Source organism: Chloroflexota bacterium (assembly GCA_026710945.1).
Classification (GTDB): domain Bacteria; phylum Chloroflexota; class UBA11872; order VXOZ01; family VXOZ01; genus VXOZ01.
Genome location: JAPOQA010000046.1, coordinates 57,672 through 115,342, shown reverse-complemented (window position 1 = coordinate 115,342; position 57,671 = coordinate 57,672). Strand labels below are relative to the sequence as shown.

50 protein-coding genes (1 of these 50 only partly in view) are annotated in these 57,671 nt (G+C 59.2%); 24 read left to right on the top strand and 26 right to left on the bottom strand.

The genetic code is table 11. The annotated features are described in order from the left end of the window. On the bottom strand, positions 1–33 hold the start of the coding sequence (locus OXE05_09630; protein MCY4437577.1) for a VOC family protein. 762 nt of this gene lie to the left of the window's left edge; only the first 33 of its 795 coding nucleotides appear in the window; the start codon lies at positions 31–33; its stop codon lies off the left edge, out of view. Positions 34–145: 112 nt separating this feature from the next. Here OXE05_09630 and OXE05_09625 point away from each other — a divergent pair, with 112 nt between their 5' ends. Then, the gene (locus OXE05_09625) at positions 146–1,042 is read left to right on the top strand and encodes a phosphoribosylaminoimidazolesuccinocarboxamide synthase (GenBank protein MCY4437576.1); all 897 of its coding nucleotides are present in this window, start codon (positions 146–148) and stop codon (positions 1,040–1,042) included. Between the two features lie 621 nt (positions 1,043–1,663). Here OXE05_09625 and OXE05_09620 read toward each other — a convergent pair. The 4 genes from OXE05_09620 to OXE05_09605 all read right to left on the bottom strand — a co-directional run bounded on the left by OXE05_09620 (position 1,664) and on the right by OXE05_09605 (position 7,154). Further along, complete coding sequence (locus tag OXE05_09620; GenBank protein MCY4437575.1) at positions 1,664–2,902, bottom strand: glycosyltransferase family 4 protein; 1,239 nt, start codon at positions 2,900–2,902, stop codon at positions 1,664–1,666. Positions 2,903–2,950: 48 nt separating this feature from the next. Continuing rightward, positions 2,951–4,750: a glycosyltransferase gene (locus tag OXE05_09615; protein MCY4437574.1), complete on the bottom strand. Its 1,800-nt coding sequence runs from the start codon at positions 4,748–4,750 to the stop codon at positions 2,951–2,953. 33 nt (positions 4,751–4,783) lie between these two features. Next, positions 4,784–5,719: a glycosyltransferase family 2 protein gene (locus OXE05_09610; protein MCY4437573.1), complete on the bottom strand. Its 936-nt coding sequence runs from the start codon at positions 5,717–5,719 to the stop codon at positions 4,784–4,786. A 103-nt stretch (positions 5,720–5,822) separates the two neighbouring features. Beyond that, positions 5,823–7,154 carry an aminotransferase class III-fold pyridoxal phosphate-dependent enzyme gene (locus tag OXE05_09605; protein ID MCY4437572.1) on the bottom strand — a complete coding sequence of 444 codons (1,332 nt, stop codon included), beginning with the start codon at positions 7,152–7,154 and terminating at the stop codon, positions 5,823–5,825. A 225-nt stretch (positions 7,155–7,379) separates the two neighbouring features. On the opposite strand from OXE05_09605, the gene OXE05_09600 reads away from it, so the two are divergent. Further along, positions 7,380–7,937: a superoxide dismutase family protein gene (locus OXE05_09600; protein ID MCY4437571.1), complete on the top strand. Its 558-nt coding sequence runs from the start codon at positions 7,380–7,382 to the stop codon at positions 7,935–7,937. A 205-nt stretch (positions 7,938–8,142) separates the two neighbouring features. Here the strand turns inward: OXE05_09600 and OXE05_09595 are convergent, their stop codons facing one another. Further along, entirely contained in the window at positions 8,143–8,859 is a 717-nt protein-coding gene (locus OXE05_09595) for a hypothetical protein (GenBank protein MCY4437570.1), read from the bottom strand. A gap of 670 nt (positions 8,860–9,529) precedes the next feature. On the opposite strand from OXE05_09595, the gene OXE05_09590 reads away from it, so the two are divergent. Next, positions 9,530–10,630, top strand: coding sequence for an ABC transporter ATP-binding protein (locus OXE05_09590; protein ID MCY4437569.1), 1,101 nt, complete (start codon positions 9,530–9,532; stop codon positions 10,628–10,630). Positions 10,631–11,358: 728 nt separating this feature from the next. On the opposite strand, the gene OXE05_09585 is transcribed toward OXE05_09590, so the two are convergent. The 9 genes from OXE05_09585 to fusA form a co-directional block, all read right to left on the bottom strand. Beyond that, positions 11,359–11,769: a DnaJ domain-containing protein gene (locus tag OXE05_09585; protein ID MCY4437568.1), complete on the bottom strand. Its 411-nt coding sequence runs from the start codon at positions 11,767–11,769 to the stop codon at positions 11,359–11,361. Between the two features lie 417 nt (positions 11,770–12,186). Further along, a complete protein-coding gene (locus tag OXE05_09580; protein ID MCY4437567.1) occupies positions 12,187–12,744 on the bottom strand; it encodes a VTT domain-containing protein in 558 nt (185 codons plus the stop codon). A gap of 95 nt (positions 12,745–12,839) precedes the next feature. Beyond that, the gene (locus tag OXE05_09575; protein MCY4437566.1) at positions 12,840–13,319 is read right to left on the bottom strand and encodes a DUF488 domain-containing protein; all 480 of its coding nucleotides are present in this window, start codon (positions 13,317–13,319) and stop codon (positions 12,840–12,842) included. Then, positions 13,316–13,993 carry a DUF488 domain-containing protein gene (locus tag OXE05_09570; GenBank protein MCY4437565.1) on the bottom strand — a complete coding sequence of 226 codons (678 nt, stop codon included), beginning with the start codon at positions 13,991–13,993 and terminating at the stop codon, positions 13,316–13,318. Before OXE05_09570 ends, OXE05_09575 begins: the two co-directional genes overlap by 4 nt. 14 nt (positions 13,994–14,007) lie before the next feature. After that, positions 14,008–14,697, bottom strand: coding sequence for a hypothetical protein (locus OXE05_09565; protein ID MCY4437564.1), 690 nt, complete (start codon positions 14,695–14,697; stop codon positions 14,008–14,010). A gap of 121 nt (positions 14,698–14,818) precedes the next feature. After that, positions 14,819–15,001 (bottom strand): hypothetical protein, encoded by a 183-nt coding sequence (locus OXE05_09560; GenBank protein MCY4437563.1) that lies wholly within the window; start codon positions 14,999–15,001, stop codon positions 14,819–14,821. Positions 15,002–15,014: 13 nt separating this feature from the next. Continuing rightward, entirely contained in the window at positions 15,015–15,605 is a 591-nt protein-coding gene (locus OXE05_09555; protein ID MCY4437562.1) for a DUF6338 family protein, read from the bottom strand. A 126-nt stretch (positions 15,606–15,731) separates the two neighbouring features. Beyond that, complete coding sequence (locus OXE05_09550; GenBank protein MCY4437561.1) at positions 15,732–16,052, bottom strand: cupin domain-containing protein; 321 nt, start codon at positions 16,050–16,052, stop codon at positions 15,732–15,734. A gap of 532 nt (positions 16,053–16,584) precedes the next feature. Continuing rightward, on the bottom strand, positions 16,585–18,666 hold the full coding sequence (gene fusA, locus OXE05_09545) for an elongation factor G (GenBank protein MCY4437560.1): 2,082 nt from the start codon (positions 18,664–18,666) through the stop codon (positions 16,585–16,587). Between the two features lie 341 nt (positions 18,667–19,007). Between fusA and OXE05_09540 the strand changes: the two genes are divergently transcribed. The 3 genes from OXE05_09540 to OXE05_09530 all read left to right on the top strand — a co-directional run bounded on the left by OXE05_09540 (position 19,008) and on the right by OXE05_09530 (position 21,346). Next, the gene (locus OXE05_09540; protein MCY4437559.1) at positions 19,008–19,373 is read left to right on the top strand and encodes a hypothetical protein; all 366 of its coding nucleotides are present in this window, start codon (positions 19,008–19,010) and stop codon (positions 19,371–19,373) included. Positions 19,374–19,496: 123 nt separating this feature from the next. Further along, a complete protein-coding gene (locus tag OXE05_09535) occupies positions 19,497–20,234 on the top strand; it encodes a DUF433 domain-containing protein (protein MCY4437558.1) in 738 nt (245 codons plus the stop codon). Positions 20,235–20,890: 656 nt separating this feature from the next. After that, on the top strand, positions 20,891–21,346 hold the full coding sequence (locus OXE05_09530; GenBank protein MCY4437557.1) for a hypothetical protein: 456 nt from the start codon (positions 20,891–20,893) through the stop codon (positions 21,344–21,346). Positions 21,347–21,397: 51 nt separating this feature from the next. On the opposite strand, the gene OXE05_09525 is transcribed toward OXE05_09530, so the two are convergent. Both OXE05_09525 and OXE05_09520 read right to left on the bottom strand, forming a co-directional pair. After that, positions 21,398–23,395, bottom strand: coding sequence for a DUF255 domain-containing protein (locus tag OXE05_09525; protein ID MCY4437556.1), 1,998 nt, complete (start codon positions 23,393–23,395; stop codon positions 21,398–21,400). Next, positions 23,392–23,562 carry a hypothetical protein gene (locus OXE05_09520; protein MCY4437555.1) on the bottom strand — a complete coding sequence of 57 codons (171 nt, stop codon included), beginning with the start codon at positions 23,560–23,562 and terminating at the stop codon, positions 23,392–23,394. The genes OXE05_09525 and OXE05_09520 overlap by 4 nt, the downstream gene beginning before the upstream one ends. A 105-nt stretch (positions 23,563–23,667) precedes the next feature. Here OXE05_09520 and OXE05_09515 point away from each other — a divergent pair, with 105 nt between their 5' ends. The 3 genes from OXE05_09515 (at position 23,668) to OXE05_09505 (ending at position 26,909) form a co-directional block, all read left to right on the top strand. Further along, positions 23,668–24,498 (top strand): Nif3-like dinuclear metal center hexameric protein, encoded by an 831-nt coding sequence (locus OXE05_09515; GenBank protein MCY4437554.1) that lies wholly within the window; start codon positions 23,668–23,670, stop codon positions 24,496–24,498. Between the two features lie 853 nt (positions 24,499–25,351). Continuing rightward, positions 25,352–26,485, top strand: coding sequence for a PLP-dependent transferase (locus OXE05_09510; GenBank protein MCY4437553.1), 1,134 nt, complete (start codon positions 25,352–25,354; stop codon positions 26,483–26,485). Between the two features lie 79 nt (positions 26,486–26,564). After that, entirely contained in the window at positions 26,565–26,909 is a 345-nt protein-coding gene (locus OXE05_09505) for a nucleotidyltransferase domain-containing protein (protein MCY4437552.1), read from the top strand. A gap of 36 nt (positions 26,910–26,945) precedes the next feature. Here the strand turns inward: OXE05_09505 and OXE05_09500 are convergent, their stop codons facing one another. Next, on the bottom strand, positions 26,946–28,298 hold the full coding sequence (locus OXE05_09500; protein ID MCY4437551.1) for an extracellular solute-binding protein: 1,353 nt from the start codon (positions 28,296–28,298) through the stop codon (positions 26,946–26,948). A 228-nt stretch (positions 28,299–28,526) separates the two neighbouring features. On the opposite strand from OXE05_09500, the gene OXE05_09495 reads away from it, so the two are divergent. From OXE05_09495 to OXE05_09475, 5 genes are all read left to right on the top strand, one after another. Beyond that, positions 28,527–30,029 carry a DUF3604 domain-containing protein gene (locus OXE05_09495; GenBank protein ID MCY4437550.1) on the top strand — a complete coding sequence of 501 codons (1,503 nt, stop codon included), beginning with the start codon at positions 28,527–28,529 and terminating at the stop codon, positions 30,027–30,029. A gap of 329 nt (positions 30,030–30,358) precedes the next feature. After that, entirely contained in the window at positions 30,359–31,744 is a 1,386-nt protein-coding gene (locus OXE05_09490) for an extracellular solute-binding protein (GenBank protein MCY4437549.1), read from the top strand. A 178-nt stretch (positions 31,745–31,922) separates the two neighbouring features. Continuing rightward, positions 31,923–32,222, top strand: a complete 300-nt coding sequence (locus tag OXE05_09485; GenBank protein ID MCY4437548.1) for a type II toxin-antitoxin system RelE/ParE family toxin — start codon at positions 31,923–31,925, stop codon at positions 32,220–32,222. Then, positions 32,212–33,315, top strand: coding sequence for a HigA family addiction module antitoxin (locus OXE05_09480; protein MCY4437547.1), 1,104 nt, complete (start codon positions 32,212–32,214; stop codon positions 33,313–33,315). Before OXE05_09485 ends, OXE05_09480 begins: the two co-directional genes overlap by 11 nt. Before the next feature lie 101 nt (positions 33,316–33,416). Then, positions 33,417–34,190, top strand: coding sequence for a DUF1883 domain-containing protein (locus OXE05_09475; protein ID MCY4437546.1), 774 nt, complete (start codon positions 33,417–33,419; stop codon positions 34,188–34,190). 30 nt (positions 34,191–34,220) lie between these two features. Here OXE05_09475 and OXE05_09470 read toward each other — a convergent pair whose 3' ends face one another. Both OXE05_09470 and OXE05_09465 read right to left on the bottom strand, forming a co-directional pair. Then, positions 34,221–37,202 (bottom strand): N-6 DNA methylase, encoded by a 2,982-nt coding sequence (locus OXE05_09470; GenBank protein ID MCY4437545.1) that lies wholly within the window; start codon positions 37,200–37,202, stop codon positions 34,221–34,223. Between the two features lie 6 nt (positions 37,203–37,208). Then, positions 37,209–38,192: a phosphoglycerate dehydrogenase gene (locus OXE05_09465; GenBank protein MCY4437544.1), complete on the bottom strand. Its 984-nt coding sequence runs from the start codon at positions 38,190–38,192 to the stop codon at positions 37,209–37,211. 668 nt (positions 38,193–38,860) lie between these two features. Between OXE05_09465 and queF the strand changes: the two genes are divergently transcribed. The 5 genes from queF (at position 38,861) to rplL (ending at position 44,176) form a co-directional block, all read left to right on the top strand. Further along, the gene (gene queF, locus OXE05_09460; protein MCY4437543.1) at positions 38,861–39,337 is read left to right on the top strand and encodes a preQ(1) synthase; all 477 of its coding nucleotides are present in this window, start codon (positions 38,861–38,863) and stop codon (positions 39,335–39,337) included. 749 nt (positions 39,338–40,086) lie between these two features. Next, entirely contained in the window at positions 40,087–41,079 is a 993-nt protein-coding gene (locus OXE05_09455) for a hypothetical protein (protein MCY4437542.1), read from the top strand. Positions 41,080–41,259: 180 nt separating this feature from the next. Next, the gene (locus OXE05_09450) at positions 41,260–42,534 is read left to right on the top strand and encodes a hypothetical protein (protein MCY4437541.1); all 1,275 of its coding nucleotides are present in this window, start codon (positions 41,260–41,262) and stop codon (positions 42,532–42,534) included. Positions 42,535–43,153: 619 nt separating this feature from the next. Beyond that, complete coding sequence (gene rplJ / locus OXE05_09445) at positions 43,154–43,687, top strand: 50S ribosomal protein L10 (protein MCY4437540.1); 534 nt, start codon at positions 43,154–43,156, stop codon at positions 43,685–43,687. A gap of 102 nt (positions 43,688–43,789) precedes the next feature. After that, positions 43,790–44,176, top strand: coding sequence for a 50S ribosomal protein L7/L12 (rplL, locus tag OXE05_09440; GenBank protein ID MCY4437539.1), 387 nt, complete (start codon positions 43,790–43,792; stop codon positions 44,174–44,176). A 283-nt stretch (positions 44,177–44,459) separates the two neighbouring features. Here rplL and OXE05_09435 read toward each other — a convergent pair whose 3' ends face one another. From OXE05_09435 to OXE05_09425, 3 genes are all read right to left on the bottom strand, one after another. Further along, a complete protein-coding gene (locus OXE05_09435) occupies positions 44,460–45,524 on the bottom strand; it encodes a hypothetical protein (protein MCY4437538.1) in 1,065 nt (354 codons plus the stop codon). Between the two features lie 127 nt (positions 45,525–45,651). Beyond that, positions 45,652–46,500, bottom strand: a complete 849-nt coding sequence (locus tag OXE05_09430; GenBank protein MCY4437537.1) for a hypothetical protein — start codon at positions 46,498–46,500, stop codon at positions 45,652–45,654. Positions 46,501–46,816: 316 nt separating this feature from the next. Then, positions 46,817–47,605, bottom strand: a complete 789-nt coding sequence (locus OXE05_09425; GenBank protein MCY4437536.1) for an energy-coupling factor ABC transporter permease — start codon at positions 47,603–47,605, stop codon at positions 46,817–46,819. A gap of 283 nt (positions 47,606–47,888) precedes the next feature. Here OXE05_09425 and gndA point away from each other — a divergent pair, with 283 nt between their 5' ends. Continuing rightward, positions 47,889–49,328, top strand: coding sequence for an NADP-dependent phosphogluconate dehydrogenase (gene gndA, locus OXE05_09420; protein MCY4437535.1), 1,440 nt, complete (start codon positions 47,889–47,891; stop codon positions 49,326–49,328). A gap of 399 nt (positions 49,329–49,727) precedes the next feature. After that, positions 49,728–50,231: an NUDIX domain-containing protein gene (locus OXE05_09415; protein MCY4437534.1), complete on the top strand. Its 504-nt coding sequence runs from the start codon at positions 49,728–49,730 to the stop codon at positions 50,229–50,231. A 16-nt stretch (positions 50,232–50,247) separates the two neighbouring features. On the opposite strand, the gene OXE05_09410 is transcribed toward OXE05_09415, so the two are convergent. The 3 genes from OXE05_09410 to OXE05_09400 form a co-directional block, all read right to left on the bottom strand. Next, positions 50,248–50,715 (bottom strand): SRPBCC family protein, encoded by a 468-nt coding sequence (locus OXE05_09410; GenBank protein ID MCY4437533.1) that lies wholly within the window; start codon positions 50,713–50,715, stop codon positions 50,248–50,250. 578 nt (positions 50,716–51,293) lie between these two features. Then, positions 51,294–52,466, bottom strand: a complete 1,173-nt coding sequence (locus tag OXE05_09405) for a hypothetical protein (protein ID MCY4437532.1) — start codon at positions 52,464–52,466, stop codon at positions 51,294–51,296. Between the two features lie 18 nt (positions 52,467–52,484). Beyond that, entirely contained in the window at positions 52,485–53,186 is a 702-nt protein-coding gene (locus OXE05_09400) for a M23 family metallopeptidase (GenBank protein MCY4437531.1), read from the bottom strand. A gap of 317 nt (positions 53,187–53,503) precedes the next feature. Between OXE05_09400 and OXE05_09395 the strand changes: the two genes are divergently transcribed. From OXE05_09395 to OXE05_09385, 3 genes are all read left to right on the top strand, one after another. Beyond that, positions 53,504–54,187 carry a hypothetical protein gene (locus OXE05_09395; GenBank protein ID MCY4437530.1) on the top strand — a complete coding sequence of 228 codons (684 nt, stop codon included), beginning with the start codon at positions 53,504–53,506 and terminating at the stop codon, positions 54,185–54,187. Between the two features lie 611 nt (positions 54,188–54,798). Further along, positions 54,799–56,088, top strand: a complete 1,290-nt coding sequence (hflX, locus tag OXE05_09390) for a GTPase HflX (protein ID MCY4437529.1) — start codon at positions 54,799–54,801, stop codon at positions 56,086–56,088. A gap of 26 nt (positions 56,089–56,114) precedes the next feature. Then, positions 56,115–57,101: a histone deacetylase family protein gene (locus tag OXE05_09385; protein MCY4437528.1), complete on the top strand. Its 987-nt coding sequence runs from the start codon at positions 56,115–56,117 to the stop codon at positions 57,099–57,101. Positions 57,102–57,671 lie beyond the last annotated feature (570 nt).

The window sequence follows — 57,671 nt, the reverse complement described above, 5'->3', positions numbered from 1 at the left end:
GAACATGCCGGGTTGGTGTTTCGTTATTTCCATTGTCACCTCTGTGTGGTTGCTTGAGTCGCCCTGGAAGCCCGTTTGGCCTCCACAGTATATGATAGAGGGTGAGGATCAGGACGGGCAATGAGGCCGGAGAAGATAGCTGACGATGGCTGACGTGATTCTGGAAACGGCGCTTCCCGTACCCCGTTTCGCGCGCGGCAAAGTGCGCGACATCTACGATCTGGTCGAGCACTTGCTCATCGTCACCACCGACCGCATTTCAGCGTTCGACGTCGTCTTGCCCATGGGCGTCCCGGAAAAAGGGCGGGTGCTCAATCAACTTTCCGCCTTCTGGTTTCGGCGCATGGGGCACCTGGTTCCCAACCACCTCATCACCACCGACGTGACGGCGTATCCCGCGGAACTGCAGGCCGACAGCGAGATGCTCGCTGGGCGCAGCATGCTGGTGCACAAGGCGGAACGCATCGAGGCCGAGTGCGTCGTGCGCGGGTATCTGGCCGGTTCCGGTTGGCGCGACTATGTGCGCACCGGCGAGGTCTGTGGTCACAAACTGCCGCCGGGAATGGTGGAGAGCCAGGAATTCCCTGAGCCCATCTTTACGCCTGCGACCAAGGCTGAATCCGGTCACGATGAGAACATCTCCCGGGCGGAATTGGCCTCGCGTATCGGCACGGAACTCGCGGCGCAACTCGAATCCACTTCGATCGAAATCTATAACTTCGGGCGCGCCGAGGCCCAAAAGGCCGGCCTGATCGTGGCCGATACGAAGTTCGAGTTCGGTCTGTACGAGGGCGCACTCATGCTGATCGACGAGGCGTTTACGCCGGATTCGTCACGCTACTGGGATACCGACATCTATGAACCCGGCCATCCCCAGCCCAGCTACGATAAGGAATTCGTCCGCGAGTGGCTGCGCCAAAGCGGCTGGGACATGGAACCCCCCGCCCCCACGCTCCCCGACGACATCATCCAGAGAACCAGCGCCAAGTACCAGGAAGCCCTGCGGCGCATCACGGCCATACCGCCGGAAACCCATTCATAGGCTTTGGGCAGTCTGCGCTGGGGATGCGGCGTTTTTCCATATAACCGACCCTCCTGCTGCACTCGCACTCAGAGTAGTCGCTGCGAATCCGCTATCCAAATTGAGTCCTATTGTCTGTAGCTCCTCTTATCACATTAGAACGAGGATTAGCAGTAGCGCGGGGGCTTGTCCCCCGCCTGAGTGGGAGCACAGAGCGCACTCTCCGGCAGCAATCTCGCATGAGGGAGCCACTGCAGATAGAGTGACCCTACCGCGGCGCAGAGCCTGCCCCGTACTCGATACGGGGTTGTAAACCGGTCCTGAGCACTGCGGCAGGCTCAGCACAGGCTCTGTCGAAGGGCGTGCGCTACCGGGGATATGAGGCGCGGTGCTCAGCGCCATTATGTTTAATGCGACAACATTGGGGCTTGCCCCCCGCCTCTTGCCCCTACGGAGACCTTTGCGCAACTCAAGCGGTAGCGAAATAGTTCCCTCTCCCCCAGGAAAGGGAGGTTTTCTCGCCTGAAGATGAGAGTCGCAAAGGTCTCCAAGGAGAAAGGTATTCTCAAGCCTATTGGCCAATGTCATGCCAAGGATTCCTGAAAAGCATAGCAACACTTCTAGGCTCGAATTTTGCGGCGACTACCTAAGTCGGCAGGCTTCTGTGTACACAGCCAGGTTGTGTTCGGCGATGCGGTGCCATGAGAAGCGTTGGGCAAACTGCCGGGCGGCGGCGCCGAGGGTCTCGCCCAGCGCTGGGTTTTCGTAGAGGCGGTAGAGCGCGTCGCTGAGGGCCGGTGGGTCGTCGGCAGGCACGAGCAACATAGCGCCGCTCTCTTGAATCTCCGGCGACGGTGGTTTGGGATTGGTGCTCACCACCGGCAGGCCATGGTCAAGCGCCGCCAGCAGGCTTCCGCGGCGCAAGGATACTCCGTCCGTGAAGGGCAGGGCCAACGCGTCGCAGGTGGCCAGCGCACGCGACGCATCCGCCGCCTCCAGGTAGCCTGTGCTGAGCAGAATATCTCCCATGTCCAAGTCCAGCCTGCGAATTATGCGTTCCAGGTGCTCCTTGTAAACGGCATTGGTCGGATCGCTGTCGCCCAGGCTGCCGCCAACGATGAGCACTTGTACGGGAATCTGCCGGTCGCGCAGCAGGCGCACCGCCTTAAAGAGCGTATCGAGCCCTTTGGTGTGGTTAACGAAGCCGAAGAATCCCACCAGGAAAGCTTCGGGCGCGACACCACACTCGGCACGGAGCGCTTGCCGCCGCTCCGCGGTGATGGGGACTTCGGCAATGTTCGCCCCGATGTCGATCTGGTGGGTTGGAGTCTTCTCCGCAAGACGCTTGCCCGCACCCCCCGCTGCGCCCCACGCTTCACGGTCAGCTTGCGTTGTGAAAACGAGTGAGTCGCTGTGACGACCGAGCATGCGGGTCACCCAACGGCGGGCGGGACCCGCTTTTGGAAAGAGATAGGGCTCATGAAGATCGTGGAACGTGGTGACGATGGCCGGGCGCAGCGTGCGCCGCCGCAGATACCACGGCAGCAGGTTGATGGCAGGGTTTAGGTCGAAAGCCGCGGTCTGGTACTGAATGTGCACCACGTCAATCTGGCGTTCGCTGATGATCTGTTGGGCGATACTCCAGAAAGGAAAGCTCCATGTGCTCACTACGGGATGCACGGTAGGCTCCGTACTGGCGCAGGCGGAGTCGGTCAGCACCTCGCTGGTGACGTCCAGCGCGCGGAGTTCCGCCCGCAGCGCCGCCGTGTAGTCGGCAATGCCGCCCTGTAGGGGAGGATATTCGCCTGTGATGAAGAGTACACGCATGGGATCAGTGAGCGAGCCAATCAAGCAGGCGGCCAGTAGGACTTGGAGCCGCAAGACGCAAACCGTCGCGGCGATGCTTCGTGGACAGCACTTTCGCGTGTATTATACGTGATGCCGTCTCCGGCCCGGGAAGCCGGTAAGGTACCACAGTGTCACGTGTGCGAGCACGGCGACGTTCTTGCGTAGTTCTCGGTTGTGTCGCTTTATTGGCACCTTCGCGGCCTGCTGGACGGTGTAGACGGCAAACAAGATACCGATCACGGCCCGCAATAGCAATGCAACCAAGCGGCCGCGCTCCTTGGCCATGAACATATGACGACTGCGGTGGAAGTTCAGGGCGCGGGCGATGAGGTCCTGGTCGGCGCTCTGGCTCTCGTGGTGCAGCGCGTGCGCTCCGGGAAAATAGCCCACGTCCCAACCCGCTTCTCTCACCCGGCGGCACCAATCGGTCTCTTCGAAGTACATGAAGAAGCGCGGATCGAAGCCGCCCACTGCTTTCAGCACCTCCCGCCGCACGACGAGGCAAGCGCCTACCACCCAAGCAACCTTGGCTGCTTGGGTTTCATCGAGGTTGCGGCAGTAAAAGCGTTGCAGAGCGGGCATCTCGCCAAACCACCACTGGAGCGGCGTGCTTTCCAAGAGTGCGGTGACAAGCGAATAAGATCGGCGGCAGGTCGACTGGGTGGTACCATCTGCTTGGACAATATGTGGGCCCAACAGCCCGACATGCTGCTCCTGTACCAGATAGTCTCGGACTGCGGCGAAGAAACCGGGCTGAACGCTCGCATCGGGATTCAAAACGACCACCAATTCACCACTGGCGGCGAGCATCCCCTGGTTTGCCGCGCACCCGAAACCCACATTCGTGGAGTTTTCGATCAGGCGCACGTTGGGGAATCTCGCGCTTACCGTTGCCACACTATCATCCTGTGAGGCATTGTCCACGACGATTACTTCGCCAGCGATGCCGGCGCGCTCCATGTCGGCCAAAACCGATTCGATGGCACTTGCGAGCAAGTCGGCCACGTTATACGAGACGATCACTACGGATACATCGCACGTTGCCGCCGGTAGGGCGCGAAACTCCTGCCACACCCGCGTCGTGGGGTCCCGTTCCAAAGCGGCGAGGTTACGATACGTGCGCCATTCAAAATAGACCATCGCCGCGCTCAGCGCGAACCCCAGCCAACCATCTGCATAGCCTCGCCACGTAAAGTAACGACGATTAAACGCGCGCAAGGGTTGCAGAATATAGTTGCGCCAGCGCACCCGTTGCCCATCGAGCCAGAACCGACGCGCCTCAAGTCTGGCGTGGAAATGCTGCTTGGCAACGAAGTGCCGCACCGATCGGAAATTAAAGTGGATGAGCTGCTCATTGAGTCGTTCATCGGGTCCGGTGAGTAGGGCAACTTCGTGCGTATAGTGCGTGGGATTGTAGCGACCCTTGTCTACGCGAAAGAGCCTAAGTTGATGATCGGGCCCCCAACCAGCGTAACGCATCCAGCGATTCCCAAAGAGATTCTTGCGTGGAATCCAATACCCGACAATGGCCTCATCGGACACCGCCATACGGATTTCTTCCGCCAGGGCTGGCGGCACACGCTCGTCTGAATCCACGAAGAGCACCCACGGGGACTGCACGTGCTTCAGGGCGAAGTTGCGCTGTATTGCCAGGCTATCTAGTTTGCGCTCGAATACACGGGCGCCGAAGCGTTCGCAGATGGCGGGCGTATCGTCTGTGCTGAAATCGTCCACGACGACAATGCTATCGGCCCAGGTAAGGGTAGCAAGGCACGCGTCTATTTCTGCCTCCACGTTGCGCGTTAGCACCGCCGCCGTAATGCCGGTTCGAGGTTTCGCCGAAGAGGGAACCTCACTTGCGCAAGAGCGAGAGGATTGCATGCTAAGGGCCGACTTTAGAATTGGTGGCATCGGCTAGTTTTCGCCCTTGAGCGCAAGCGCCAGCACCTGCAGACGGCTTCGCCAGCGGTCTTGGAGGATTTGGTCGCGGAAGTGACGCACCCTTTGCGGCAGCAGGCCGATGAGTTGCCATAGCATGCCGACCGTCACGATTGCTCGGGCTGCACATTGATAGCCCCTCCCATGGTGCTTGGCGAAGAGACGGAAGCGGCTGCGATGCAACTCCACGAACATGCGTCCGGCGGTCTGCTTGGTGCTCTGACCGCCGTGGTGCACTACGCGCGCGCCGGGTACGTGCATGATTTCCCAATCCGCCTGCTTGATGCGGCGGCACCAGTCGATCTCCTCGCAGTACATGAAGAACCGTTCATCCAGCAGGCCCACGTCGGCGCACGCCTCGCGCCGCACCATCATGCATGCCCCGAGTGGATGGTCCATGGCGAAAGGGTGCTCGTAGAGCCTGAACGGGTACCGCCCGTTCAAACGCGAGTTCAGCAGGCGATGGTTGAGGGGAAAGAAGTCAATTAACGCCATAGGCAGTGTGGGAAAGCGGAAGGCTGCGTGTTGATACGTGCCGTCGGTGTGGAGTAATGTCGGCCCCGCCACGCCAACCTCCGCGTGCGCTGCAAGGAAGGCAGCGAGCGCAGCCAAAGCGCCGGGGAAGAGCTCAGTGTCCGGGTTGAGCAGGCAGAGAAAGTCGCCGGTCGCGGACTGCAAGCCTTGATTGGTCGCTGCAGCAAAGCCCCGGTTCTCCGCATTGGCAATCACCTGGACGTGGGGAAATTGCTCGCGCACCATGACCACGCTGTCGTCGGCGGACGCATTGTCCACCACAATAACCTCATCAGGTGGTTGTGGCTCCGCGGCAATAGACGCGAGGCAACGCGCTAAGAGTTCCCGCGTGTTGTACGAGACGATGATTACCGAAAGCCTAATCCGGCCCGCTTCCATGCCGCCGCGTGACTCCTCTTTCTAGTTTTAAGGGCGAACTTGCACTCCTGCGCACGAGGAGCCGCGCCGCATGCCCGTCCGCTCAGAACCTTAGCTCTGGGCTTTACCGCACGAGACGGCGAAACGGCTCGCGCTTCGTCTCGGCTTCCAGCAGCGTGTCTAGCTCCCCGGCGAGAGCGCGTTTCACGATCTCCAAAGACTCCGCCGCAGCCGCGGCAGTCCGTGCAATGTCCGTATCGGTGTGCGCCAGCGTGGCCGTGAACGTCATCGGACAGAAGATGCCGCGCTTCACCATTTCCTGGATGAAGAGCGTCTCAATCGGCTTCTTCAAGTCGGTTTCCGGCAGGTCGAATACCAGCGTCGGCAGGGTGTGGACGCCGGTGACAGAAGCCGCAATGCCGACCGATGCTATGGCGTCCTGCAGCGCCGCCCGCACCTTCTCGCCGATTTCCTTGAAGCGCGCGGGCCCGTCGCGCCGCTTGAGCTCGCCGATGGTCGCGATCGACGCCGCGAGACCCACGGTCTCGCTCCAGTACGAACTTGAAACGAACATGCGACCGGCGGGTTCCATCGCCGCGCGGGTACCCACTACGCAGCCCATGGCGTAGCCGTTCGACATGGACTTGGCAAAGGTGGCCATATCGGGCGTGACACCGAGCCACTCCTGCGCGCCGCCAAGGGACAAGCGCCAGCCTGATGACACTTCGTCGAGAATGAAGAGCGCGTCGTTGGCGTGACACATGGACTTGACCGCTTCCAGATAGCCCGGGTCCGGCGGCTCGGAGCGCATTGCTTCCATCATTACCGCCGCAACCTCGCCTGTGTGTTCCGCAAAGGCACTTTCCAGGCTAGCAAGATCGCCATAGGTGAAGGGGACCGCGGTGCCTGCCAGCGCCCGGGGCACGCCGATGGGTTCGATGCCCGCGAAGGGAAATTCATCGGTTTCCGGGTCGGCGAGGTAGTTGGCCGATTGGTACCAGTCGTGCCAGCCGTGATAACCGGAGAAGAGAATCTTATCTTTGCCGGTAGTGCCGCGGGCAATGCGGACGGCTACGGCGCACGCCTCGCCGCCGCCCTTGGTGTAGCGCACCATCTCCGCGCTGGGGATGGTGTCCACTAGGATCTCCGCAAGCTCCACTTCCAGGGGGCTGTTCAGGCTATAGAGGCTGCCTTTGTCGATCTGCGCCTTCACGGCGGCGTCCACCACGTCTTCGGCGTGACCGAGGATGATGGCCGTCACGGCGTTCATCCAGTCGATGTACTCGTTGCCGTCAACGTCCGTGAAGCGCGAGCCCTTGGCATGCGCGGCATAGATCGGGCTGATGGGGTGGGCAAAACTACTCGACCGGCGGCTGATGAGTTGCGTCCTGCCGGGGATAAGCTGCTCCGCCTTTTGGTAGAGATCGAGGGATCGCTGGACTCTGCTCTGTGTCATGTATTGTGGCGTCCCTCTTTGTCAACGGTGGCCCGACGAGCCGGTAATGAGGGGTAGACGTACCGGTAGCGCAGGTTTGCAACCTGCGCCCTCTGGTGTGCCGCGGCAGCGAGTTCGGGAAAAGCGCCCACCACGCTCGGACATGCGCGTTGTTGGCAGAAGCGCGCTCACACTCTATCTTGTATCATGTGCGTAGTTGTTTGCAATACGCGAAAGGAGAACACGGTGCGTCTATTCGATAGAGTTGCTTTTCCACTACTCGCTGCCGCGGCGCTGCTCCTCACGACAGGTTGTGCGGTGCAAGTGCGGGAAGTACCGGCCGCACCGCTGGCGGTGGGCGCGACGGCCACGGCACAGATGGCCGCGCCGGACGGCGCCGCCATGGGCACGGTAACCCTGACCCAAGGGCCGCATGGCGTAATCATCGCGGCAGACGTAAGCGGTTTGACGCCGGGCGGCCACGGCTTCCACATCCATGAGACGGGTAGCTGCACGCCCGATTTCGCGGCGGCCGGAGATCACTTCACGCCCAAAGGACGTGGCCACGGCTACGCGCATGAAGGCGGTTTCCACGCCGGTGACTTGCCAAACATCTACGCGGCAGCCGACGGTACGGTGCGCGTTGATGTCTTCACGAGCGACGTGACCCTGACGGCGGACCTCGCCCACTCGCTCTTCGACGAGGACGGTTCCGCGATCATCATCCATGAGAAACCCGACACGTATGGCGAGGATGCCGGGGCCGGCGGTCGTGTAGCGTGCGGCGTAATTGTGCGCAATTGAACGCGCGCTGCCACAGCAACAACCCTCTCGCCCCGGAGATCTCCGCACAACCCGGGCCGCCAGACGAATAGACTCCCTCTCCTCGGGGAGAGGGCCGGGGTGAGGGGAAGTCTGCGCCTTCTCCTGTTAGCGAGACCGCTGACTAGGGGGCATTCATGGTGTTGCCCATGCCTGGGTCGCCGGTTTGAAGGCTATGGTTTGAAGGCTATTCACGTGACGCAAGAACGGCGCGGACGGTTTTGAGTTGCTCGGCATAGAATTGAGCATCTTCGCTGTCGCGCACCTGTAGAGCGGTAATTGCGGCGCAATATTCGGTGTCGCCACACTGCTCTTGACCGGCAAGCAGCTTTGTCAGTCCGATGTAACCTTCCAGCATCAGTCGGCCTTCAGGGTCGCTGCCGTGCTCTTGATTGTACGCATGGGCTGCTTCAAACACAGTCAGGGCCTCCGCATACTGCCTGCCAGCCATGAGATGAGCGCCCAGAAACCAGTAGGTGAATGCTAGTTGTTCTGCGGTCGGGTCGAGTTCATGGAGTTGGCGCACGCTGTAGCGGGCAAACATCATCCCTTGTTGCATTAGCTCAGGTGAGATCGTCACGCCCGGTTCATCCCAGCCGGGCCACGTGAAAGATGCCACGTTCGTCGCCATGCGCTTGGCCGCGTACCGGAGTTCTCTGGCGGCGGCATCGTCATGGCTGTCTAGTTCTTGCGCGCTTGCCAGGCAATAGTGAATACCGGCACTGCCAAAGTGGAGCACTTGTTCAACTGACTTGGCCCTGTGATAGCAATCGAGGATGAGATTCTCGAAAGCCGCGACGACTGCCTGCGTGGCGCCGACGCCTAGCACGTATGCGCTGGCCGCAAATAGGTCTTCCTCTGCGACGCGGCATTGGACCGCAGCGAAGATGTCTTCTCGTGTCATAGTGTCGTACACCGGTGGCTCTTGGCTTGGCAAGTGCGGAAGAATGTCAGTCTACAACCGTTTCGAAGTTGCGTTTCGCACGCAATTGCGCCTAGGAGAGAGTACCAAGCCTCTAAATCCTTGATAAGAGGTAACAGTCACGCAGATCGGCTAAGATCTCGCAAGAAGATATCTTTGTTGTGAGTGTTGAATAATTCGTTGACAGAATCCACTTTCCATTCTGAGGAGTTGACGGTGCATGTCATTCCGAGCGGAGCGAGGAATCTAGGGTCCCTGCTCAACGCACTTTAGCGGCTTCAGCACACTAGATTCCTCTCTTCGCTGCGCTTCGTTCGGAATGACATGTGTACTAGTCATGTCTAGCACTGCGGAAGGATGCTTTCGTACTTGAATCTGTCAACGAATTACCTGACATTTACAATTCCGAGCCAAGCGCCGAACGATGTTCGCGGAATCTAATGCCATGCTGTACGCAGTTTAGTGGACTCACACACGAGATTCCTCACTCCGCTGCGCTCCGTTCGGAATGACATGTACGCAGGCAAGCACAGAGTCTACTCCCATAATTCTTCTATCAGATCTGTCAACGAATTTACTGACACTTTCAGGTATGACATGTGCAGTGGTATGTACGACGCTAGACCCACAACACTTTCCACCAAATCCGTCAATGAACTACCTGACATTTACGCTGTTTTGCGATACGTACTTTATACACTCTCGCATTCAGAATAAACCGTTGAGCGGGCAGCCGTGCGGTCTGGAGGCGCGTTCTCGCGCAGATGGCACACAGGAATGCAGTGACAGGCAAAGGACTCGTTGCCAAGCCACGTTTCCAATCACGTTTTCCACGTACTATAATGACAGGAAAGATGACAATTGTATTGAGGTAGAACACACTGTGCAGCCGCTCGTCAAGACGCACAATCTTCGCCACTCCTATGCCGACGGCACGGAAGTGGATCTGGCCGGATGCGATCTTGCCATCTGGCCGGGCGACCGCGTGGCGGTAGTGGGCGCGAACGGCGCGGGCAAGAGCACCCTCTTCCTCTTGCTGCTCGGCATGCTGCGGCCCAGCGAGGGCGTGGTGCAGGTTTTGGGACACGATCCCGGCAGGGATTTCATCAAAATCCGCCAGCGCATCGGCGTGGTGTTACAGAACGTGGAGTACCAGATTCTGGCCCCAACCGTCTGGGAAGACATTTCGTTCTCACCTCGAAACTACGGGATGCCAGCCGAGGACGTCGCGCGGCTCACGGACGCCGTCATGGAAACCCTGCGCATTGCGCACCTCAAGGACAAAGTCCCCCACTACCTCTCGGCCGGCGAAAAGCGCCGCGTGGCGCTGGCGGGCGCATTGGTGATGCAGCCGGAGTTGCTGGTGCTCGACGAGCCGTTCGAGGGGCTCGATCCCGCTTTCCCTGACGACCTCATCGCTCTTCTCAACACCCTCAACCGCGAGCGCGGCACCACGCTCATCATCTCCACCCATCACCTGGACCTGATCCCAGCGATTTCCGACGGCGTCTACGTGCTGGACGGCCAGCGCGGCATCGTGTGCCGCTACTGCGTGGAAGACCTCTTCGAGCAGGACGAGATGCTGCGGGAGGCCAATGTCTCGCCGCCGATCCTGAGCGAACTGTTTGGCGAGTTACGCCAGCGCGGCGTCGACACCAAGACGCCGGTCACGGTCTCCCAAGCCGCCGAAAACCTCATGGCGCTGATCCGCGACGGCAACGGACCGCCGGAAAACACTGACGATTCCACTTAGCCTGGCGAGCGCCAGCCTCTCTCGCTATTGTTCTGCACGGGTTGCAGGACGACCAAGCTCCTGAAAGCGACTACTGTTTCGTTGCTCGTGCATCTACGAGTCTCGTTGATCAGCAGGAGCGCGGGGGCTTGTCCCCAATGCTGTCGCATTGAGATCAAGGCAATACGCTCAATGGGCGCGCACTGCACCCACTCCCTGGGAGATCTTTGCGTTACTACGCTTACAGGCGAAGTCTATACACCCTCTCCCTGGGGAGACCTTTGCATAACCCCACTTTCAAGCAGGGGCACTCCCTCTCCCGTCGAGGGAGAGGGAACGTTCTCGTTTCCGCTTGGGTTTCGCAAAGGTCTCCTGGGGGAGTGGGCCGGGGTGAGGGGAAACTTCAGCGTTGCGGCAATTAAGAGAAACATACAATCACAGGGACAGCATGCCAACAGGCGGGCGCAGAGCCTGCCCCGTACGTGATACGGGGTCGCAAACCTGGCCTGAGCCATTCAAATGACCTGCGCTACCTTGGAACTGGGGGCGCGGTTTCTTTCCTTAGGAAGTTAATTGCAACAACCTTGGGGCTTGTCCCCCGCTCTTTGGTGCCAATGTCCTACACCGACCCGGGTCGGGCGTGTAGTATAGGTCCGATCACGGACTTAGTAGCTGAGGCGCATGCCGTGTAAGCGCAACGGCAGTTTAGGAAGATCGCGCGGCGGGAATGGGTGAGAGCCCCACTTGCCCTACCGCAAGAAACGGAGAAACCGCGCGGCGCGGGCCACTTTGCGGCCGAGCTGAATGGAACGGTCGAAGTCTTTTCTGATGGAGGGGTCGTTGTCGTACTGTTCCTTCACATCCTTGACGAGGGTGGAGCCGCTGGCTTTCAACGCGCGAAAGAGCTTGGAGCCGGCGATTGGCTTGGGTACCGGAAACGGCTCCTTCTTCGCTCGCTTGAGGTCGTAGGCAGTGCGGTACGTAGGATTAGACAGGATCTCGTAGGCTTCCGCCAACGTCCGCATGCGCGCGGCCACGTCTGCGGTAGCGTCACTCTCTGCTTCCGCCTGCGCGGACGCGAGAGCGCGCCGAAACGCCGCTTCGATCTCGTCGGCTTCGGCATCCTCAGCGACACCGAGTACGTCATAGTAACTTTGCATGGCAAGAGTGCTCGTCGCTTATCGCTCGATAGTCACGTCGCAGGTATCCAGTTCCGTCATCACCATGAAAATAGACTGCCAAACCTCCGTCATTCCGGCGAAAGCCGGAATCTAGCGTGTGCGCAGAGAAGATGGATTCCCGCGTGCGCGGGAATGACGTCAAGAAGCCGCCCTCTCATTTACATTCTGTTGTGTGCCTAGGCAAGGCCATGGCGTTTCCAGCTAATAGCCTGCCTCGTACTTGATAAGAGGCAGGGATTATTCCATCTCCCCCGCCCTGGACTCCGGCGAAAGCCGGAGTGACGGCGAGAAGCCCTGCTTCCCCTATTCACCACTCGTTCCGTATTGAGAATAAACACCGGCGCTTACCACCATCATACTCCCAACCGTAGCCGCATGACGCCTATTGTTCCTCAGCTACGGCGCGGTCTCTTCCGAAATCTTCACCTCACTGGAACCTGGAGGCTTTCCCGAGCGTGTCAGAATCCGGATGACAAAGAATCCGCCGATAAGCAATATCATAAAGACTATGAACAAGATGTCAAGATATTGGTCGATGAAGGCCGCTATCGGCTCGCCAAAGAGAGCGATTAAGAAGCCCACGGCGAAGAAGCGTGCCCCCCGTCCGACCAGTGACGCCAGCATGAAGCGGCCGAAATGCAGCCGAAACATGCCCGCCGTCACCGTGAACACCTTATAGGGAATCGGCGTGAGGGCGGCAATGAGGATCGCCCACACGTCGTAGCGCTGGTACTTCTGCTCAACGAAATCTATCTTGTCTTGCGAAAAGAGGCGGTCTACCACCGGTCGTCCGCCCCACATGCCGATCATATAGCCGATGCCCGCGCCGACGAGCGAACCGAGGAGGCAGATGGCAGCGAATGCCAGCGCGAAGCTCGGCTTGCCCACGCCCAACGCAATCAGCAAGGGGTCCGGCGGCACCGGAAAGATTATCGATTCCGCCGCCGAAAGCACAAAGAGCGCTAACCCACCATACGGCGATTCCGCCCAGGCCAGTACCCAGTCTACGAGATCGTGAAGAAGGTCGAACAGAGTCTAGACCCTTTGACTTAGATGAGATGCTCGATTTCAACGTCGCCCCAGTGCCGTTGGAAGTACTCCGCCACCAGCCGGCGGTGGCAGTGATCAGGCTCGTGCTCGCTGCACAGGAGGCAACTGTTGGCGATGGTTGCTTTCAATCGCTTAACGATGCGAATTCCCTCGGTGGGTTGCAAGCCCTCTGTAAATATGCGCCGTTCGTTCAACAGGGCAACGAATTCACGCTCGTAGGAGTCCCAGTCACACTCTCCCTTACGGTAGGAATCCAGCAGTTCCTTTGTAGGCGCGAGGTCCGGTGCGTGGACATATTCCATCCGGCAAATTTCTTGCAGCAGGTACGCGAGGTTCTCTTTGCCGCCCTTGGCGAAGCCGGCTAGTTGCGAGGCGTTATGCAACCGCACATCCACGAGGCGCTCGGCGCCAGATCCCCGCAGCAGTTCGAAGAATTTAGACGCTGATTTCTTGGTGAAGCCGATGGTGTAGAGCTTCAGGGCACACGCTCCCACTCGGCGCGGCCGGCGGCCTGATCCTGCCAGCGGGCGCCGACGCGCTGCGTCTGGCGTTCCACTGCGTCGTCAATCACCGCCTCCCGCGAGCGAAAGAGATCGCCGTTATGCGGCAATTTGAACTTATCCAGCAGACGAATCACGGCATCGGTGTGAGTTTCCAGATTGCCGTCGGCGTGAATGTGCGCCACGTCCACACCGCGCGCTGCCAACGATTGGGCGACCATCAGCGTGCGGTGACAGTCCAACGGCTCCTTCTCGCTGCACATCAGGGCCAGGCGCTGCGCTGGCGAAGCAGCCGTTCGTCCTGAGCGTGTCGAAGGATGAACGGCTGCGGTGTCCAAGATGTACTCGATACCGCCCTTGAACGCAGCGGTTGCCGCCAGCCTGTCATAGACAACCCGCCCCTCATCGTCGTAGTACGCACGATCCGCCGGTTGGCCGCCCAGTTCCTTGCCTCTAAAGGAATAGCGAATAGCGGCTTGCTTCAAGGTCACTGCCAGGTGCTCTTTATTGAAGTGCGGCAGGTAGCGGCTGTACGGCGCTGAACGCACGTCCACTACCACGTCGACGCCGTGCCTTTGCAGCAGCGTCAAGAACTCCTTTGGCTCGTGATTGGAGTGTCCGATGGTGAATACTGGATTCCGCGTTTCTGTCACGTAAGAAGTCTCCGTTAGAGTTCAATGATGGCTGCGATGAGCTTATAGGCGTATCCCTGATACGGTTCACCCAGACTAACGGTAAGGAAGCACTGACCGATTTGGTACCTGGCGTTTGGCCGGTTCAGGTATATCTGCTCATAGACGGGATCGGTAACCCAGAGACGATATTCCTCCCCGGCATAGCGGAATTGGCCTTTGATCCTCCGCTTGAAGTCGCCCTGCTCTATCCTGGGGGCGAAGACATCTAGCACTAGCTTACCAACTTTAATGAGCTGCAACGAACTTTTCACGGAAACTGCACGCTCAAGGGGCAGCCGGTCATTTCGTCCGTGATGCGTGTGGTAACCGTTTATCCAGAGTGGCCCAGCTGGCTCGGCAAGACCCTTGAGCGCGTCCGGCCCAATGCGCTCTGCTTTTCTCCAGCGACGATTCGGATCCAGCAGCCAATTCTCTTGCTGGTAGCCTTTCGGTCGCGGCTCACGTACCGGCACATCAATGACATCGAGCACACGCGGCTCGCTGCCGCCTGCGTACTGCCGTTCCCGTTCATCCACCGCCTCGTCTTCGCGGTCGCTGACGGGCCGTACCCAAGGGCCGGGACTGCCATCCGCCAAGAGTTCCTTGCCCGCGATGCACCGATCACCCTCTTTGCGCGAGTTGGCGAGACACACGATGCGCTTGACTGTGGTGGAGGTCTCCATAGCCCTGCTCCGTCAAGCGGACTTGACACCGCCAGACTACTCATGACTGTGTTGGTTCGATAATCCCAACATAGACCCTAAACCCGCAAGATCTTGACGATCGATGTGCAGGGCGGTGCGCCTAATCGTCTTTCTCAGCTTGGCCCGCGCCAGTCTGCGCCTTTGGAGGAACACCGGAGCCGCCCTGAGGAGGATTCTTGGGGTCTAAGTTGCCCCTCTCCGGCTGATAACCTTTCTCAAAAGGAATGTCGTTCCGGCCTTGAGTTGGCGCTTTCTCTGTGGTTCTTTCTTCCTTGCTTGACATCGAACGCCTCCTATTAATCAAAGAACTCTACAGCCAAGATATCATCCCTCAGTACTAGTATGCCTCGAGAGCGCTCGATTTTTCCGTCAGACTGAAACTTTCCGTCCTCATCAAGTTGCCAGACTTCTTCAATGTAGATTTGTTCGTCAGCAGGATATGAGGATGCGAAAGACTTCCGATCAAACTTGCCGCCGATTTTGCGACCGTCTCTCAGGTGGACAATGACCCAATAGACTTGCCTCTTGCTAAATACATAATCCCATGGTTTTCGCATAGGATGAATAGTAAATCTTGCGCCAAGTCGAGACGTGGATATCAGAAAGAACAAGATTGGCCATAGAATGGGAAAGATAACCATTGTGAGAACAAGCAGGATGATATCCCAAAGAATGTGCTTAATGGGAAAGTCACCAGATAGGGTTGGGACAATCAGTGGAAGAAGCACTGCGTAGTTGAGAGCACTATAGCCGACGGCTTCAAACAAGGATCGCGAGAAGTCACGGTATTCTCTTGGAACCAAAAGGTCGTAAACTTTCAGCGATATAAACCCAGGAATAAAAAAGAAGAGAAACAGGATGAGCCTATCTAGTTCCCAGATACTCACTTTAGATTCCTCCTCTTGGCATTGGCGCAAGCAGACTCAAAGTCTTCGCTAAGAGTAAGCGTATTACTATCGTGTGAGGGCAACACTCAAGGTTTAAGCGCCATAGGCGCCGATAGTGCATTAGTCCTAGTAGGTGGCCGGCGCGTAGACGTTCAGCGTACGGAGGGGTTCATCGCCGGTGCAGCGGAGTTCGTGGGGGTCGCCGGCGTCGATGATGAGCACGTCGCCGGGGGCAAGGGGGGCGGTTTCGTCACCCACGGTAGCTTCGCCCTGACCGGAGACGACGTAGACCACTTGATCGGAATCCGGGTGGTCGCTGGCGTGGAGGCCGCCGGTCTTCTCGCCGGGCCCGAGTATCAGAATACCGACTTGACTCTGTGCCGTGCCGGCAACAATGCGAAAGAGCGAGTCTTCTGCGAGAATCGGCGCGACGTTAAACGGTTTCATACCCTACCTCCGCGAGAGTGACAACGTTTAGGTAGATCTTAGCGTAAGTCGGATGAACACGTGGAGTAGAATTGTTGCGGCGAAGATCTCCCCTCTATCCAGGAACTTACCTCATAAGTCGGTCGACAAGCTGACTCGTGCTTCGACAAGCTCAGCACGAACGGCTTTTCGCTCTTTCCGTTCCCCCTGAGCCTGTCGCAGGGCAGGTTGACACAGAGCGACGCATTTATGAGAGAGTTTCCCAGGGAGAGTGAGTCTCTTGGAGGGATGCGGGGTATTGTACCTGCTGGCCCGGATAGCGCAACGTACGCCGCGTGCACGATACAGGGTAGGAATTCACACGCGTCCAGGCTACAAACCTACGCTACCGAACCGGCCTCCCCACGTAGGCAGGAATCCAGGATGTGTTCGCTGTGCCGGGCGCTGGATTCCGGCTTTCGCCGCAATGACGGATTAACTCTGGCGACGCTCTTCCCACAGGCTGCGCATGTCTTTTGCGCGTTGCAGGCAAAGTGCGTGTGAGTTGCCGGTGTTACGCCGAGGCTTCTTCCTTTTCGCGTTTGTGCGCCTCTACCACCTGTTCCTGGGTGCTGGCGGGCACTTGCTCGTATCCTATGAATTCAGAATAAAAGGTGGCGCGCCCTTGCGTGAGCGAGCGCAGGTCGGTAGCGTAGCGCAGCACTTCTGCCTGGGGCACTTCCGCTTCCACTTCCATAGTTCCGGGAGATACCATATCCATGTTGTGCACCCTGGCGCGGCGGCTTGTGAGATCGCCAATCACGTCGCCCATGCGGTCTTCCGGCACGCGCACCTTCATCTGCAAGACCGGCTCCAGGAGGACGGGTTTGGCCCTATCCATGGCTTCGCCAAGGGCCATGGACCCGGCAATTTGAAACGCCAGATCGGAAGAATCGACCGTGTGCTCTTTGCCGTCTACAAGCCTTACGCGGACGTCTACCACTTCGCCGCTGGCGAGCGTGCCCTCTTTCATGGCTTCGCGCACCCCCTTGTGCACCGCTTCGCGGAATGGGGCTGAAATTGCGCCGCCGAAGATCTTATCTACAAATTCGAAGCCCTCGCCTCTTCCCGTGGGCTCAATTTCGATATTGCAGACGGCGTATTGGCCGTGGCCGCCGGTCTGCCGTACAAAGCGTCCTTCGGCCGCGGCGGTGCCCATGATCGTCTCTTTATACGGAACTTTCACCGGTATGGTCTTCACGTCTGCGCCAAACTTGCGCTTCATGCGTTCCAGCGCGACGTTGATGTGTGTCTCCCCGATGCCGGAGAGGAGCGTCTGGCCCGTAATTGGTTGGCGTTCCACGTGCAGGCTGGGGTCTTCTTCCGTGACGCGCGCAAGCGCGCTACTCAATTTTTCCAGGTCTTCTTTCGACGTCGGCTCGATCGCGGCGGTGAAGAGCCACTGGGGGAACGTTACGGCCGGCAGCACCAGCGGTTGCTTGCGTTCGGTCAGCGTGTGGCTGGTAAGGGTCTCTGCCAGCTTGGCAACCGTGCCCAAATCACCGGCGGCAATGTGGTCTGCCGGTTCCTGCTCGCGGCCGCGCACCGTGAGCAACTGACCGATGCGTTCCTCAGATTCAGCATTTGCGTTCCAAACGCGGGAATCTGAGCTAAGCGTGCCTGAGTAGACACGGATGAAAGACAGTTTGCCGACGTAGGGATCCGCCAGGGTCTTGAAAACGAAAGCGGCAAGCGGACCATCGGAATCTGCGGCAAGCTCTTGCTCCTCGCCCTCCAGCGTCGCCTTAGCGGCAGCGGTCTCGGCAGGTGAGGGAAGATAGCGGACGATCGCGTCCATAAGGGCGTGCACGCCGACATTGCGCGTTGCGGAGCCGCACAATACCGGCGTCACTTGACCGGTCCGCACGCCTTCATGGAGCGCGGCCTGCAGCTCATCGGCAGTAATGTCCTCGCCTTCCAAGTACTTCTCCGTCAGATCGTCGTCGAGTTCCACCACGTTCTCGATGAGGGTCATACGGAACTCTTCCACCGTATCTTCAAGATCGTCGGGCACGGCGGCTTCAGTCACTGCGTTATCGGCATACAGGTAGGCTGTGTTTGACAAAATGTCCACCACGCCCTTGAAATCATCCTCGGCGCCGATGGGAACATGCAGCGGCGCGACACTGTTGCCAAAGAATTCGCGGAGGCTTTCCACAGTGCTGTCGTAGTCGGCATTCTCACGGTCCATGCGATTGACGAAGATCAAGCGCGGGAGTTCATGGGCGGTAATCCGCTCCCAGGACTCTTCAGTTCCTACCTGCACGCCGCTGGCCACGTCGACGACCAGCACCGCGCCGTCCGAAACGTGGAGAGCGCTGGCTACCTCTCCGGAAAAGTCGGCGTAACCTGGCGTGTCGAGTAGATTGATCTTGGCATCGCTCCACTCTACCGGCACAAGCGAAAGATTGAGAGAGATCTGGCGCTTGACCTCGTCCGGATCGTAGTCCGAGACCGTGCTGCCGTTGTCTACGGAGCCAAGACGATTGATCGCACCGGTCGCGAAGAGCATTGCTTCTGCGAGAGAAGTCTTGCCTGCGCCCACGTGGGAATAGAGCCCAACATTACGAATCGTGTCCGTCGCATACGCCTTCATACGGTTTGTACCCTTACTGGAGAAAGAGGTATAGTGCACTTAAGTCTGGCATTATATACTAGAGCGTAGCAACGCATCAAAGCGTCTTTGTCGCGGGTGCCAGGAGCCCTTGGTAGATTTGCCGGATTGTAGTTCCTTCTTAGGGTTGAGTGCCCTGACTCTTTGTCTATCCACAGCTCACTACGCGACTGGCGACACAATTCTTCCCAATTGATACCCGCCCCGCTGGATTACAGTTTCAGGTAGCGGCGGCCAATTCTACATGCAGCGGGCATGAAGTACACGCATGTCTTGTCCGTAGTTCGTCTCCGGGAGAGAGAAAGCGAGGTCTAGGTGCAGACATGAAGACTTTTCGGGTCGTAGTACTGGCGCTGGGAGTTATTCACGCGCTTCTCGCCGCATTGACAGCCTTAACGGGCGGCTTCGCGGACGGCGGAGACCTCTGGTCGCGCCTCACGCTCATGCTGATCCACCCCGTCACGGCCGCTGTGCTCCTGTATATGGTTATACTGCGTGAACCGTCTCGCAGGCTGCTGATGATTGGGTCGGCACTCATATTGGTAAACATGCTTGCCGATGCCTCGTTGGCGCTCTCCATCCTGTCAGGAAACATGAAAGGCGACTGGTGGCTGGCACTGGTCTTTTCGGCGGTCCCGCTCCTCGGCCTGATCTACGCGGTGACGTTGCTCACCCGCCGCGCCGAGTAGTAAATGCTGCTCAAGAGTCGTGCCAAGCTACAATCTGCGTCCGGTAAGCATGAAATCGCGCTTGCTTGGAACACCTACTACTCGAGGAAAAGGTCCTCTCGTCCAACGTAAAGGAAAGGGGCCATGGCGCAAATCACTAAGCTAGAACATTCGGAAGCTGTACTCTCTGCGGGAGCCTATACGCTGCGGGAAACTGCGGTTCTCCTTCGCGCAACCACTCCTCCTCCAGGCGTAAGCCTAAGACAGTGGAAACTGCGACACGGCGAGTTTATCGAAGCTACAACTCACCACTTGTCGCAATGGATTCGTCGTGGCATGGAGTGGGAAGACCCGCTTAGGGTGTCTAGTAGAGACCGTGTGATAACCTTCGCTGATCTCGTGCGTTTGCGCATGATTGCCTTGTTCCGTTCCCGCAACATAGCTTACAAGGCTATTCTGGCAGCCGAGGATTACATTCGCCATCTGAGAGGCATTCCACAACCCTTCATTACCGAAGAAATGTGGACTGCACGTTCAGAGGTATTTGTGCAATTCACTGGAGAGCTCATTGCGGCGTCGCAGTACGGTCAGCTTGCCTTTAGGGACTTGATGTCTGAATTTCTGGCTCCCGCGCATCACGGTCTCTTGTTTACGTCTGGAGGGAAGCCCGCCCGGTGGAACCCTTCTCCAGCAGTAGTCATTGATCCTGAAATTCAATTTGGTGCGTCTTGCATAGATGGCACGCGAGTCGAGACGCGCTCGCTGTGGTCGCTCAATCAGGCCGGTGACAGCGAAGAATGCCTCGCAGAGGCATTCAACTTGCAGAAGGCTCAAGTAGAGGACGCGATAGAGTGGGAGCGTCTTCTTTCCAATGCCGCCTAGGTCAATTCGGTTCTTTCTCGATGAAAACCTGCCGCCACAAGTCGCACGAGCCCTAGCGCTGGTTGGTTACCCGATCACGCATCCGGAGGATCACGATTAGCGCGGCGAAAAGGACCCCGACCTAATTGGGTGGCTAGGACGAAACCAGTTCGTCTGGATTACGAAAGACGATGACGCCAGAAAGAGGTACATCAATCAAATTGGGCAAGCAGGAGTTTCAGTCGTTTGGGTTCGGGGACTTGACGGAAGAAAAAACAGGGTCAACACACAGCAAGTGCACCTTATGTTGACCGTAAAGCTGCAAGATCTTGTAGAAAAACTGCAGGAGGCTACCGTCCCGCGCCACTTTATGCTTTATCTCTCGGGTAAGCGGCCGGTCCTAAAGCCGCTGCAAGCTGATACTATCCAGCCTCGTAAAGCCCTGCGTGCCCGGAAGGGACGCTGATGTTCCGAATAGAATGCTTTGCGCCCTATAGCAAGCGCGGAGCCGCAGTTATCCATCGTGTATGTCCTTAAGTGGCGGATTTATGATCTTAGAGTCTGTTTCGCATAGCGGCGATACAACACATCGTCTACAGGTAAATTCTGAATTGAAGGGCTGAGTCCAGTCTCATAATTGGGCAATTGCAGCTCTCTCTAACCGAATGGGGTGCGTGATGGCAAGCCAACTTATTGGATCGTTCCACACGCGGAGTGCGGCGCTCCTCGCGGTAGAGGAGCTGGCGGTGCTTGGCTTCGAAGTGGAGATGGTCAAAGTCGAGCACGAAGGCTCTCGGGCTGCGTTGATCCGCCTTGTCCTACGCGGCGCGCAAGGGGGCGTTATCGGCGGGGCGCTGGGTCTCGGCACGGTCTTCGTCGTGCCGAGCGAATTCTTACTGCCAGTCATGGTTTTGTGCGGCGCGGCCGGCGCGCTTCTCAACATTCGCCTGACCAGTCAAAAGGCGCTCCCGATAGAAGTGCAAGATACCAGCGTCCAAGCCCTTGTGGTCGTGCGGTGCACCGACCTTGATACCGCGACGATGATTCTCAGAAAAGAGGGGAGCACCGCAATAAAACTCACGGGAGCGCAGGCGGTTGCGGACGTTGATGCGGACGCGCCGAACCGCGCCTAAGCGTTCTAGTGAGTCCTAATGTGAATTGACGACCGGCGCGGCACGCACCACTCAATTCTCTTCCTGCTGCTCCACGTGCTCGAAGCGAGCCGCAAGCTCTGCAGCCGTCGCGGCCTGTGCCACCTCATCCGTACCACTATAGACCCGTGCCACCGGTGTACTGTCTGCTACTGCCATTCCTCGCGCAGCTAGCAGGTCCGCGTCTTGCTCCGGATCAAGCCATTGCACGATTTGACCCGGCGTATGGATGCGCAGCGCCTGTTGAAACAGGGCGTGTGCCGCTGGCGCGGCGCGCGCGCCGACCACGAGAATATGCGTCGGCTCGCGCAGCAGACGGTCTACCGCCTGTCCGTAGGGCGCGCCAAAATGCCCAAAGTACCGAAACGAATCTGCATAGTTTGCGAGTGCCGTCTGGGCGCTCGAGCGATAGTCTTCCCTGGTGGTCAGACGCCACAGGCGAATCAGGAGCTCAGCCACTGCCGCTGTATCTGCCATCACCTCCTGACGCTGGGCCAGGAGCCCCAGCGGCGCCTCCGACTCTTCGTCACCCCAAGCAGCGGCGAGTCTAGGAACGCTGTCCCAAAAGCCGCCGGTCGCAGGATCATGATGGACGCGCAGGATGTGGTTGGCTACCGCCTGCGCTCGGTCCAAATACTTTCGCTGGCCTGTGATTTCGTAAGCCTGCACCAAGGCGCGGGCGGCGGCGGCTTGGTCCGGCAGCCACCCCCAGCCGTACGCGGTTCCGATCGGGTCGCAGTCTTCGACCAGGTCGCAGGCTTCGACCAGGTCGCAGGCTTCGACAGGGTCGCAGGCTTCGACAGGGCCGCAGGCTTCGACAGGGTCGCAGGCTTCGACAGGGTCGCAGGCTTCGACAGGGTCGCGGGCTCCGCTCCAATTGCGCGCGATGCCGCGTTCCGGGTCCCACATCGCGTGCCAGAGATGCGATAGGATCGCAACCGCGTGGTCGCAGTAGGCGGAGTCTTCCGTCGTGCGGTAGGCATCCAGGAAAGCCTGCGCCGCCAGCGCATTTTCCTTGGCGTGGACTACCGGATCGATGCATGTTTCGCCGAACGCGATCCGTTGCGCCGCAGGCAGGTTGTAGTACGCGTCCGGGGCAAAGAAACCCGCGTAGAACGCTCCGGAAGCGGGATCGCGCAGCTTCGCGACCAAGAACTGCAGCACACGCGCGCCGGTCTGTGTGAAGCTTTCCTCACGAAAGACGTGTGCGGCTTCCATGTAGAGCGAGGCCAGCGCCGCATTCTCTTCCAGCGTGCATTCACGTTCCGGGTCTTCCCACAGGGCGTCGTTGGCAAAACGGAAGAATACCCCATCCTCCCGCTCGAAGAGGTTGCTCAGCGCCATGATGTCGAGGGAGTGTTTGACCAGCGCGGCCAGATCGTAGTCAAGCGCATGCTGGCACCACTCCAGCGCAAGGCCCAGCGCTTCCGTATGGGTGAATTTGGGAGCGTCGCCGAGACCGCCGTTCACGTGGTCGAACGCGGCGGTGATGTAGGCGACCGATTCGGCGGCGATTGCGGGCGTAAGCACGCCGTCCGTGGCCTTCTCAGCAGCCTCAGCCTCCCGCCGCTTTTCTTCCAACGCGCCGAGCTTCTCGCGGATGGTGTCGCGATTCTTGCGGTACTCTTCGGCGAGTTCCACCAGAAAGTCGCGCATCTCCTGCACGGGAATGTAGGTAGCCCCCGCCATGAGCTCGCCTTCCGGCGTGAGAAATGCTGTGGTGGGCCAGCCGCCGCGGTTGTAACGCCGGTCGATGTCGGGACGTTCGGCGGCATCCACCCGCACCGGCACGAACTCGGTTTTGATGAGATACTGCACCGTGTCGTCGGAATACGCCCGCTCGTCCATGAGATGCGACCACTGGCTCCACGCCGTAGTGATGCAGAGCAGGATAGGCCGGTTGCGCGCTTGCGCCTCGGCAAACGCCGCTTCCGACCACGTGCGCCAGGGGATGAGGTGCGCGCTGTGCGGGCGGGGCGAGAAACGATACTGCTGTGTGAGTGGACCGGGATGGTACATGGCGTTCTTCACGAGAGATTACTTGTGTAGGTGACTCCATTATACCGAGAGGCCGCATTGGCTACCGCGTGACTGTCCGGGTCAAGCGAACCGGGTTCCAGTGTCCTGCTGCCTACCAGTCGGGCGTCAGTTGACGATGTCTGACGCGAATCGTGTACGCGCTGCCAATCCGATTCCATGCGGTTTCCCTCCTTTGACGGACCGGCAAAATGCAGGCTAGAGTGCCTAAGTGGTCTACTGAAATCTGATAAACCGTCGCCAAGTCTAAAGGAGAGGCGGATTCAATGCGCGCGTTTGAACTCGACGTGCACATGCGGGCAGTCGGCACGTGGGTTGATTGGAGCCATACCGTGGATACGTTCAAGTCAGGCGATCCCGGCTTGAACGTGCGCGGCATTGCCGTGGCGTGGCAGAGCCAGTTTTCTACGCTCAAAGCCGCGCACGCGCAGGGATTCAACTTCTTCGTAACCCACGAACCCACCTTCTACGTGCACCGCGATGACGATCCCGGCGCATATGCCGATACCTACACAGAAGCAAAGGGCCTCTGGCTGGCGGAGACCGGCATGGTCGTCTACCGCTGCCATGACGTGTGGGACGTGATGCCGACGCACGGCATCCGCGATAGCTGGGCGCGGGGTCTCGGACTGGAGGGGCCGCCGCTGACCGAGGACGAGCGCCACTGGTATGGGCTCTATGCGGTGCCAAGCCAAACTGCCCAGGCCTTGGCGCAGAGCCTGGCCGCGCGGCTCAGCGCCATTGGACAGGACCAGGTGCAGGTGGTCGGCGACCTCACGCGCACGGTGGAGCGCTTGGCCATCGGCACGGGCGCCGCCTGCCGCGTGCCTCACATGGCGCAACTGCGCGACAAGGAGGGCAACCCGCCCGACGCACTGCTGGTGACCGATGACGGCATGAGCTTCTGGCGAGACGGGAGTTGGGCGCTGGACCGCGACCTGCCCCTGCTGGTCGTAAACCACGCCACCGCCGAGGAGTGGGGCATGCGCTCCCTGGCAGAGTACCTAAAGGCACACTTCCCCGGCGTTCGTGTGCAGCACTTTCCCCAAGGCTGCCAGTATCAAAGCATACGCGCCGAGGATAGCCAAGTGCCATAACTCTGTTGACACGCTCTTGCCATGGTCGGCTCGCTCATATGCGGCCAGCCGTTGCAGGGACTTGAATCCAGAGCAGACTCACGACCGTTCTTCGGGCCCCCTTACGCCGCAGCAGATTCTGGCATCGCCATCGCCGGAACCACTTGAGCAAACTCATCACTCTAGTACTCAAAGAGCCACTCCCTCGTGCGAGACCTCCCTCTCTTTCCTTAACATATTCCTCTGCCCTAAGCGACTCTTGTAGAACCCCTTTACCGTGATGGGGAAATCCGGGTGGTGCAGGGTGAAAGTTGGCTGCATAGCGAGTATTCTCAAGCTACCCTCAACCTTCTGGATTCCGGCTTCCGCCGGAATGACGGAGCTGTGCAAAGGTCTCCGTCAAGGGAGTGGAGACTTCCTCGCTGCGGCAAGAGTTCTGCAAAGTTTGCTCTAGCGAGACCCTTGTAAGACCCTGCCCAGAGGCCCAAGACTTACTCCCTCTCCCTGGGGAGACCTTTGCATAATCCTCGCCACAGCGCGGATGTCCCCTCTCCCTCGACGGGAGAGGGCTAGGGTGAGGGTGAATCTTTGCAAGTGCAACCTAGCCCCGCCTTCCGTCGAGAGTGAGGTAAAGTTCCTGCAGAGCCGATGGGCCAAGTGGCCTCCAGACTTGCGAACGAGTGCCCGGCGAAACTGCCGACCTCTCGTCCTAACGACAGGTAAACGTGCCTGGAAGTTAAAATACCTGCCTATGCGGCATTTCCACTGCGCATGCCTTTGAGTCGAGTGCTATTCTTTACAATAGGCGTGACGTGTGAGAATTGAAGAATTAGCTCGAACGCAATTGCGGTGAACTGACAAGAAAGAGGCAACCATGTCCCAGTTTCATGAGCGCTACGGGCTGACGCCCATTATCAATGCCTGCGGCAAGATGACGCATCTGGGCGCGGCGGCGGTGCCGCCGGAGGTCGTGAGTCGCGTCGCGGAGGCCATGTCGGAGTTCGTAGACATGCCGGAATTCCTGAAGGTGGCGGATGCGGCCATTGCCGACGCCACCGGCGCCGAGGCCGGCACGGTGACCCACTGCGCGGCGGCGGGCATCACCGTGACCTGCGCAGGGGCCATGACCGGCGACAACCTCGGCAACGTGCTCTCCCTGCCCGACACCACCGGCATGAAGAATGAGGTCATTATCCAGAAGGGCCATGCCGTCAATTTCGGCGCGCCGATTACTCAGATGATCCGCATGACCGGCGCGACCGTGGTGGAATTCGGCGAGGTCAACCGGGCCCTGCCCGAGCATATGGCCCGCGCCATTACCCTTAACACGGCGGCAGCAGTCTTTGTGCTCTCCCACCATACCGTGCAACATAACCAGCTTTCGTTCGCGGAGTTCGTGGCGATTGCGGACGCTCACGGCGTGCCCGTAATCGTGGACGGTGCGGCGGAGGCCTTTCTGGCGCGCGAGTTGTTGGAACAGGGCGCGGCTGCGGTGGTTTTCAGCGACCAGAAGCATCTCAACGGCTTTACGGCCGGTGTCGTTGCGGGCAGCCGCGAGCTCATTGACGCCACCGCCCGCCAGACCATGGGCCTGGGCCGCGCCATGAAACCGACGAAAGAAGGCATTGTGAGCGTCATCGCCACCATGGAATGGCTGCGCACGTTCGACCGCGACGCCTATTTCGCGGACATGGACGCAAAAACAGACCCCGTGGTTGCAGCCATGGCGGACATCCCCGGCATCACGGCAATATCTGAGCCGGACATCACCGGCAACCCGCAGGCGCGGGCGAAGATCATCGTCGATCCCGCCGTCACCGGCACGACGGCTGAGGCAGTCTGCGAAGCGTTGAAAGCCGGCACGCCGTCCATCCACCCCCGCGCCCACCACGTAGATGAGGGGTTCTTCTATATAGACCCCGTCGAATTGCGCCTGAGCGAGGTACCGACCGTGATAGCGCGGCTGCAGGAGATCTTTCAAAACGCCAGAGTTCCGGTCGAGGTGTGAGAAGAACAGATTACGAATAATAGGGAATGGCGGTTATCAGTACGCAAGACTGTGCATCACAGCGTCAGAACGGTCTGTCATGCCACTTACGAGAGAAGACGTAGTTCAGACTATTTTCCAACACCGCCAGGAAATTGCAGAACTCGGCGTTGCCGCCATTGGGCTGATTGGCTCAGTCGCACGCGATGAAGCCCAAGATTGCAGCGACCTGGACGTCGTTATTGACTTGCCCCCAGAACATCAAACTCTGCGGGAATACTTCGCCATTATCGATTACCTGGAGGCACAGTTCGGCAGCCACGTAGACGTGCTCATGCTCGACACACTGCGGCCAAGGTTTCGCCAAGCCATCGAGAGGGACATAATTTGGGTAGACCTGGGTAGAGCAGGTACCCAGCATGAAGACGCCAAGCCTCTTACATAACCGGTACTCGTTCCGCATGCGCCGCAACCGCTTTCGTCAAGGACTCGGTTGCCTCTCCCGATACTTGTGAACGAGATCGCACGCGCCGATAACCGCTGCCGCTACGTCCTCGCCGCGGCCAAGGTGCTGCATGGCTTCGTACATGGCAATGTATTCCCAGCCGGGCTCTGGCTCCGGAATCGCCCGTCCATGTGCCAGCGCGTGCTGTATCGCGGCCACTTCTGACTGACGGAGGTCAGTGCGAAATTCTGACAGCCGCGCGACCGCCGCCCTACCGGCGGGTATCGAGGCCTGCTGCTGCATGGCGCGGTTGAAGCCCAGCAGCGCCGTGTACGCCTCCTCGGGGCGCTTTGTCCGCGCGGCAATCGCGAGACCAAGGCCGGCTCTCATGGGCACGGCATGCACTCTTCCCCGAGGCAGCGGAGCCATGCGAAACCCTCTCAGGTCGAATCGCGAAAGGGGATGATCATAGAGCATTGCCGGCAGCGAGCTTCGATTGAAGAGTAACTCCTGCAAGTCGACGCCGGTAAGCGGTGGCGAGACGCGCTGCTTGTGCATCAGGTCCTGCACGAATTGCAGGGCCGCCCTCGCCGCCGGTTCCCGCAACCGGCATTGTGAGCTCTCCGGATCAAGTACCATCGCTTCGTTCTGCCACAGCGCCCACCAGACCTCCTCCAAATGGGCGACCAGCCCCCAGCGGGCCACCGTGCCGTCTTCCGAATACGTGGTGAGCCTCGCGGCGTTCTCCGCCAAGTCGTGCCAGTTCCAGCTTGCGTCCGGTGGCGGCACGTCGTGTTCCTTGAGGAACGCTTCATCGTAGTAGAGCATGAGCGGACGCGCGGCGATGGGCAGTCCGTAGAGAACGCCGCTGCTGCGGAATTCGCTGACTACACTTGGGAAGAACTCCCGCTCCAGAGCTGCATCCGCGGAGTCGCTGAAGGGGTCCAACGGCAGCAAGAGTCCCTCCCGTCCCAGCCAGTGCGCCTGGTGCGGCTGCACGGTCACGAGGTCTGCCTCGAAATCCTCCAGCATTGCCTCCGCCGCCTTCAGGGCCTGCGCCTTCACCTCCTCGAACTCTTTAGCGGATATCTGCGTTTGATAGAATACCGGGTCCAACTCGTAAAAGAAGCGCAGCGCAACACGGTATCCGACCCGCGTGGGCCCTAGCTTATTCTCTTTATCCGCCTCCAGCGTACTTACCGTCCGGATGTACTTTTCCTCCGGCCACCCAGTGAACGGAAAGCCAAACGCAAACTGCTCTTGACCAACGGCCGCCACTCTTATCTCAACTCCCGGCGGAGGGCTCGGCGAGGATGGCGGAGAATCTAGGGTGCTACAGCCGGCAGCAAGCGCCGCTGTGCCTGCGAGTAACGACCGCCGTGAAAGCATCGCCCGGCTCCTTTCGGTACCACTGGCCAAGCGCCCTTTCTTGCAGTCTACGCCAAAGAATGGCAAGTTCAACCAACTTACCGGTTTCTCTTTCCGCCTTTCCTGTGGTTACATACTAGGCAACGGTTATCTACACTACGATTCGGTCGCCAGACGGCTGGAAGCGCCAAGGCCACAACCGCCTGCTGGCATGGGGCAAGAAACCAAAGCACGAACGAGGAGTCCTGTATGCCATACCAACTCTTCTGGGGCGACATCCACAACCACTGCGGCATCAGCTACGGGCACGGCAGCCTGGAGCGGGCGCTGACATTGGCGCGGCAGCAGCTTGATTTTGCCTCCGTTACCGGCCATGCCTTCTGGCCGGACATCCCCACCGACCGCGAGACGTTTGGCGCCATCATCGATTACCACCAGGAAGGTTTCGCCAAGCTGCACAGGAACTGGGACACGGTGCAGGATACGTTCGCGTCGTTCGACGATGGGCAGGGCTTCGTTCCGTTTCTCAGCTACGAGTGGCACTCGCGGGGCTACGGCGACCATCATGTGCTTTACAAGGGTACGCATGGGCCGCTGCTGGGCGGCGATACGGTGACAGACCTGCGCGAGAGCCTAATCCAATCTGGACAGCCGTTCATCCTCGAACCCCACCACATCGGCTATCCGCTGGGTGGACGCGGCATCAACTGGGACGCCTACGACCCCACCTATTCGCCCATCGTCGAGACTTACTCCATGCACGGCTGCTCCGAGAGTGACGAAGCGCCGTACCCCATGCTCAACACCATGGGGCCGCGCGACCACAACAGCACCATTCAGGCCGGGCTGGAGCGTGGACATCGCTTCGGCATTGTGGCTTCCACCGACCAGCATTCCGGCTATCCGGGTTCCTATGGCGACGGCCGGCTGGCGGTCTACGCCACGGAGCTATCCCGCGATGCCATCTGGGACGCGCTCTGGCAGCGCCGCACGTATGCCGTCACTGGCGACAAGATGGCGGTTGGTTTCCATATTAATGAAGCCATGCTCGGCGGTGAGACCCACGGCAGCAAGCGGCAACTCAGTATCAGCGCGGAGGGGTCCGACTTCTGGGACACAATCGAGGTAATTAAGAATAGTAGGGTCTGGCGGCGGTGGGCGCCCCTGCCGAGCTATCTGGTACCGGAGGAGAGCCGCCGCTTCCGCGCCAAAGTGCACATCGAGTGGGGGTGGTCTGCGGTTGACCAAGATGCTGATTGGGAGATGGCGGTGCGCTTGAACGACGGCGTTATTCTGGATTGCGAGACCTGCTTCCGCGGCGATCCGGTGCTGCGCCACGAGCAAGTGGAGGGCGTCGCCGAGACGATACCCCACGCCGTGGAGGAACAGTCCGCGCAATACATAGCCTGGCGCTCGGTGACGCGCGGCAACGTGACCACCCGTCACCCCACCACCCAGGGGCTTATTCTCCACCTGGAGATGCCGGTCGGCGCGACCCTTTCCCTCACGGCCAACGGCTACACGGCGGAACATACGCTGGCAGACTTGCTCAGTGCCACACGCGCCCACCACACGGACGGCTTTCGCAGTCCCGCTGTGCGCATTCACCGCGCCGTGCCCGCACAGGACTACACCTTTGCCGCCACCGTCGTGGATAACGAGCCGGAGCGGCCCACGGACTACTATTACGCACGCCTCGCCGCGCGCAACGGCCAGCTCGCCTGGACGACGCCGGTATGGGTGACGAGCTAGAACAACAACGCTAGTGCGTGCTTGCCGCGCAGCGAAAAGACTCCCGGCCCACGGTTCGTCGGGCAAGAGCCGGAGTGGGGAATACGCTGGGCAGTCTTGCGGAATGAGGCCGTAGCTGTTGACAAAGCCAGCACACTAGCCTAATTTTATTGGTAGCATGGAAGCCTGACCGTGTTGCGGCGACTGCATTTCAAAGAGTGTTGTACACTTGCCGCATGTAGAGGAGGTGCGAAACACGGGGATTCGGGCCTACCCAAGCCACACCGCGCACAATGCGCACTTGAGTACGTTGCACGAAGTGTATAGGTATTGGCAAGGAGACAGCAAGAATGAAATCTCGTTTTTCGAGACGAACCATCCTCGGCGGCATGGGCGTCGGCATCGCTGCCACGTTCGCGGCGGCCTGCGGCGCGGCTGCCGGCACGGCTCCGGCCGGCGACACGCCGGCAGAGTCCGAGGAGATGGAAGCCAAAGACACCATGATGGAGAAGCAGAAGGTGCTCTATTGGTCCCACACGACGCAGCCTTTCCATGAGGACATTGGCGCCGAGATGGTCGCTGAGTTCAACGCGTCACAGGATGAGGTCGAGGTATTTGCCGTCGGTACCGCGTACGGCGATACCAAGAGCAAGCTTCCCACCGTGGTTGCGGCGGGCAGCGCCCCTGATATCTCGTTCCTGGACCGCTACATCACGAAGTCGCATGCCGCAGTAGGCGCGACTATGGACATCACGCCGTTCGTGAAGGCTTCCGCCGTGATGCAGCCGGACGACATTTGGGAGCGCATTCTCAATGACGTGACGTATAAAGGCCGCCACTTTGGCTGGCCGTGGGGCCCGGACACCCGCACGCTCTTCCTGAACCACGACATCCTGATCGAGGTCGGCCTCGATCCGGAAGAACCGATCGGGAACTGGGAAGACTTTCACAACGCGTCGAGCAGGATCCACACGTTGGAAGGCGAGAACATTACCCGCCTGGGCTTTGTGCCAAACTGGGGCAGCGCCGGTATCATTGCCGGTTGGATGATTCCTTATTGGCAGCAAGGCATGGATCTCACCAGCGCTGACGAGTCCAAGGCCACCATGGACAATGCGGAGATGGTTGCGGCGCTGGAGCACAGCACCCGCTTCTACGACGCGCAGGGCGGCTGGGACGCCGTGCAGGCCTTCCGCGGCGATATCTCGCCAGCACTCGTGTTTACCGGCGGTGGCGTCGGCATGTTCTTTGATACCTACAGCACGCCCAAGAATACGGCGTTCGCTGAGGAATACGCCAAGATTAACTACAGCGTAGTATTTGAGCCGTATCCGGACGACGGCGAGCCCGCGACCTACGGCGGTGGCTGGTCCAACGTCATTCCTACCGGCGCGAAGTCCGCTGAGGGCGCATTCAAGTTCCTCGAGTTCCTCTTCATGGAGCCGCAGGACCGCCGCTGGGCCGATCGCTGGGACCGCATTCCGGTGCGCAAGTCCGTTGGCCGGAGCGAAGAGTTCATCCAGGGTGACCCCGACCGCGCACACGCCATCGACGAGATGCCGGGCGCGCACTGGGTGGTCACCGCAGCCGGCGGCCCGGACATTCTCGGCGCGCACATCCAGCTCAGCCGGGATGCCTGGCAGCACCTGAAGACCATTCCCGAGGCCATCAAAGAGGCCGAGCAAAAGACCCAGCAACTGATGGACGAGTGGGAAGCCAACTCCGTCGTACAGTAAGACTGGATCGCTCGCAGACTATCATAGGTCTGAGAAACAACAGGTCTGGGACGTTTTCGTCCCAGACCTGTTGGATTCTGTGGGAAGTCTTGAGTGCCTGTGTTTCTTTACGCCTGTAATCTAAAGCAACGTTGACCAAATTGACTTTGTAGTATATAATTCACCCATAGGGTGAATCATGGAAGTCACTTTCAGATCAAAACAGTTGAAATTGTGTTACGAAGAGTCAGCCAAGGCCGTCCAAAAGTGGGGACAGGCCGTTGGGCGTAAGTACATCACCCGAATCAACGAACTCTACGCGGTCAAAGACTTCCAAGACGCCTACAACATTCGTTCGATGCGCCTTCACGCCTTGAAAGGAGGAAGGAAAGGAGAGCTGTCCATCAATCTTACAGGACAGTGGCGCCTCATCGTAACCAAGGGAGAAACCGAGGAACACGTAATCGTACAGAACGTGAGTAACCACTATGAAGACTGAAACTTCGCGTGTGTACTCCGACATGCCAATTCCTCCGGGCGAAGTGCTTGAGGAGGAAATCGAGGCTCGCGGCATGACCCAGAAGGAGCTTGCGGCGAGGCTTGGCAAACCTGCACAGGCAGTAAACGAGATTATCAAGGGGAAGAAGGCCATTACCCCAGACACTGCGATAGGTCTCGGGAAAGTGCTAGGTATTAGCCCGCATTTCTGGAGCACTCTCGAAGCCGACTATCGCATGACTCTGGCTCGGAACCGAGAGCGGGAAGCAATTGCGGCTAACGTGCAATGGCTGGATGAATATCCAATCAGGGAGATGATCAGGCGCGGTTGGATACAGGCCGGGCGGGACAAAGAGAGCAAACTAGAGGCTTTGCTGAGCTTTCTTGGAGTAGCCGACGCCAAGCCGCAGGTGTACCAGGAAGCGGTCGGCTTTCGCATTACTGAGGCTGGGCAGCAGAATATCTCTATGGGTGCTCTTGCGGCCTGGCTCCGCAAGGGGGAGCTTGAAGCGGAGGAAGTGCAGACGGCTGCGTACGACGAGGACGCTTTCCGTCAGGCTCTCGTCGCCATCAGAAGTATGACCGAAGACCCACCGGAGGAATTCGATCCAGCCATGAGAGCGCTTTGCGCGGGAGCAGGGGTAGCGTTCTGCGTGGTTCAAGAATTGCCCAAGAGCGGTGCAAATGGCGCCACACGGTGGCTGTCCCAGCAAAAGGCTCTGATTCAGATGAGCCTCCGCAACAAATGGGCCGACATCTTTTGGTTCAGCTTTTTCCACGAAGCCTGCCACTTGCTGAATCACCGCAGTCTAAGACGCGTGGTGATTGACGGTCTAAACTCCGACCCAGACATGGCAGAGATTGAGTCAGAAGCAGACCGGTTCGCCAGAGATTTCATCATCCCGCCAAGGCAATGGAGCGAATTCTGCAACGCGGGCCTCTTCACGCCAAACCCCGTTAGGGAATTCGCGCAATCGGTTGGGGTAGCCCCGTTTATAGTCGTGGGAAGACTACAGAAGGAAGATTTGATTGGCTATAGCCAACTTACGTCACTGAAACGACGGTACGAATGGGTGGCCGACTCAAACAGCTAGTGTAGACTTGCAGCCCAATTGCTAGGGAGGCTACAGACGTGGGTCCTGAAGAACCCTAATCCAGCCAACCGAATCAAGAATATGGATAGACAGGAGATGCTATGAATTTCACTCACTATGATCTTGGTCAACTCAAAGGCGGTGAGATTGTCGAGGTCACCCTCTCTGGAAACGCAGCCAATGTCAGGTTACTCGACAACTCAAACCTGAGTAGCTATCGCAATGGCCGGCAACACAGATACCATGGCGGATTAGCGAGGAAGTCTCCTATTCGGTTGTCGATCCCACGTTCAGGTCACTGGCATGTGACAGTTGACATGCAGGGCTTACGAGGTAATGTTCGTTCTTCCGCGCGAGTACTTCCAAGTGCTCTGCCTCCGCTCCGAGAGGCTCCCCTATCTCAAGTACCCAGTTTGGTCCAGAATCCTATGTCTGATGATTCACCAGATACTGCCAGGGAATACGACGTGTTCATCTCACATGCATCCGAGGACAAGGACGAGATTGTACGCCCTATGGCTAATGCACTCGTAGCGGAGGGGTTAGTTGTTTGGTATGACGAATTTGAACTGCGGATAGGGGACAGTCTGCGTCGCAAGATAGACCATGGACTCGCCAAATCTCGGGTTGGGCTCGTAGTGGTATCTGAGGCATTCATCGCAAAGGGATGGACCAACTACGAGCTTGATGGAATCATCACAAGAGTCGCAGATGGAAACCAAGTTCTACTTCCCATCTGGCATAACATCTCCAAGGATGCCGTAGTCGAATATAGTCCGTCTTTAGCAGATAAAATTGCCCGCAGTACTGCGACACATACCATTGAGGAAATAGCCACGGAGATTGCGGATCTGATTCAATCTCGTTCTACGTAATCGCCGGTGTCAATTAGCTAGTAGCAAGGTCTAAGCTTCAGGGACAGCGAGCAACCTTGTCACCAACTCCTCGATTTCCTGCGCGATGCCGTCGTTCTTGAGAGCGGAGCGGATGTGCTTGCGGGCGGTGACGAAGTACATTCCTTCTTTGAGGGGGACGTTGGCGGCGACCTTGGCGGCGCGGGCGGCGGCCGCGGCGAGTTTACGGTGTAGGGGATCTTTGACATTGAAGAGGGGAATGGGCAACTCGAACATGAGCTTATCGAAGTCTCGCGTGCCCCATTGGCCGCGGCTTTGCATGTGGGCCACACGGCTGCGCGCGGCCTCACTATTGATGATAGCAATCAGGTACTGCGCCTCGCGTTTGCCGGTGGCGGCCCAATATAACTTATGCTCCAGAACCCCTTCTCTATCCGTGAGAATGGTGGCCGCAGATAGCTTGCCGGAAGCGGCATAGACCACTCGCACTGACGGCGTCGGGAACTGTGCCCTGAGTTTGCCAAAGTAGTCCAGTTGCTCGCTGAACGACATACGTCCCGCGCCGTGGGTGTCCCACAGACGTTCCGCCTCTGTCAGCCACGCGCCGAGGTGGGGATAGCCGGCCTGTTGCGCGGCCTGGGCATCGAGCAGACGCTTACCGTCAGGATCCCAGGGAATGATGCCGTCTACGGGCCGAAGTAGGCGATACGGCGCAACGGATTCACCGAGGTAGACCGGCTGCACGAATTGCTTCTCCATTTGTTGTTGAAGGGACGGTAGGCCTTTCCATGGTTCTTTCTCTTGGCGTGTACGACGGCTCCGCAGGATGGGCGCGTCCGCCGCACTCCCTAAGACACCCACCGAGGAGACTTCTTCTACAATGCACAGCATGCGGGGGAAAAGCGTAGCGCCGTTGCGGAACTTCGCCCGATAGGCCGATCCGCCGGTACGTTTCCCGCCGGTAGGCCACGGTACTGGGGCGTGCGAAAGGTACTGCGCCGCCTGTTCAGGTGTGGCGTCGCGCCGGGGAAGCGTGCCCGTGTACGCTGCGACTTGCTTTGGCAGCGCGCTAGTATCGCCTACGCGCCCGATGAGCACGCACGACGGCACGGGAAAGAGCGGCTGCACAGACTCGTCAAACGTCCAGGCTTGCCGAATTGCGGCCTGAGCAAACACCACGTCCCCTACTCCAAAAACTCCGCTGCGGAAACCCTCGTATTGTTTGCGGTGCAACGTCGCATACGGCAGGACAAAGGCCAGCGTACCGCCCGGTTTGGCATAGAGTTCCGCGCAGCAAGCGTAGAAATACGCGGAGAGGTCTTGGTGCGTGGCCACGTTGCCGCCCGACCAGAGATTGCGGCGCTGGCTCTCCTCGCGAAAACGGCGTTGCATGGCGCGTGACATGTAGCGATAGGCCAGCCAGGGAGGGTTGCCAATGATGACATCGGCCCGTTGGTCGTTTGTAGAGAGCCACACCGGACGCGCCTGATTCCGCACCACATAGCCCCAGATGTGATCGCGACCCGCGGCCCGCAAGTCACAAAGGTGCTGATACGTTTCTGCAAGTCTGCCCCGTCCCCATTCGTCACCAATATCCTCGCGCTGCAACCAAGACTGGAGGTCTGTTGCCGGAGCGCCGCGCTCGCTATAGTCAAGCATCCTCTGGACGATCTCATCGAAATGGGCAACGTCTGCCACAATTGCGGCAGGAAAGTGCAAGCGCGGTCCGTCTGGCACTCGGACCACAACGTCGCGTCCGGTGATGAAGCCTTCAGTATTCCACTGCAAGGAATCTCCCAAGTAAACCGGGATTGCTAGACTGCCTCGGTTGCCGATCAGGCGTTCCGGACCCAACGCCAGCAGATAGGTCACGCGGGCGATGAGCGCCGCCACCGGGTGGATATCCACGCCCAATACCTTGCGCGTACACTCCGCCAGCGCGGAGGCGTTGTCACACCCGTTCATGTCCGCCGCCTCTAGGAAGTGGCGCACGGAGTGGAAGAGAAACGTGCCGGAGCCGCAGGATGGATCGAGCACGCGCTGCTCAAGGGGGTTGGTTACCACCTCTCGCACCATGAGGTCCGCCAGCCAGTCAGGCGTGTAGTACTCGCCGAGTTGGTGGCGTTGAGCCGGATCGATCAGCGATTCATAGAGTTCCTTTAAGACGTCTTGCTGCACGTCCTGCAGGCGAAAGCGTCCGGCTTGGGCGGCGATGCGGCTTACGAGGGCGTCTCCTTCCGGCGCATCCAGAATCCAATCGAAGAAGTCCGATTCTACCGCGCCGGTGATACTCGCGTCGCGAAAGGCCTTGCCGGAAAGCAGGTCGGCGGGCGGAGGCAGGGGAATGCCGAGCGCCCGCGTGGCCATCGTCTTGGCAACTACGGTGAGATAAGTGTGCTGGAAGAACAGGTCGTCAGCATCCACCGATTCGCCGTAGACCATCTGGAGTAAGTCCGCCCACAGCGTGCGCTTTAGTTCCACGTCCGGCGTCGTCTTCACTTCCTGCCATAGCCGCCCTAGGTTTGTGCGGGCAACGTGATAGGCTAAGCTCTGGCGCCCCAGTTCCTTGCGTACGGCCTCTGGTTCGGGCGGGATCTCCGGCTGGATTGCGACGGCGGTATCCAGCCAGGCAAGACAGGCGCCGGGATCGTCTAACGTAGGTGTGAACTTTGCCAGCTCAGCAAGCGTTTCATCGCGCAATTCGTAGGCAATGAATTCCGCTCCATCGGTTGTGATGCCGATGTAGTGTTCGCCGGTATCCCGTTGACGTTGACCGATATAGCGCGCTAATTGCTCCTCTGCATCCCCTAGCTCAACCCGCAGATTTCGCTTAAATTCCAGAATGGTGCGGCCAAGCAAGGCATCGGCCCGACCGCGCACCTCACGGATGTGCTCCTCGAAACGAACCTGCTCGCTGGTCGCCCCAAGCCCCTGCACCAGCAAGTCATAGACAAGCGACCGCACCTTCTCATGTCCTGGGCGGCTGAGAAGCTCGGCGACGACTTCTTGCAGTCGGTCTTCATTCAGCGACATGGCACTTTACGGCAACGTCTCGTACCCAGCCTGTTCGTCTACCGGATACGGCGGGCGTCTGCCTTGGATGACGTCAATGAGGCATTCGAAGGCCATGACCACCATGGCGTGGACGGATTCTTGGGTGACGCCGGCCACGTGGGGGAAGGGCAGGATTTTGGGGTGGGTCAAGAAGGGGTGGTCTGCGGGTGGAGGTTCCACGGAAAAGACGTCGGAGGCGGCGCCGGCCAGTTGACCCGCGTCGATGGCGGCCACCAGCGCCTCCTCGTCCACCAGGCTGCCGCGGGCGGTATTCACAATGTAGGCACTGGGCTTCATGCGCGCCAGCCGGTCGGCGTTGACGAATTTGACGGTCTCCGGCGTGCTCGGCAGGTGGACCGAGATGAAGTCCGCTTCCGCGAAGAGCGCTTCCGGTTCCGCGAACTCCACGCCGAGTTCTTTCGCCGCCGCGTCATCCCACATTACGTCGTAGGCGAGAACGCGCATATTGAAGCCGCTCGCACGGCGCGCCACCGACTTGCCGATGCGGCCGAGACCCAGGATGCCCAGGGTCTTATTGCACACGTCCACGCCTTGAATGCGGTGAAACCCGCCGTCACGGGAGATAGCCGCATGCTCCACAAGCTGCCGCGCCACCGCCAGGATCATAGCAAAGGCATAGTCGGCAACCGTATCGTTGTTGGCTCCGGGGGTGATGGTGATCCAGACACCATGTCTGGTGGCGGCGTCCACGTCGATCTGGTCGTAGCCCACGCCGACGCGGGCCACGATCTTGAGCTGCGGATGGGCGGCGAAGACGCGCTCGGTGAAGTGGTCCGAGCCGGCAACGAAAGCCACGACGCCGTCAAGGTTGTCGATGAGCTCCTGTTCGGTAAGTGGGCGAAACACGTCGAGCGGTGGAGCCAACTCCACGCCGGCATTGCGCAGCGTGTCCCAGTGCGGCCCGGGAAGATCAAGGATAGAACGTGCGCCGATGAATACCTTTGCCACCAGTCTCTCACCTTTCTCGTTAGCAGTATCTGAATGCAGAGCTTCTCTATTATCGTCTAACGCGCCGTCCCATGCCTACCTACGTGGAGAATCGCCTTGGCAGCGCAAGCGCTTGCATGCATGCTTGGCTCCTGCGTCGATGTAGCGCCTGCAACCGGCCGCACGCAGATGCCGGGAGCACGTCTCGCGCTACTAAAATAAACGAAAACACCCCTTTAATTGGTCTTGTGAAACTGTGCGAGACAACTGATGTTGAACTTGGCCGGCACCGCTTCCCCCTCACCCCGACCCTCTCCCCCGGGGAGAGGGAGTAATCCCGCTTGCCGGCGGGTAATACGTTGGTCTTCCCAGGGAGAGGTGGAATTGCCGCCTGCTCACGCGGGCATCATGTTGGTCTTCCCCCGGGGGAGTGGAAGAATTGCCGCTCGCTCACGTGGGTTTCAATTTTGTTTTGTGGGGAGAGGGAAATCTTCTCCCCTGTCGGTGCGTGTTGTGCAGGTTGTCCCTCGGCGCTGGCGGAGGATCACCGGCCTAGTGCCTGCGCGCCGGTAGTGAGTTGACGTTTCGCAAAGCAACATAGTACGGTCATATTCATAGGTTTTGCAGCATGTGCACGCATGCTTTTTTCATCGTACACGCCCTCATTTACAGCATTTAGGACCCACAGGATGAGCAATCCGGAATCAGACAAGAGGCCGAGCGGGAAGCGGAGAAGACGCCAGACGCGCTATGGCGAAGAAGAGATTGAATCCGTAGAGATTCGCTACTTCCCAAATCCTGGACCCAAGCGTGACTACTACGTGCAGATTCGCCTGCCGGAGTTGACGTTCAAAGACCCCGTTTCCGGGTACCCGGACTTCGCCGTCGCCACCATGGTGTACGTGCCCGACGCGCGCATTGTGGACCTAAAGACGTTGAAGCTTTACTTTAATAGCTTCCGCGACAAGTACTTCTCCCACGAGCGCATCACCAACGAACTGTTCGACGAATTGCTGGCAGGGCTGAAGCCGCGGGGCGCGCTGCTCATGATGGAGTTCAACCCGCGCGGCAACGTCTCTACGCGGGTTATTACCACCACGGACGATGACTTTCTCGAACGCGCGCAGAACGTCCTCGAAATGCCGGCGACCCGCCCCGCCTTTTAGGCTGCTGCGCCCGCACACGGCTGTAGCCGGCTGCTTGCTTGTGGAGGAGTCTTCCAAACTGAAGCCTTGAGACTCTGTGCCGCAGTTACGTCACTGTCATGAATATGGACGCCGCGCGCCTCCGAGCAAGTGTCTTTGAGGAGCTGCCGCGTCAGTTACCTCGCTGAATTGGTCCCTAGCCCTCGTCAACTTCACCTCCAACCGGCGTGCAATTTCACTAACGCGGTTTCCCATTGGTTCCAGCGCGTGCCAGGGCACCGCAGCGCCGGGAGCCGATTGCTTGGGGCGCAAGCGCCTAGACCCCTCCAGACTGGGAGCGGCCCAGGGCAGGAGGAAGTATCCCCAAAGCCTGAGGATTCGCCGCCGGAACCCCATGCTGTGTCGCAGGAATCCGAAGAATCGGAGGAATGCTCTCTTTCTTGCTAATCCCACATCAAAAGGGCTGTCAAGCTTTTTCACCCGATAATTCTATGCAAAATGGTCTTGTCAATGGAACAAGGAGCGTCATTAGCAGCCATTTATAGCATTGACCCATCGTTTTTTAGGTCATATGCAGGTTTTTCCCTGAATCTTGCCAATTTTTGGGCTGAATTTGGGCTTTGTCCTTGACAGGTATTTGTGCGTTCCCCATAATGTCAGCAGCACCACACCGTGGGTATCAAAATCGTGGTGAGCAGTAAGTATCTTTATAGGTAGCGTTCGGTGAAGGGGCGTACCGAACCCGAACGGATCTTCAGGAGGAGGGATCAATGCGTATTACCAGATACCCTACCCAATCACTCGATAGGACGTTCCTGTACAGTTCCCTTGTCCAGGTCGCTCTCGTGATTGCGGTAATAGTTGCGCTGCTGGCAGTATCGCTGCCCGCGCGCATCGCTTCAGCGGCTCAATCCAGCGCATCTGCGGGGCAGATGGAAGTTGTGATCGTGCCGCCTCGTATTACCATCGCCCTTGGTGACGATGGTTCGCTGCAGTCGGTAACGACTAGCGTATTTATTGGCGGCACGGCTACGCCGGTGAGTATCTCAGCGAAAGACCTAGCCGCGCTGGGCGCGTTCGGTATTCCTGTACCGGCGCTGGGTCTCGATGCCATGACCTTAGGCTTGCTTACGGCCGCTGGTGTTGAGCACCTACAGATTGTTAAAGGCGTGGACGGCTTGATTGACATCTACGTCAACGGCGCCTACACCATCGGTGTAAACTTGGGTGAGGATGCGGCGAACTACGAGCGGGTATTGGCTCTGGTGGAAGGTTTCACCGGATTCGGTATCCCCTTGAAGGACGTCGTGGTTCCCGTGGTGATCGCTTCTGGCGGTGACGTGGTCATCACCATTGGTGAGTCGGACATCCCGGTCCGTGAAGAAGGCGCACCTTCCGGCTACGTGGGTACCGAGCAACAAGAGATTGAGTTGATGGCGAAAGCCAACGTTAGTTACGATGCTGATGGCAATCTCTCGGTGTTGGGTATGTCCGCAGCAGAGCTTGGCCTCGGTACAGTTGCTAATCTTACAGCTGATATCGTTGCCCTCATGGCGGCCAATGGCATCAGCGAGTTGAACGTCAAGATCAACAATGACGGGCTCTCCCTGGGCAGTAATGGTGAGATGCTGGCTGACGTTCGCCTTGGCGACGCCGACGCACTGGGCATTCTCACTGCGTTCGCACCGCAGGCCGGCTTGGCGCTGGATTACCTGCACTTGCGTGACCGCATTGACGTTGACCTGACGGTGAGCCTGCCGTAAGAAGGGGTTGTAGTAGTGTAAATCAGGAAAAGCACTACGCTCCTCGTCATACGCAGGTGATGTGAGGGATACCCTACGCGCCCCAAGGGTATCCCTCATTGCTTAGAAAGACAGACAGTATCTTTGCATGAGTGTTAGACACGAAACCATGAATGCATGCAAGCACAGAGAGGGAAGGCTATGACCACCTGGAGACACTGGTGGGTGCCCGTACCAATTCTGTGGTTGGTCCTTGTCATCATCGCTCTAATTGTGCTGGTAGCAGTCGGTGGGGGACTCACTAAGTTCGCAGCTATTCTGTTCTTGGTGAGTTTTGGTTTGCTCTTCTCACTGCTCTACTTAGGCGCGGGGCTTGGCTACAAGGCAGGGCACCAACTAGGTGGTGGTACTGGTACAGGTCAGGCCGTGGGCATTGTCGGCTTGATCATCGGCGGAATAGTAGGCCTGCTGGCTTCGCTCTTGATCGTTTCTACCGGCTTTGTCAGCCACGGGCTTTCTACACCGTTTGCGCCAGCGCGTCTCTCAGAGGTAGCCCCGGTTTCCGGTCCAGGCGCACCTCCGGAGCGCGCTGAAGAATCAATCGAAGTGTATGGCTTGCCCCAGGCAGCCGTTCAGTTCGGTGAAGACGGCAGTGTCAGTGGCATAGAGGTCGGGATGCATCTTGCCGGGCAACAGTTCAACCTTAGTCTTTCTGAAGGCGAACTGAGCCAGATCGGTATTGGTGAAGTCCTGTCGGCCTCAGCCATCGAATCGCTAAAGACGGCCAATCTTCAACACATCCAACTCATTAAAGGGCCGGGCGGCGATATTGACGTCTACGTCAATGGCGGCTTTGCTGTACGCGTTTCCGTAAATTATGATGCAGCCGCATTGGATAAAGTAATTTCGCTTGTCAAAGGACTTGGCTATGACGTGGTCCTGCCTGATCTCGCGGTGCCCCTGGCGCTGGCGATGATTGGCACCGTTGCTGTGGATTTCCCCACGGCGGACGGCGCGGCAGCGGTAGACAAGTTCACCGGCGAAACATCGCAGCCTCCCGATGTTCCCGGCGCTGCGGAAAACCAATACCCGCTGTTGGTCGGCACGGTCCTGAACGCCAACGGAGACCTGCTGGTGCCTGAGGTTGTCATACTGGAAAATGCCGCGCCGCTGCTCGAAGCCATTGGCTTGAACCTGAGCATGCCCGGTATGCTTCCGGCTGACACTGTGGCAGGCTTGAAGGAAGGCGGCTTGAGCACGATTACTGTCAAGCTGGTCCCGCAAGGCCTTGATATCTACCTGGATGACGTGTATGCTATGACCGTTTTCTTGGGAGACGACGAGGCCCTGCAAAACTTGGCTACGGTTGCAGCAGCTTTTGCCGGTGACGAGGCAGGAGACATGCTGGATTCGGTGGCGCCCTTCCTCTCACGGCGTGACGAGGTGGCGGTTGACATCGTTGTGAATATAGAATAGCGCTTGCTCTCGATCTTGCGTCGCAAGCCCTGCTTCCTTGCAGGGATATGAGATAAGAGCGTGAAGATGGCTGCGGGCATATTGCCCGCAGCCATCATTCAATTAAGCTGAATGCTTTCAGTTGGGACGAGCTGGGGGGCGCGTCCCACTTGTAGCGAAGGCTGCTTGCCAGAGTCCTCGTCGCCACGTTTACGAGGCGCAGGCCGCTGCGAGGGTCTCTGTTTTGTCGACACAGCTTTCCGCTTGCCCCCGGTTGCTACGTTGCCACTTCTGCCATTGCCCTATCTTCATCCCGATGGGGGAGCACTTTACCGGGGAGTCCAGGAGAAGTCTGGAGCTTCGCCGCGACTGGAGATTGCAGGGGCGGCACGGCACCTGCTATGCTGGAATAAGCGTGCGCGGGCACGAAGAAAATACCCAAATATGCCGTTGACCACAGGCACTCCCGGTGGGGGAGTATAATCCTCAAAGTGCGAGGCAAGCCTGTATAGGTAACACCGCAGCACACCGACGACTGTCGCGCTTCACCGCATTGCGGAGCGTGGCGGGCGTAAGAAGGCTGCGCAGGACCTTGGTCGACGCCAAGGTTCTTTTATTTTCAGAAAGGAGGTGATGCGCTTTGGGAACTCGTGAGGAAAAGGCCGCAATCATCGAAGACTTGCGCGAGCGGCTGCGCGGCACAGATCTTGCCATCGTTGCCGACTACCGGGGTCTCACCGTAGGACAGATGCAAACGCTTCGCCGCGAACTCAGGGCTGCCGGCGGCCAGTTCAAGGTGGCGAAGAACACGTTGCTGCGCTTGGCTGCGGAGCGGGAAGACCAGGCTGGCCTCACCCAACTGCTGGATGGCCCAAGCGGCATCGCATTTGCCGACGGCGACATGGTGACGGTAGCGAAAGCCCTAACAACTTTCGCCAAAAGCGTGGATGCCCTCGAAGTACGCGGTGCCCTAATGAACGGACAGGCCATTAGCGCCGATGAGGTCCGCGCGCTGGCGTCGCTGCCGTCACGCGAGGAGCTGCTGGCCAAGATGCTGGGCAGCATGCAGTCCCCCGCGACGAACTTGGTGGGCGTGCTCAGCGCCGTGGCAAGAAGTCTGGCGCTCGTGCTGCAAGCACGGGCGGATCAGTTGCAGCAATCGGAAGGCGCCTAGCTGCCGCTGCATTTCTCGCCTACTATTCACCAGGCGAAGCCGATTTGCACACAATATCGAATCTATTGATCGAACGCGATTCTACCGGAAGGAAAGAAAAACATGGCACAGACGATTTCGACTGAGGACATTATTGGCGCTATCGAGAACATGACGTTGCTCGAAGTCTCAGAGCTTGTAAAGGCTTTGGAAGAGAAGTTCGGCGTTTCGGCTGCCGCACCGGTCGCGGTGGCAGCGTCATCGGGCGATGGCGACGGCGCCGCGGCTGAAGAGGAGAAGGATTCCTTCGACGTCGTGCTCACGGACATTGGCGACAAGAAAATCCAGGTCATCAAGGCCGTGCGCGAGATCACCGGCCTGGGTCTGCGTGAAGCCAAGGCGGCCGTGGAAGCGGCGCCGAATCCGATCAAGGAAGGCGTGAGCAAGGAAGAGGGCGAAGAGGTCAAGGGCAAGCTGGAAGAGGTGGGGGCCACCGTCGAGCTCAAGTAGCGCTCGCAGTCGTCGAACTCACGTAGCGCTCGCAGTCGTCGAGCTCAAGTAGCGTTGGCAATTCGTCGAATGCAAGGAGCGCTTGCGGGCTACAACAGTCCTTGGCTGCACGTAAATTCATCGCACGCAAAGAGCAATCGGGGCCTGCCAACTTGGGCAGGGGCTCTATGCCTCAATATGCCAGCTCGGTCTGCGCCGGTCTGACAGCCCCTCGTCGTAAAAAGAAAGCAGCGCAGTCCAGTATTTACTGGGCTGCGCTGTCGGGATTTACGCCTGTGGCCGGCTATTCAGAATCGCCGACTCGCCCTTTCTCTTCCTGGTGGCGCAATGCCAAACCGTCCTCGCTCAACTGATACAGGTGCACCACACGCAGCGTGGGACAGCACATCCCGTCGCCTTCGCCGTGGGTCACCATTTGCACCCTGATGTATTGATCCGCGACCATGATCTCCTCGATTTTCACCCGGTCGCCCAGCAAAGCGGAAGCCACGTGCACCGGTGCGCCCTCGTCGTTGATGACGGCTTCCAGCGAACGGAACGTGCCGCTGCCGCCGCCGCTTGCTTCCAGCACAACCGCGGCATCCCATATGCCGTCGCCATTAATGTCGCCAAAGGCTACCGCGTCCGTCAGTGCGATGTGAATTTTGCTCGCTGAACCCTCGATTGCCTCTTCGTACGTGCCGTCCTGCAACTGCGCCTGGCCGTCCTTGGCAAACTCATGCTGATAGGTGGCGTTGCGCAGCGCTTCCTCCGTTAGTTTGCCGGCCGGCGTAATGCGTTCAAGCAACCTGAGCACGCCAAAGCCCAAGTTGTAGCGGCGCATTTCCGCCTGCGTGGGACAACACATGGCATCTCCCTCACCATGTGTCATCATCCGCACCGTGATGACGAAATCCTCGATCTCGACTGAGTCGACTTGAATGCGGTCCCCGAGCGCGGCGGAGTGAAAGTGAAACGGATTGCCCATTCTGTTAATGACGATTGCCAGCGTGTGGAACGAGCCACTGCCGCCTCCACTAGCCACCAGCACGACCGCGGCATCGTCGAGTCTGTCACCATTTACATCGCCGAATGCGATGTGTTCGGTCAACGCCAGGGTGTTCTTACTGGCGGAGTCCGGCGCAACCTGCTCCTCGTACACGCCGTCCTGCAACTGCGCCTTTCCCGCCTTCACGAACTCAGAATCATACGTGGCATTCTCCAGCACATCGACCGTGAGCGGCGCCGGTTCACCATCTATCAGATTGGGCTCTTGCCCATAGGGTTCCTGCATTGCGCAGCCGGCCAATACAAGCACGGTTACCAGCAGTCCCAAAGCGAGTACGTAGGACACCACTGAACGCATCATGATCCCCTATCCTTCCAGAGCCGCATTTGCCGTCACTTCACCCTCGCGCGCGCTTCTCGTGTCCCGCATACTCCCTCGCCGGCCGCGCGTATGGGTGACAGTATACGGAATAGCCGTACCTTCTGTCCTATCCGGCGGGCCGGCGGATCATGCGGAATAGCTGGGCGCCAATCAGAACAGCAACACTCACCACTGCCAAACCGTACATCGGCCAGGCAGTCCCGCTGGCGCGACCCAAGAGCGCGCTGCCAACAGTGACGAACGCCACGCCGCATAGGGCCGCGTCATCACGCCGGAGTAGAGCAGAGAGATGCCGGCTGCCGCCGGAATGTCGGGATACGGTCCCAGCACGCGGCGTGCCGGCCAATTGACCCGCGTAGCCCCGTAACCGCATGACCATATACAGCCGCTGCACATAGTCCATGCTGTGCACAAAGACTAGCCCCAGTCCGATGCTGAGGTTCTTAACCCGTTGCCACGGCGAACCGCCGCCGAGCCCGCCCCGCAGGCGCAGCGAGAGCAGCAAGCGCCGGGTGAGTTCCAACAGGACAAACACCGCGCGATAGGCCATGAGAAGGCTCTCAGCCACCAATGCGGGCAGAAACCGGCTCAGCGGCGCAAAGATGCGCGGATAGGGTGTGGAGGCAACGAGCAGCAGGACAACCAGCGCCATTGTCGGCGCCTTGGCGATGATGGTGAGGACCGTGAGCCAAGTGCCGTCCCAGCGCGAGATAGCGAAGATAGCCACAAATAACACCGTGTAGAGCGAGGTTGCACCAAGTGTCAGCACCGGCAGCGGTGTAGTGAGGAGCAAGGCCAGCACCAGACCGTACGTTGCCAGCAAGAGCACGACGTGGTCTGCCAGTGTCACGGTCACAAGTACCGCCACGACGAGCATTACTTTGGCCGTCAGCGTGGCATTATGCAGCCAACTGCGGTAGTGCGTTGCCCAGAGATCAACCGTGCCGATATCCATTAGGGTCTGTTCCTCATGTCGGAGGGGCACGACAGGTCGTGCCCCTACATGGAGACCTTTGCGCAACTCAAGCGGTAGCGAAATAGTTCCCTCTCCCTCGACGGGAGAGGGCTAGGGTGAGGGTGGATTTCCTGAAATCTCTCCATATGCACACCGATTCTGCCCTGATACGTCTTGACACTGCCCAGCGTAAAGGGCCATCGTAGCAAAAAGACCCCCTCACCCCAACCCTCTCCCCCAGGAGAGGGAGTGCCCTGCTTGAAAGTGGGGTTATGCAAAGGTCTCCTACATGGGCTGACGCGCTTGCGAGCGCCTTCTACTCCTGGGCAGCCGGAACACGCGCCGGTATCACCAAGTCACGCCGTACGCGCGCCAAGAAACCGATGATCAAGCTGACCAAGATGCCTTCCAACACCCATCCGATCAGACCAAGGATTAACACCGCACGGGTATAGACCAAGAACGGAGACTCTCCAACGATAGTGGGCGCTTCCTCATGCTCCTCATGATCACCCTCGAAAACGTGCAAGGCCACCACGCCCTCGGCAAATGGATCCTGGATTGTGCCTGTTTCAATGCTATACGCGCCCAGTTCCCCCATCTCGCCTTGAAATGGATTGATGTTGCCTGCCGCGACAACGCCGAGAAACAACCCGGTCGTCAACGCAAGCGCAATGAATGCGCTAATCCCCGCTGTAAGGGCTGCGCGCTCCCTTAGCAATTTCAAGAAACCCCGGAAGAGCAGGTATCCCATGGTGATCTCTGCCCCCATGAGCACGGTGTTGATCCCGATGAGGGTAATCGCCCCGTCGCCCATGAGCCAGCGGAGAATCATGAAGATGTGGCCCGCAATGAAGCCATAGACCGGCCCGAGCAAGATACCGGCTACCACGGTCAGGTGCGGCTCATAGGCGATAGGAACGAGCGCAAACGACATGGCAACCGTCATCAGCGCGGCCATCACGCCAATCAAAGGCACCATGCGCACCATGGCTTCACGGTCCGTGCGCAGAACGATCAGTCCGACCATAGCAATCGTAACCACCCAGCCAAGGCCCCACAGCCAGACCGGAAAAACGCCGTCCGGCACCATGATGTGCGTCATACCCCAAAGCTCTCCTTCATAGCCGTTAATAGGCTGAAATTAAACAGCGCGACCACGCATGGATTATACACAACTCGCCACTGCCGCTGCTCTCCACTCTCGGATAAGCACTTCTGCAATGAGGCTGAGGCGCGGTGGGCGCGATGCCCGTCTTACCTGCTACAATCTAGCGCAGAGGCATACAAGGCCGCTCGCAGCGGCATTGGCAGTTTGTGCTCCGCTCCTCACGAAACCGGGCTGAGAGCACTATCGACAAGTATGTATTTAGGGAGAAAGCGACTACATGGCAGAGCAGAACGCAGGCACCTGTGACATTGGTGTCATCGGCATGGCGGTTATGGGACAGAACCTTGCCTTGAACATTGAGAGCAAGGGTTTTACGGTGGCGGTTTTCAACCGTACGACCTCGCGTACTGAGGCGTTCGTCAAAGAGCGGGGACAGGGCAAGAACGTGGTCGGCGCCCTGACGCTGGAAGATTTCGTTGCCGCCCTCAAGCCCCCGCGCAAGGCAATGCTCATGGTGCAGGCCGGCGCGGGTACGGATGCGGTAATTGACGCCTTGCTGCCGCTGCTCGATCCCGGCGACCTCATCATCGACGGCGGCAACTCGTTTTATGACGATACCGAGCGGAGGGCCGCCGCCGTAGAAGCGCAGGGGCGCGGCTACATCGGCACCGGCGTGAGCGGCGGCGAGTACGGCGCGTTGCACGGACCTTCCATCATGCCCGGCGGCACGGAGACGGCGTATGCGGCGGTGGAACCCATCTTCACCAAGATCGCGGCACAGGTGGACGACGGTCCCTGCTGCGCTTACTTAGGCCCGGGGTCCGCCGGACACTACGTGAAAATGGTCCACAACGGTATCGAGTACGGCATCATGCAGGTGCTGGCGGAAGCCTATGACGTGATGCAGCGCGGCCTGGGCATGACCGTGCCTGAAATACAGGAAGTCGTGGCCGGTTGGAATGCCGGCGAACTGCAGTCGTTTCTCGTGGAGATCACCGCCGACATCCTGACCCGCAAGGACACCGAGACCGACAAGTTCGTCGTCGAGATCATCCAGGACAGCGCGGCGCAGAAGGGCACGGGCAAGTGGACGTCCCAGAGCGCCCTCGACCACGGCATTCCCATTCCCACCATTACCGCCGCTACCGAAGCACGGATTCTCTCCAGCTTCAAGGAGATCCGCGAGCAGGCCGACGGTATCCTGCACGGCGCGTCGCCTGCATTCGCCGGCGCGCGGGAAGAGTTGCTGCCCGCGCTCCAAGATGCCGTCTACCTGGCGGCGGTTTCCGCCTACGCCCAGGGCATGCATCTTCTCACCGCAGCCTCGGCTGAACGCAACTACAACCTGGACTTCGCCACTGTCGCGCGCATCTGGAAGGGTGGCTGCATCATTCGTTCACTGCTGCTCGAGCCCATCAAGCAGGCGTTCGCCGCCGACCCGGACCTGCCCAATCTCATGCTGGCGGAGCCGTTTGCAACTGACGTCAGGGAGCGTACACCCGGCCTGCGCCGCATCGTAGCGGCAGCAGTCTCCGAAGGCTTGCCCACGCCGGCGATGAGCGCCGCGCTCAACTACATCGAGGGCTACCGCACGGCGCGGCTGCCCGCCAACCTTGTGCAGGCCCAGCGCGACTATTTCGGCGCGCATACGTACCAGCGTGTGGACATGGAGGGCGCGTTCCACACCGAGTGGCAGGACATTCACAATATCTCGTAGGTGATGCCAACCGGGGTGTAACGAGCGTGGCAGGCCCCAAGCGGCACGCGCGTTTATCTGGTTACGTGCAGTGATGTAACGCCAAATCGGTTCTGTACGGAGACACAGGCACAGCGTGAAGAAGCGGGGGACAAGCCCCCGCGCTACGTCAAGACTCGCTTGATTGCTACGTCATGCTAGCTAGTTTCCACACCGCGCCGTTCGCCCTGAGCTCAGTCGAAGGGTCAATGGTGTACTGCTAGGCGCACGCACTCTGCACGTTGGGCATTACGTGATTCTTTGCAGTTCCAGCGTATCCTACCGAGTGACTCCTGCACGGGGGCGAATGTGCTTTGTGATAGTTCAAGCTCCGATGTTGCCGCTTTCCTGAGTTGCCAAATTGCTGTTGCAACCGAGCATATGGACTGGCACGGCGGCGAGATCAAGCTGGTTGCCTCTGCCTATGTCACGCACGAGTTGCCGCCGCCGGACTACATTACGTCCGTGCGGTCACTCGTGTTCCACGATGACAGCGTCCTTTTGATGCGTAATAGGGATGGAGCGCGAGTCCTGCCGGGCGGCAGGCTGGAAGCTGGAGAAACGCTGCTGGACGCGCTGCATCGTGAGATACGCGAGGAAGCCGGCGTTCAACTCAGGGACATCCACCGCTTGGGGTTTGTGCATCTCCGGCACCAAACGCCAAGACCTCCGCAATACGCGTACCCGTATCCCGACTTCTTCTGGGTGGTCTTTCGATCCCACTCCCACAGCAAGTGCGCCGTGCCGCAAAAGCCGGATGAATACCAAATCTCGGCCGAGTTCGTTCCGCTCGCGAAGCTTGAGGGATTGAATCTGAGACCGTTGGACCAGGCGTATCTCGCCGCTGCCACACAGGGTCAAGCGCGGGATAGAGGGCCGGACTAGCGGATCCCGGCGCGAGCTATGAGCGGCATTCTCCGGCCGTGCCGCCGAAGATCTCCAGCATTCGCTGCCGTCGGAAGGCGAAGATTCTTTCTAAGTCCCGGCCAACGAGCAGAACATTGGTGAACGCACCGCCCAGCAATGCGTACTCTACGTTGTCCGTCGCGAATGTCCCGCCGTCTTGCGCTACGAACACGTGCTCGTGCACCCAGCGGCGGTAAGGTCCTTCGATTTGGCAGTCAACGAAACGATGCGGCGGCTCCCACGCCTGGATTGCAGTGCGCCAGCGCAGGGGGAAGCCGCGATACCGCAGCCGATAGTCGATGCGGGTGCCGGCCGCCATTGCAATCGGCAGGGGCGTTTGGATCGTAAACCGCAGCCACGGCGGCGTGAGGCTTTCCAGGTTTGCCGCATCGGCGAAGAAGGAGAACACGTCCTCTACCGGCTGCGGCAGCCAGAGGCTTGTCTCAAGGGTGAATCGTCGCATAGCAAGAACCCCGCTCCGCGCGGCCGCAAGAGATTCCTTCTTCAGAATTAGTTGTACTAGACTAGACTCCCTCGTTGGGCTGGTCTTCATGTCATTCCGAGCGGAGCGTCGAACAGGGTTCGCGGAATCTAGAATCCTCCACAAACGAGATTCTTCGTCGCTGCGCTCCTCAGAATTGTAAATGTCAGGTAATTCGTTGACTGATTTGAGAACAAAAGCAGCTGAACGCAGTACTCTAAATGAACAGTACACATGTCATTCCGAACGGAGCGCAGCGAAGAGAGGAATCTAAGATGTTGAGCCTATTGGGTGACACGTTGCATGGGCCCTAGATTCCTCGCTCCGCTCGGAATGACATGATCTGTCAACACTGCCAATTTGGGAGAGAATTCTGTCAACGAATTACTCAACACTTACAAGAATGACAGATTGAGGAGCCTTATTCAGGAAATTATGAACAGGGCTTCGCTTATCCTCGAGATAAGTGTCCGAATCTACTAATTCCTTCCTTATTGGTTTTGGCAAACTTGGTACGCTCGTGGGGCTGGCGCAACCGTACGTGCAGAGGGTGCCCTCGCTCACGGACTCATCTCAAGCAGCCAGATGGCGTAGTCCTCTGCGGAGACGAAAGCAAGGTGCCGGCCAGCGGGGGCGAGCGCCCAGTCGCCGTTGGCAATGAAGAGCGGCGTCTGCGCCGGATCGGTGAGTCGAGACCGTTCGCCGGAAGCGACGTCCAGCTTCCACACACCGAAGCCGGAGGCCGGTGTCTCGCGCGCCGGAATGTAGAGCAGCGATGCGCCCTCAGCGCCGACCCAGGCGTATCTGACCGCGAAGTCGAGCCGCTTTTGCGCGCCGGTAGCTACATTCATTGCCCAGGTGGTGTTCAAGTCCGGGTCTTCCTCAAACGCCTTGAGAAAGACCAGCCATGCGCCGTCGGGCGAGAGTGAGATGTTGCGCAAATGCACGCCGTCATCGAATTTCTCAAGTGCGCCGTTGGTCGCGTCGACCTGCCAGAGGGTAGGGCGTTCGGTGTCGGGGTCCCGTGTACCCAACACCAGCAAGTGTGCGCCGTCGGGGAACCAGCCCACAATACCGACGCCGTAGAGCGTGGTTAGATGCTGCGGGTTGCTGCCGTCCAGCGCCGCCACCACAATCGGGTTCTCGCGGCGACTGGCGAACAACGTCTGCTGCGACGGACGCCCATCATACGCAACACGAGCGCCGTCGGGAGAGATGAACGGTAGGCTGCCCACGCCAAAGAGCGCCCAACCCTCGCCGGTCTGCCGATCATGCACGGTGACGCCCAGCGGCGTTTGGTGCGCCAGCGCGATTACGTACCGATCGTTATATTGCAGCACGCCCACCACCGCGCTATACAGCGCCGCTGCTCCCGTGGCGATGTCCACGCCCCAGATTGCGGCCGGACGGTCATCCGGCTTATCAACGTAGAGCACCTGCGTGCCATCGGCCGACCACCAGATACTGCTGCAGCACCCGGGCGCGGTAAGGCGTCTTAGCACCGGGCTCGGTGTTGGCGTCGGGGCAAATGGCGTGCCGATGGCCGGCAGCGCAGTCGGTGTTGGCTCGAACGCCGTGCCGGTGGCCGGCAAGACTGTCGGCGTCGGCGGAAGGGAAACCTGCAAGGTAAGCACCGGCGTACCCTCGGCGTTTGGCACGTACGTGTACGCGCAGCCGCTGCCCAGCAAGAGCCAAAGCCCGAGGAGAAGACTTGCGCCAAGACGACGCCGCATATGCCGTACCACAGCGCCTTAACGCATCCAAAGGCGGGCGTAGTCATTGAGAATGCGCCCGCCGAAAAGCGTGTCCGGCTGATCTTCGATTAATTGCCAACGGCGCGGATTCTCAAGGTCTTTGACAAAGCCGAGGAAGCGGCCCAACGCCGCATTGTGCCAATCAGCCTTGATCAAGGGCGCCGGATTGACCGCGCGGGTGCGGTCCGGCCGTCGGATCTCCAGGTGCAGGTGAGGCGCGGCTAAGCAAGCCACGTTATCGAGCCAGTCACCCGCGTAGCCGATGAGATCGCCCGCTTGCACCGAGCCGCCGGCAGGAACTGCCGGAAACCGGCGCAGATGTCCGTACAACGACAGGTCACCGTTGGGGTGCAGCACGATCGCGTTATGGGGACCCGCGCCAAAGGAGAGGTCGTCCGCGCCGATCACCACGCCGTCGCCGATCGCCCTGATCTCAGTATCGCACGGGCAGGCAAAGTCGATGCCGAAATGAATCCCCTGCCCTTCCCGATAGACCGTGTGGCGGAAGCGGTGTGCCAGGTTCGTATTCCCATACCACTGCGCCACGTACCAGGTGCTCGGTCCCGGCGGCGTATTGAAGGGAAGCTGGTAGATGGGTTCTTGCTCAGCGGGAAGCGGGAGCTCACGCGGCGCGAGTTTGCTGGCGGGGACGAAGAGCCCGGCATACTTCAATAGAAGACGGCGCGATAGCGATTGCACCAGTGCTACCCTCTGGGAGATTCTCTGCAAGATATAGGATGCCAGCAGGCGCCATTGAGCACTGGCACTGCGGCCTTACGGCCTACCCTAGGTAACGAAGCCCACTTGTGTCCTATGAGCGTACTTATCCTACCAGAGTAAAATCTCCTTGCCAACTCTTAACCTGGATATTTCTACAGAGATGAACCAAATTGCACTGCTTGACGCTCGCCCATACGCATGGTAGCGTGTGTGCAGAATATTCGATCTAGCGGTAGTATAGTTATAGTCAGAATTCGTGCATTTGGTGGATAGCGACAACGGAAGAGAGGGCGCTCATGGCTGTCGACATGGCGAAACAATTAAGGGTTGACGACCTTATCACGCAGGTGCGCGAGATGTATGCGCGAGACCTGGGTGACCAGCACATCGAAATTCTCTATCAGTCCGCGCGGCGCACGATGAAAGGGCAGGAGTTTAGCCCCACGCGCGTGCAGGAAGAGAGCTTAGGACGGCTCACTCAGCTTGGATTTGGGATCAAGCACGAGAGCCGCACCCGCGGCACCACATTCGACGTGACGCCGGACTATATCGCTCCGTCGCTCATGCTCCCCGGCTACCATGACATCTTCCGCTACCAGGCGGGCCGCAACGCTGAGCGCACGCGCGAGGAATTTGCCAACACGGTGCGCGCGATTCTGGAGCCATCCGTCGTAGAGTTGCTCGATCGCCGCGGCATTGACGCCTTGAGCAAGTTCCAGGCTATCGTGACGGATCGTGACATTGCCCGCACTCCTGCCCCTGAGTTGGAAACGAAGGCGGTCATGTCCCTCGTCGAGCAGGACTGTCTCGCCGACGAAGAGAAGACCATCTTCTTCGGCCTTCTCGGTCGACGCCACGAGTATCGGCTGACCACCAAGGGGCAGAGCCTGCTGCGCCTCGCGGAAGCTTTCAAGGAGCTCATGGACCTTGGAGTGACGTTTGTCTTGAATGGAGAGCAGGAAGAGGCGGAGGAATCTTAACGGCAGGGAAGCTGTCTCCGCCAAAGTCCTGAAATGCTTTCTTGCAGGCACATTGAGCCTTGCTTCCGCAATGGCAACTGCCAGTTGGCAACCCTCACGTGAACCGGTCACTATTAGTTCGTACACCCCCTGGATGCTTCGGCGAAAGGGCGCAAGGCTGCCTTACGGCAGCCTTAGCTACTTAAAGAATGTTGCCTACCTCCATGGGCAGCATCTGCACTGGGTTCAGCATGCAATTCCGCCCGTGGGCGGCACGGCGCCCATTAGGCTGAGCATCGGCAAGTCAAAGTAGCGCGGGGGCTTGTCCCCCGCATTTCTGGGCCGATGGAATTCTCCGCGAATCCTTACCGAATAGCTGACCTTGGGCTGGATTGGCGCCGGCTTCCTCTCACCCCCGGCCCTCATTCGAGCGAAAAAAAAGTCCTCGCGCCGCTGACCAGAGCAATGCAGAGACCTGCAAGGAGAAATGAATTCCCGATCCAAGGCAGAATAGAGTGCACGATGCGGCTAAGTGCCTTTCAGGTCTTCCCCCGGCTCGTCGGTTAACCGCTCAATGGTCGAGATTTCTATGGTACAATGTGGGCACAGACTCGTTTGCAGAGGCACAATTATTGCTTGATTTCTCTCAGCACAGCGTTGGCACGGAGCGTGGGTCGGAACGCGCGGTACTCGTCTGCGTCGCGCTCGGCAATGATTCCGAGCAATGGCCGGTGCAGGAATCCCTGCAGGAGCTTGCCAGCCTCGCCCGCACCGCCGGCGCCATCGTCGTCGACACGTACTACCAGCGGCGGCGTAAACCGGACCCGGCAACCTTCATTGGCAAGGGCAAGGTGGAGGAAATAAAGGCGCTGCGGCACGAGCAGGCCTACGACCTGGTCATTTTCGATAACGACCTCACGCCCAGTCAACAGCGCAACCTTGAAGAGAAGCTTGACGTCAAGGTACTCGACCGCACGGCGCTCATCCTCGACATCTTCGCCACGCGCGCCCAGACCACCGAGGGCAAGCTGCAGGTCGAGATGGCGCAGCTCACGTATCTGCTCCCGCGGCTCTCCACGCTCTGGGTAGAATTCTCGCGTCTCGGCGCGGGCATTGGCACCCGCGGCCCCGGCGAGACGCAGATTGAGTCGGACCGGCGGCTCATCCGCCAGCGGCTCTCACACTTGCGGTCGCGACTCGAAGCGGTGCGCGCCCGGCGCGCCCGCCAACGAGCCCGGCGCACGGTGAATGACATTCCGGTGGCATCGCTCGTCGGCTATACGAACTCCGGCAAGAGCACGCTGCTGAATGCCGTGACACAGGCCGGCGTGCTGGCTGAAGATAAGCTCTTTGCTACCTTGGATCCCACCACGCGCCGCGTAAAGCTGCCTAACGGACTGGAAGTGGTATTCAGCGACACCGTGGGTTTCATCCGCCATTTGCCGCCCATGCTCATAGCGGCATTTCGCGCGACGCTCGAAGAGATCCTGGCCGCCGACATCTTACTGCACGTTGTGGACGTCAGCCATCCGCAGTCCGAGCGCCAAGTAGCGGCGGTCTACCAGACCCTGGCCGACCTTGGCATCGAAGATAAGCCCATCATCACGGTCCTCAACAAGATCGACCGGCTTGAGGGACTCGCGCCGAATCCGGCGGATCACCCCAAGCCTGTGTTCGTTTCCGCCCGTGAAGGGGACGGACTGGAGACGCTCTTAGATACGGTGGCGAACACATTAGACGCGCAGCTTTCGGTAGACGTGCACGTGCGCATCCCCTACCGAGAGGGGCGATTGGTCAGCCTCTTCCACCAGCGGGGCAGCATTCGCCGCGAGCAACACCGTGCCGACGGCACCGTGATCGAAGGGACGCTCCCCCGAAAATACTGGCCGGCACTACGACCCTACGCCGTCGGCTCAACCTAGCTCATTCAGAAAATGCACCTGCTATTATGACCCGCACCCAGCGCCGTACGATTCCTATCATCTACACGCCGCTGCATCAACCCCACGTGCCGCGTATCGAGCTTTCCTACAATGTTGTAGTAGATCATCCGGAGGTGCCGGAGCGCGTCGAAGTGATGGCAAAAGCCTTGCAGCAGGCGGGGCACGCCGGAAGCTTTGTGGAGCCGAGCATGTTCCCGTTTGAGTTCGCCGCCGAAGTGCATGATGAGAGTCTCCTCTCGTTCCTCGAGCAGACCACCTCCCGCCTCGCCGAGTCTGATGACGACTCCGTGCTGGAAACACCGTACACCATCAGTCCCGACACGCCGCTGGCGGCGAATACGCTGGAAAAGGCGTGGCTGGCATCGTGTGTGGTGCTCACCGGCGCCGAAATGCTGCGAGGCGGAACGCCCTGTGTCTATGCCTTGGAGCGCCCGCCGGGGCACCATGCGGGCCGCTACAAATACGGCGGCTATTGTTACATCAATCACGCGGCGGTGGCTGCCAGCGTTCTCAAAGCACACGGCCGCGTCGCCGTACTCGACATCGACTTCCACCACGGCAACGGCACGCAGGACATCTTCTACGACACCGACGAGGTGCTCTACGTCAGCTTGCACGGCCATCCCGCCTGGGCGTACCCGCGCTTTAGCGGTTGGCCGGAAGAGACGGGCACAGGCGCGGGCGAAAACTTCAACCTCAATCTGCCCCTGCCCATGTTCACCCAGAATGATGCCTTTCTGGATGCCTTCTCTCAGGCTCTGGAGAAGATCGCCTGGTTTGCTCCTGCCTATCTCATCCTCTCAAGTGGGTTCGACACGCGAGCCGGCGATCCCGTCGGCGCCTTTTCCCTCAACGATGAGTGCTATCAGGCCATTGGCGAACAGCTAGCCTCGCTCTCCGTGCCGCTACTCGCAGTCCAGGAAGGCGGCTACGACCTGGAGGGCCTGGGCAAAGCGGTGGTTGCGCTGGTGGATGGGCTCGCGCAGTCGTGAGCGAACGAGACTAGCCAGCGCGCTTTAGATACAGCTTTCCTGAAATCTACATTTCCGGCAGAAGCCGGAATCTGTCTTCGCCAGTTACTGAACTCCGGATTCTGCCGGAGCAACATGCTGCAGGTCGACATTCCTTCTTCCCACTCCACGGGACAGCCGATGCCTGCGGCAACTGCCAACTTCAGGTTGCCCCCCTCTTTACGTCGTCCATTCAAGAATTCCGCTACAGTCTGCAACCCAGTGGTCGCTTGCCATTCACGCACACTGGATGACTCATCATCGAGAGTGCGGCAGAACTCCATCCCCGCGCGAGGCGGTTCGCTACCGTTCGTGCCTCTACGGGAAGTCAGCCTACCTCGCTGCATGCCGGCAGTGCCAATGGGAGCGCAATAGCATCGTTGCGCGCCCCATCCATCTCGTGCGGCGGCGCCGTATGAACGCAGCGTAGACACTATGTGAACATTAGATGAACTCTTCTTCTCTCATGCGCCAAGCGCGACAAGCCGTTTACTGCCTTGTATCGCGCCAGTTCGAGGAGATAGAGGAAAGCGCGAGTTGCGTTTGCCAAAG

Bases quoted from the DNA above. Each gene is read 5' to 3' on its own strand.
- OXE05_09410 (MCY4437533.1), bottom strand. From the start codon at position 50,715: ATGCGACGATTCACCCTTGAGACAAGCCTCTGGCTGCCGCAGCCGGTA.
- OXE05_09405 (MCY4437532.1), bottom strand. From the start codon at position 52,466: ATGCGGCGTCGTCTTGGCGCAAGTCTTCTCCTCGGGCTTTGGCTCTTG.
- OXE05_09425 (MCY4437536.1), bottom strand. From the start codon at position 47,605: ATGACGCACATCATGGTGCCGGACGGCGTTTTTCCGGTCTGGCTGTGG.
- OXE05_09560 (MCY4437563.1), bottom strand. From the start codon at position 15,001: ATGTCAAGCAAGGAAGAAAGAACCACAGAGAAAGCGCCAACTCAAGGC.
- OXE05_09590 (MCY4437569.1), top strand. From the start codon at position 9,530: ATGAACTACCTGACATTTACGCTGTTTTGCGATACGTACTTTATACAC.
- gndA (MCY4437535.1), top strand. From the start codon at position 47,889: ATGGCAGAGCAGAACGCAGGCACCTGTGACATTGGTGTCATCGGCATG.
- OXE05_09385 (MCY4437528.1), top strand. From the start codon at position 56,115: ATGACCCGCACCCAGCGCCGTACGATTCCTATCATCTACACGCCGCTG.
- OXE05_09565 (MCY4437564.1), bottom strand. From the start codon at position 14,697: ATGGAGACCTCCACCACAGTCAAGCGCATCGTGTGTCTCGCCAACTCG.
- OXE05_09615 (MCY4437574.1), bottom strand. From the start codon at position 4,750: ATGCAATCCTCTCGCTCTTGCGCAAGTGAGGTTCCCTCTTCGGCGAAA.
- OXE05_09415 (MCY4437534.1), top strand. From the start codon at position 49,728: ATGGACTGGCACGGCGGCGAGATCAAGCTGGTTGCCTCTGCCTATGTC.
- OXE05_09505 (MCY4437552.1), top strand. From the start codon at position 26,565: ATGCCACTTACGAGAGAAGACGTAGTTCAGACTATTTTCCAACACCGC.
- OXE05_09595 (MCY4437570.1), bottom strand. From the start codon at position 8,859: ATGACACGAGAAGACATCTTCGCTGCGGTCCAATGCCGCGTCGCAGAG.
- OXE05_09530 (MCY4437557.1), top strand. From the start codon at position 20,891: ATGGCAAGCCAACTTATTGGATCGTTCCACACGCGGAGTGCGGCGCTC.
- OXE05_09535 (MCY4437558.1), top strand. From the start codon at position 19,497: ATGGCGCAAATCACTAAGCTAGAACATTCGGAAGCTGTACTCTCTGCG.
- OXE05_09475 (MCY4437546.1), top strand. From the start codon at position 33,417: ATGAATTTCACTCACTATGATCTTGGTCAACTCAAAGGCGGTGAGATT.
- OXE05_09470 (MCY4437545.1), bottom strand. From the start codon at position 37,202: ATGTCGCTGAATGAAGACCGACTGCAAGAAGTCGTCGCCGAGCTTCTC.
- OXE05_09430 (MCY4437537.1), bottom strand. From the start codon at position 46,500: ATGGATATCGGCACGGTTGATCTCTGGGCAACGCACTACCGCAGTTGG.
- OXE05_09490 (MCY4437549.1), top strand. From the start codon at position 30,359: ATGAAATCTCGTTTTTCGAGACGAACCATCCTCGGCGGCATGGGCGTC.
- OXE05_09455 (MCY4437542.1), top strand. From the start codon at position 40,087: ATGCGTATTACCAGATACCCTACCCAATCACTCGATAGGACGTTCCTG.
- OXE05_09550 (MCY4437561.1), bottom strand. From the start codon at position 16,052: ATGAAACCGTTTAACGTCGCGCCGATTCTCGCAGAAGACTCGCTCTTT.
- queF (MCY4437543.1), top strand. From the start codon at position 38,861: ATGAGCAATCCGGAATCAGACAAGAGGCCGAGCGGGAAGCGGAGAAGA.
- OXE05_09485 (MCY4437548.1), top strand. From the start codon at position 31,923: ATGGAAGTCACTTTCAGATCAAAACAGTTGAAATTGTGTTACGAAGAG.
- OXE05_09480 (MCY4437547.1), top strand. From the start codon at position 32,212: ATGAAGACTGAAACTTCGCGTGTGTACTCCGACATGCCAATTCCTCCG.
- OXE05_09585 (MCY4437568.1), bottom strand. From the start codon at position 11,769: ATGCAAAGTTACTATGACGTACTCGGTGTCGCTGAGGATGCCGAAGCC.
- OXE05_09395 (MCY4437530.1), top strand. From the start codon at position 53,504: ATGGCTGTCGACATGGCGAAACAATTAAGGGTTGACGACCTTATCACG.
- OXE05_09500 (MCY4437551.1), bottom strand. From the start codon at position 28,298: ATGCTTTCACGGCGGTCGTTACTCGCAGGCACAGCGGCGCTTGCTGCC.
- fusA (MCY4437560.1), bottom strand. From the start codon at position 18,666: ATGAAGGCGTATGCGACGGACACGATTCGTAATGTTGGGCTCTATTCC.
- rplL (MCY4437539.1), top strand. From the start codon at position 43,790: ATGGCACAGACGATTTCGACTGAGGACATTATTGGCGCTATCGAGAAC.
- OXE05_09625 (MCY4437576.1), top strand. From the start codon at position 146: ATGGCTGACGTGATTCTGGAAACGGCGCTTCCCGTACCCCGTTTCGCG.
- OXE05_09605 (MCY4437572.1), bottom strand. From the start codon at position 7,154: ATGACACAGAGCAGAGTCCAGCGATCCCTCGATCTCTACCAAAAGGCG.
- OXE05_09540 (MCY4437559.1), top strand. From the start codon at position 19,008: ATGAAGACTTTTCGGGTCGTAGTACTGGCGCTGGGAGTTATTCACGCG.
- OXE05_09510 (MCY4437553.1), top strand. From the start codon at position 25,352: ATGTCCCAGTTTCATGAGCGCTACGGGCTGACGCCCATTATCAATGCC.
- OXE05_09495 (MCY4437550.1), top strand. From the start codon at position 28,527: ATGCCATACCAACTCTTCTGGGGCGACATCCACAACCACTGCGGCATC.
- OXE05_09520 (MCY4437555.1), bottom strand. From the start codon at position 23,562: ATGGAATCGGATTGGCAGCGCGTACACGATTCGCGTCAGACATCGTCA.
- OXE05_09515 (MCY4437554.1), top strand. From the start codon at position 23,668: ATGCGCGCGTTTGAACTCGACGTGCACATGCGGGCAGTCGGCACGTGG.
- OXE05_09435 (MCY4437538.1), bottom strand. From the start codon at position 45,524: ATGATGCGTTCAGTGGTGTCCTACGTACTCGCTTTGGGACTGCTGGTA.
- OXE05_09450 (MCY4437541.1), top strand. From the start codon at position 41,260: ATGACCACCTGGAGACACTGGTGGGTGCCCGTACCAATTCTGTGGTTG.
- OXE05_09610 (MCY4437573.1), bottom strand. From the start codon at position 5,719: ATGGAAGCGGGCCGGATTAGGCTTTCGGTAATCATCGTCTCGTACAAC.